Here is a 57,671-nt window from a genome sequence, read left to right on the forward strand (position 1 = left end):
ATCAGGATTGTTGCAATCAGTACTTCACCTGCGAAGATGTTAGCGAACAACCGAAGCGCGAGTGTTACTGGCTTAGCGATTGTCTCAATAAGGTTAACTGGGAAGAATACTGGGTAAGGATGGAAATAATGCTTCAAGTAGTGCTTTCTATTCTGTTTCAGACCAAGGAAATGGACCATTACGAATACGATAAGCGCTAACCCTGCCGTTACTGAAATATCAGCAGTTGGCGATTTCCACCAAGCAAGTTCAACATGTCCATGCTTCTCATCCAATAACTCCTGCGTAACACCGATATTTTCATTAACAGTACTAGTTTCGGTTACAATACCGAAAGGCAAACCGAGCAGGTTGGAGATGAAAATGAACATAATCAGCGTCATTCCTAAAGAAACGAACGGTCTGACTCGTTTTGCAGGCATTGTGCTCGAAATAAGGTTTTGAACGAAATCAACGACCCATTCCAAAAAGTTCTGCATCTTCGAAGGGTTGTCCACCGAAAGGTTGCGAACAGCCAGCTTAGCGATCAAGAACGTCACAATGACTGAAACCACAAGTGCTACCAAGGTCGAAATGTCAATATTAAACGGCCCCAGTGGCATCACCGGAAATTCATGCATCTAAAATTTTCACCCCTTTCCGCTAAGATTGTCGTTTATTGTGAATATATGCTGCTACCAAAAGAATAAACGGCATGACCATACAGCCAGCTAACGCGGCCGGCATGCTGAGATCCTCCGGAAAACGATAGGCGATCATGGCAACCAGCAACACTGTTGCGATGCGGTTTCCTAGACCAAGACCTCTCTTGCGTGGCCCAACCCCCGCTGCTCCTAGGGTGACCATTTCTACTCTGCGTCTTAGTAAAAACGCATTCATGGAACTTGCTGCCAATCCCACAAGAAGACCGAGAGACACCGTACGCCAGTCCGGCAAGAAAGCCCATACAATTAGGCATACCGCCATTGCATAAATAAGCGTACGTAATGCTGTCTTCATTATTTTATCCATCGGCGTCCTCCATAACCTTCTTAACAAGCAGAATGGCTGAGAGTAGTCCGACAGCCAGACCGACCAGTATGCCACCGAGCGTCCATCCCTTCGCGTCCCCAAAACGGTTCCCGAGAGAAGAGCCGATCCAATAGCCTAAAAAGATACATACAGCGACTTGCAATCCGAGTGCGCCGACTAGTCCGGCTGCGAGCAGTGGATTGTCCCTTCTGTCCTTTTTATTCATGGTTCATACCCCTGTCAATCCTCATTTATTTTATCCAAGCCACAACATGTTTGTCAATTGAAATCACTGCAAACTTTTGGTGAATTGATCGACCAAAACCCTTGATACATAAGGTGTTGTGCGTCCCGGAAACCGTACAGTACTACTGTATGCTGTACATTCGCCTCTCAGCTCATCACTCCTGTGTAATCTATGAACGTTCTGTGAACGAAACAGGACGATCCTTTAGTCTGCCAAAATGATGCAAGATCGCATCTACAATACGCTCGGAAGCGGTGCCATCCCCATATGGGTTAGCAGCTTGACTCATGCGAGAATACAGCTGAGAATCGGTTAGCAGTGCATGAGCTCTGCTGTACACCAGCTCCTCATTTGTACCTACCAACTCTAGCGTTCCAGCTTCGATGCCCTCTGGACGCTCTGTCGTATCGCGAAGCACAAGAGTCGGCACGCCAAACGATGGAGCCTCTTCTTGCAAACCGCCGGAATCCGTCATGATCATAAAGGCATGCGGGTAAAAATTATGGAACTCGAATACATCAAGCGGTTCTATTAAGCGAATACGCGGGTGATCGCCCAAAATTTCATTCGCAGGCTCCCTTACAGCTGGATTCGGATGGACCGCATACACAACGACTACATCTTCGTGCTCGTCGGCGATTCGTTTCACCGCTCTGAAAATATTGCGATGCGGTTCTCCTAACGCTTCACGACGATGTGCTGTCATGAGAATCATCCGTTTCCCTTTTGCCCAGTCGATGACCGGATGCGAGAAAGACTCATCCACCGTATATTGAAATACATCAGTAGCGGTGTTCCCAGTCACATAAATGGCAGCATCCGACTTGTTCTCTTTGCGTAAATTGTTGGCCGACCATTCTGTCGGAGCAAAATGCACATCTGAGAGCACGCCGGCAAGCTGCCGATTCATTTCTTCCGGATACGGAGAAAGCTTATTCCAAGTACGAAGCCCCGCCTCAACGTGGCCAACTTTTATTTGCTTAAGAAACGCTGCATAGCTTGCTAGAAACGTTGTCTGTGTATCGCCATGAACTAGCACGATATCAGGCTTCGCTTGCGTTAGAACAGGATCAAGCCCTTCCAGCACGCGAACAGTCGTCTCCGTTAATGTTTGACGATCCTTCATCACATTCAAATCGTAATTTGGATGAATTTCAAAAAAATCGAGTACCTGATCAAGCATCTGGCGATGCTGCGCAGTTACACAAACGATCGATTCGATTTCATCCTCTCGCTTCTGGAGCTCGAGTACGAGCGGCGCCATCTTGACTGCCTCCGGACGTGTTCCAAAAATAGTCATTACCTTCAGTTTAGACAAAAGATTCCACTCCTATTATCATTTCATACGACACTGTGCTAATTTGTTCCGAACATGCGGTCTCCAGCATCGCCTAAACCAGGGATGATGTAGCCTCTTTCATCCAGACGCTCATCAAGTGCGGCGATATAAATGTCGACATCAGGATGCGCTTCTTGAACAGCCTTCACGCCCTCCGGAGCAGCAATAAGACACATTAATTTAATTTGATCGCAATTATGATTTTTCAGTGAATTGATCGCTGCGATAGCAGAGCCGCCCGTAGCAAGCATCGGATCGATAACAATAAGCAGACGATTCGGTGCATCTGTAGGCAAATTAATGTAATACTCTTTAGGCTGGAGCGTTTCATGATCTCTCGCTAGACCGATATGCCCTACCTTTGCCGATGGAATCAGCTTCAATATACCGTCAACCATCCCAAGGCCAGCGCGCAAAATAGGCACAAGCCCAAGCATTCTTCCGGATACAACCTTCGAATCCGTCTCGGCTACAGGCGTCTGCACCTTAATCGTATCAAGCGGTATTTCTCTCGTAATTTCGTAAGACATCAATGTTGCAACTTCATCAACCAATTCCCGAAAATCTTTTGTATTCGTTTCTTTATTCCGAATAAAAGTCAGCTTATGCTGAATTAACGGATGGTCGCAAATAATTACTTTGCTCATGGAGCCGTATTCCTCCCGTTTGTTGTTGTTATTGTATAGTAGTCTTCACACAATCCCGTATATTATAGCATTGTAAACAAGCCCTTGCATCTTGAGTTTTGTGTTTTCGCAAATAAAGGCCAGTGATTCCAAAATTAGGAGCCACAGGCCACTGTAAGTATATTCCTTTTAACTGCTGCAGCCTCCGCCGCCGCAGGATGATCCGCCGCCGTCTCCACCGCTTCCGCAGGAGGAATCCCCGCCTGATCCGCTATCACCGCCGTCACTTCCACACGAATGGTCATCTCTTCCATCGTCGGATGAGCCGCTGCAAGCATAAGTGGTATCACCGCTTCCATTCGCTTTACGTTCCTCTTCATTTTGAGCTTGATCCATCTGCTGGGCAAAATCATTCGGGTGCGATATAGAATTGTAAATGAGAAGACCTGATAATAGGCCGGTTGCTCCTAAAACAGGATCATACCCATAGCTGCTCGCGGAGCTAGGCTCTTTCCCGTAAGGCGCTTTGCCCTTTCCAGCAGCCAAAAGCTGAGATTTGGCTCTGTCTATCATGTAGTTAGCTGTCGCTTTCAAATCAGAGTGTCTCTCTGTCGTACTCACGTTAAACCATTGCTTGCGCAGCTCTTCTGTACTCCAGCTAGCAAGCTCCTCCAGCCGTTGCTCCGACATTTGCGTTCGGTAAAAGGCTCCCCATATTCTGCCGCTAACCGGCGCCTGCCCAAACAGCTCGCCATAAGCCCAGTCGAACATCGCTCTTTCTCCTGGGAGCGGCTGCGCACCTGGCGCATGAGGTGCATGAGGTGCATGATGAATCATTGCACCGGAGAATTTCATGCAAAACTGTTCATACTCCCTCGTGAACATAAGCATTTCATGCCATACTGCATCAACCTGCTTGCTATACATAGGAACACTGCGCATCATACCGCACATAAGAAAATATCGCTTCAGCTCGAACCAGGTCCAATTCCATTCTTTATCTGATATTTTTGGGAATTCCTTTAATACCCTGTCCTTCACTCGGCTCTCAAAATCGATACCTAGCGCGGACTCCAAGCGTTCCGCCGCGGTTCTCGCAGGGTGCCCGTACGGCACGCCAAGTGCAGTCGGCAACTCGGCATTTGGCCAAGGTGTAAACGCATTGGTACGGCCAGCATATTCTCTGCCTCTGCCGCCTGATTTAGCTTTGCTGTTTGAACTATTCGATTTTGATAGTACACTTAATACAACAATAACCAAAACTACAATAATCAATATCGTTACCACTTGATCCATCCTAACCCTCCACGTCGGTTCGTCTTACCCATATATTAACACATCTCCTAATCGCACGGGTCATCAGGATAATGAAGGTCACTATAAAATCGAGGCTCTCTTCTGAATAGAAGCCTTTAAACAGCGTTGTACTGCCCTGTATGCCTGCTTCATGATACGGGAGAGTTTCCCTCTGTTAACCCCGCAATGTCCAGTACAACCGCTCTACGATTCTGCTCCTTGCACTTACACACGGCGAAGCCGCTCTCCTCAAGCTTATATAGTGAGCCTTGAAGTCATCATGTAAACTTCTATCCACAATCAGTATAAAAATAATAAATTATTTATTGAAAAAACGTTTAAACGATAAACTATCCACATTTTTGGCATTAGTTATCCACAATTGTCCACATGTTATCAACATTTTTGTGCACAACCTACTAAAAATAAAAAAAGATGAAGCAAGAATCATCCTTGCCCCATCTTTTTTCAAAAACTTATTCACAACTAGCTTTATGCTAGATAATTGATAATGATTAAACTGACGCGTAGTGACAAGCAGCAAAATGCCCTTTTCTCACTTCAAGCAGAGCTGGCTCATCCACCTTGCATTTGTTTGTCGCAATCGGACAACGCGTATGGAACTGGCAGCCTGTAGGCGGATTGATTGGGCTAGGCAAATCGCCAGTCAATACAATACGCTCACGAGTCGCTTCAATTTCCGGGTCTGGAATTGGAATAGCCGAAAGCAGAGCCCTTGTATAAGGGTGAGCAGGGCTCGCATACAACTCGCTGCTCTCTGCAAGCTCAACGATTTTACCAAGATACATAACGGCTACACGATCGCTTATATGCTTAACCATGGACAAATCATGCGCGATAAACAAGTAAGTTAAACCCATCTTGCGCTGTAGATCCATCATCAAGTTAACAACTTGCGCTTGGATAGATACGTCGAGCGCTGAGATCGGCTCATCTGCAATGATGAAGCGCGGATCAACGGCAAGCGCGCGCGCAATACCAATACGCTGTCTTTGACCGCCAGAGAATTCATGAGGATACCTTGTAGCGTGGTCTGGATTAAGACCTACGACATCTAGCAGGTTCTCAACTCTGTGCTTGCGTTCTTTCTTGCTTGCAACAAGCTTGTGAATATCAAGTGCTTCTCCGATGATGTCCATAACCGTCATACGCGGGTTTAATGATGCGTAAGGATCTTGGAATATCATTTGCATATCACGGCGAAGTTCCTTTAGCTTAGGGCCCTTCAACTTATAGATATCTTGCCCGTCGAAGTTAACACCGCCGCTAGTTGGTTCATACAGCCGCATAATAGTACGACCAGCTGTTGATTTTCCGCAGCCGGACTCACCAACTACGCCGACCGTTTCTCCTTTTTTGATGGAGAAAGATATATCATTAACAGCGTGGAGCGTCGCTCCTCCGCCTAAATTAAACGATTTACGCAAATTATTAATTTCAATTAATGGCGCACTCATACTGACACCTCCCGATTTGCATAAGGATGTGCTAGCCAGCATGCCGACTCATGATTCTCATTGCCGTCCACTGGGAGCAATTCAGGATCATTGTCCACGCAAACCCGCATGGCTTCATCACAGCGAGCACAGAAGCTGCAGCCAGTCGGCGGCTTAATCAAATCCGGCGGCATACCGTAAATCGGTACCAACGGCTCTTCCTTCTTCTGGTCAAGACGAGGAAGGGAGCGCAGCAAACCTCTTGTATAAGGATGCTTAGGGTTTTTGAAAATCTCCCATTTCGTACCGGTTTCCACAACCTTGCCTGCATACATAACGATAACGCGGTCACACATATCTGCTACAACGCCTAAATCATGCGTAATAAGAATAATAGAAGTGCCAAGCTTTTGCTGCAAGTCCTTCATGACTCGCATAATTTGCGCTTGAATTGTAACGTCTAGCGCCGTTGTTGGCTCATCCGCAATAAGAAGCGATGGATTGCATGCAAGCGCGATAGCAATCATCGCCCGTTGACGCATGCCCCCAGAGAACTGATGCGGATATTGATTAACTCGTGAAGCAGGGTTCGGAATACCWACAAGATCAAGCATCTCAATCGCGCGTGCAGTCGCTTTTGCACCGCTTATTCCTTGATGCTTGATTAGTCCCTCTGTAATTTGACGGCCAATCGTCAGCGTAGGGTTAAGAGAGGTCATTGGATCCTGAAAGATCATCCCCATCTCTTTACCGCGAATGTCCTCCATTTGATTATTGGACATTTTCAAAATTTCTTGGCCTTTAAACATAATCGATCCTTTAGTATCGGCCGGAGGCGATGGAATCAAACGCATGAGCGATTGTGCAGTTACACTTTTGCCGCAACCGGACTCCCCAACGATGGCTACTGCCTCGCCTTTGTTGACGTGAAAATTCACACCGCGAACCGCTTTAACGATACCGCCTCGAACTTTGAAATTAACACGAAGGTCTTTTACTTCAAGTAATTTCTCCATCATTGACCACCTCCTACTTCTTCATTTTCGGATCAAGCGCATCTCTCAGACCATCGCCAAAAATATTAAAGCAAAGCATCGTAATGCTTATAACAGCTGCTGGGAAAATCATTCTCCACGGATACAGTGTCCATGCTTTAATTGCATCATTTATCATCGTACCCAAAGACGCAGCCGGGGATTGAACACCTAGTCCCAAGAAGCTGAGGAATGCCTCTGCGAAGATCGCACTTGGAACAGTAAGCGTCAACGTTACGATAATCGGACCCATTGCGTTAGGAATAAGATGTCTGAATAGAATACGTGGAGTGCTTGCACCGAGCGCTTGAGCTGCCATAACGTATTCTTGATTTTTGAGCTGCATGATCTGGCCGCGCACAATCCAAGCCATACTGATCCAACCGGTTATACTAAGCGCAAGCACGATCGTGAACATGCTTGGCTCTAATATGACAATCAAAAGAATGATAATAAGCATGCTTGGAATGGAGTATAGAATTTCACAAAAACGGTTCAGTATCTCATCGACACGTCCGCCGAAATAACCCATAATCCCGCCGATAATAACTCCGAGTACCAAGTCAGCTAATGCAGCATATATACCAACCTGCAGAGATATTCCAGCACCCATCCAAGTACGGGTGAATAGATCCCGTCCGAGATCATCTGTACCAAACCAGTAGGTAGCGTTAGGGCCCAGATTTTTTTCTTTCAAGTGATTCGTTTGAAAATCCTGCTCCGATATCATCGGGCCAAAAATCGCCGTAAGGGAGACGATAAGCAAAACTATTAAGCTGAACATGGCTATTTTGTTGGAACGCAAACGCAGCCAAGCATCTTTCCATGCTGAGATGCTCTCACGAACAACTACTTCCGTGTGCTTCTCATCTTTGTTCAGCTTTGCGAATTGATCCGGCGTAAAGGTCTTATCCTTCATCCTTTTCCGCCTCCTCTTGTTAGCTTGATACGCGGATCGACAAAGCCATAAGCAACGTCAGTCAAGAACCGCGCAACCATCAGGATAATTCCATAAAATAAAGTAAGCCCCATTATGAGCGTATAGTCGCGGTTAGTAATACTTTGTACAAAATATTTCCCAATTCCACCTATACCAAAAATTTGTTCGACAACGACAGAACCGGTAATAATGTTAGCGGTCATCGGTCCGATATAAGTTACTACTGGTAAAATAGCATTGCGTAGAGCATGACGAACCAAGATAATGCGGCCGCTGAGACCTTTAGCACGAGCGGTCTTAATATAATCAGCGGATAGTACTTCTAGCATTGTTGAGCGCGTCAGACGCGCGATAAATGCAGCCGGAAGAAACGAAAGTGCAAGAACAGGCATAATAAAATCTGTAGGATCGTTAAGTCCCGATACATTGAGCCAACGCAGCTTGCTGCCTAGGACGAACTGTAAAATTGATGCTGCCAAAAAGTTGGGAATCGAAACCCCAAGCACTGCAATAACAATCGTAAAGCTATCCAAAAATTTACGATGATTAAGAGCCGCAATGATGCCCAGAATCAAACCTAATGCTAGCGACACAATAACGGCAAAAAGACCGATTTGCGCAGAGTAAATAAAGCTTTCTTTAATAATACGAGTAACGGACATATATTGCTGCTTCATTGACATCCCTAAGTCGCCATGAAGCAAATTGTTCAAATACATCAAGTATTGTTTCCATACCGGCTGATCAAGGCCGTACATTTGCAAGAGGTGCTCCCTTATTTTCTCGGGAATAGCCTTCTCCCTAATGAAGGGATCGCCCGGGATAATTTTCATAAGAAAGAACGTAGCGGACGCAAGAACAAACAACGAGACAAACATGGACAGAAACTTCTTGGATACATATTTTATCAACGCAATGGACACCTCCTTACAGAATATAAACAAGAAGTAATGCTAAAAAGTGATAAAGCCTGAATCTGTCAACAAGAAAGGGATATATGCGGACACCCCGCATATATCCCTAGCTTCAGGTGCTGGAAGGACGACTATTTCGCTTCGTAGAAACCTCTTGTGTAGTCGATGTCCCCTTTGTAGTCCAAGAAGATGTTCTTGAATCCAGGTTTAAGCATGTAAACGTTGCTGTAGTAGTAAATTGGCATAATCGGCATGTATTCCATAAGAATTTTTTCCGCCTCAGTCATAGCCGCAATACGTTCAGCTTGATCTCCGCTTGCATTCGCTTTTTTGATCAAAGCGTCGTATTCAGGTGAAGCAAAACCTGTATTATTTTGACCGCCGCCAGTTACGAACATATCCAAGTAAGTCATTGGATCGTTGTAGTCAGCTCCCCAACCTGCGCGAGCGATTTGATAGTTCATTGCAGTACGGTTTTTCAATAGAACAGCAAACTCTTGGTTTTCGATACCAACTTCGATACCAAGGTTTTGACGCCACATTTCAACGATTGCTTCAGCAATTTTCTTGTGGCCGTCGCTTGTGTTGAACGTCAATGTTACTTTAGGGAACTTAGCAAGCTTAAGCTCAGCTAGACCTTCAGCAAGCAATGTTTTTGCTTCGTCAACATTTTCAGTGAAGAAATCATCTTTCACTTCGTTACGGTAATCTTCTTTCAAACCGATGATGCCTGGTGGTACAAAACCAAACGAAGGAACTTCGCCGGCCATTGTTACGCTCTCAACGATTGCTTGACGATCAATCGCCATTGCAAGTGCTTTACGTACTTTTACGTTGTTGAAAGGAACTTCTTCTGTGTTGAATTGGTAGTAGTACGAGCTTGCGATACCTTTAGTAACGATCTCGTCTTTTTTCGATTCTTTTAGAACCGGAATTTGCTCAGCTGGGATTTCACCAGTTGGTTTACCAGTGTAATCAAGTTTGCCTGTCTCGTAGTTAGCAAGTTCAGTTGCAGATTCAGCGATCATTGTGAAGTCAACGCCTGCAAATTTCACTTGTGCTTTATCGTAGTAGTTTTCGTTAGGAACAAGCTTAATGGAAGTATTGTGCTGCCATTCGCTCATTTTAAAAGGACCGTTACCGATGATTGTTTTAGCATCAGCTGCCCAAGCCTCGTTGTCCTTCACAGAAGGATGAACAGGGTTGTAAACATAGAATGATGTAAGGCTCAAGAAGTATGGTGTAGGTGAAACGAGCTTAACTTCAAGCGTTTGAGCATCAAGAGCTTTGATACCCACAGCATCCGTGTTTGTCGTTTTGCCTTCGTTATAATCTTGTGCGCCAACGATGTAGTAGAATTGGTACGCGTAAGTTGAACCTACAGCTGGATCAAGTGCGCGTTTCCAAGAGAATTCGAAGTCATTTGCAGTAACAGGGTCRCCGTTACTCCATTTTGCGTCTTTGCGGATTTTAAATGTGTAGGTTTTGCCGTCTTCTGATTTTACCCAGCTTTCAGCAGTTGCAGGAATGGATTCACCATTCTCGTTTTTACGAGTTAGACCCTCGTAGATACCAGTTGCAAGTGTACCTGATACGTTGTCTTCCATAAGTGCCGGGTCAAGTGTCGAAGGCTCAGAGTGAATGTTCATTCTGAAAACTTTCGCTTCGGATGCTCCTCCATTTGTAGCGCCGTTTGTTGCGCCGTTCGTAGCACCGTTGTTGCCTGTTTCTTCTTTAGGCGTACAACCAACAGCGACAATAGCAAGAATGAGTAAAGCAGCAATAAATGATAAAGCAGACTTTCTTGTTCTCATTGTAATCCTCCCGTTTTTTTTCTGCTCAGTTCAACATGGCAAAATCGTCCAACTTACTCGCTTTGTACACAAACGTTTGCATCTTCTTCTAGCTTGTCCAATGCAAATATACGTATCCTTTTGAGCAATGCTAAACATTTTCCCCACTTAAACAATGAGTTTAAATATAATAATAAATTTCACTATACAACCATGTTAATTATTTATCAAGAATATGTAAGCTGTAAATTTTTGTTTATAATTACTTTTATACACTGTTCTTTAACACATTAACGCGTTTATTCAATTAATTATTCTGTTGCGTTAATGCTGTACAGCGTTTATTCAGTTAATTATTTTAATAATATTTCAGTTTAATATTTTTACAGTCATTTATTTACAAAAATAGCACTAATACTTAAAAATACAGATTAAATTGAAAATCCTTTATATTTCCATATTGTTTTAAATTACATATATATTCCACAAATATATAACGTGTTTTTTCGGTATTAATACTATAACATAAATAATAACGACCATTATATTTAATTATTATTTTTCGCTTGTGCAAAATGAACGTTTTTTCATTTCAACATTGACGTTTGCTCATTTATTCCACGCAGCTTCTAATTGTATTATTTTTTTAGATATATTATTTATGCACGGCATATAATCAAAAAAAGACCTATTCATGCATATGCACAAATAGGTCTTTTTTTAATTAATAATATATTTATGATTAGTAAGTCATGCCAGGGTAAAGCGGGAATTGTGCAGTAAGATCACGAACCATGCCGCGCGCTTTGGAGAGCACCTCTTGATCTTGAGGGCTGTTAAGCACAAGTGCAATAACCTCAGCAATAACCTTCATTGCGTTCTCTTCCATGCCGCGAGCTGTCGCTGCAGGTGTACCAATACGAATACCGGATGTTACAAACGGGCTTGTTGGATCAAACGGAATGGCATTTTTGTTAACCGTAATGCCTACTTCATCAAGCACATGTTCTGCTACTTTTCCTGTAATGTTCAGATTGCGTGTGTCGAGCAGCATCAAGTGATTGTCTGTTCCGCCAGATACGATGTTAAAGCCTTTTGCAACAAGCTCTTCCGAAAGAACTTTAGCGTTCTTAACAACTTGGGTTGCGTATTGCTTGAATTCAGGTTGAAGCGCCTCGCCGAAAGCTACTGCTTTAGCAGCGATAATGTGCATCAAAGGACCGCCTTGCGAGCCTGGGAAAACTGCTTTATCAATCGCAGCAGCCCAAGGTTGACGACAAAGGATCATACCGCCGCGAGGCCCGCGAAGGGTTTTGTGGGTTGTAGTTGTTACAAAATGCGCATGAGGCACTGGGCTCGGGTGAAGGCCTGCAGCAACCAAACCAGCGATGTGAGCCATATCAACCATAAACATTGCGCCTACATCATTAGCAATTTTGCCAAGCTTCTCAAAATCGATTGTGCGCGGATATGCACTAGCGCCTGCAACGATCAAACGAGGACGGTGCTTGAAAGCAAGCTTGCGAACTTCTTCATAATCAATAGTGAAGGAATCTTCTTGTACACCATATGCAACAAAGTTATAAAGCAATCCAGATGCATTAACAGGGCTGCCGTGTGTCAAATGTCCGCCATGTGCTAGATTCATACCAAGCACAGTGTCGCCAGGCTGCAAAGCTGCAAGGTAAACAGCCATGTTCGCTTGTGCGCCGGAGTGTGGTTGCACGTTCGCATGCTCAGCGCCAAAAAGCTCTTTCGCACGGTTGCGGGCAATATCCTCAACGATGTCAACATGCTCACAACCGCCATAGAAACGTTTGCTTGGGTAACCTTCTGCATATTTGTTCGTCAAAACGCTTCCCATAGCTTCCAATACCGCTTCGCTAACGATGTTCTCGGATGCGATAAGCTCGATATTGTCACGTTGACGAGTAAGTTCTAGTCCTAGAGCTTTTAATACTTCTGGGTCTTGTTTGCGCAAATTTTCCATGATTAAATTCCTCCTCAAATTAGATACCCTTTATCAAGCAAAAACGTCTTCGGTGTCCTTTAGACGCTGAAAATCAAAAAATTATCGCTATAAATCAACTATTCGCAAGTTCCAGCAGATTGCTCTGCCGTTAGATTCTCGCTAAGCTCGTATACCGCTCGGGAGCCGCCTATTAACTTTGGCCTTGTGATAGCCATCGTGACATGCGCTCCTCCAATTTCACGAATCGTCGGACGAACGGGAACAGCCACCCGCTTCAAATGCATACCGATAAACGTATCACCAATATCGATGCCCGCATGCGCCTGCACCGTTTCCACCAAACAAGGTTCCTTCAGCTGACGATAGGCATAAGCTGCCATGGAGCCGCCCGCTTTAGGCACTGGCACTGCACCTACAATATCAAGCCCCAATCGTTCTGCAGAAGCTTGATCAATGACAAGCGCGCGATTCAGATGCTCACAGCATTGATAAACGGGAATAAAGCCAACTTCGCTGCGAACCGCTTCAACGCCTGCGTAAATTTGTGCAGCCGTTTCAATGGTGCCCGAAGTCCCGATGCGATGACCAAGCACCTCACTAGTACTTACACCGATTACTAGCAGCTGACTCATGCCAAGCTTGCCTGCCGCTGCCAGTTCCCGAACAATTTGCTCAACCTGTTCTGCAATGCTTCCAAGCTGTACGTTTTCGTCTACGTTCATTGCGAATGCCCCCTAATTAGGACTGGCTGCTGTACTGTTCTTCAATTTGTTTCACTTTACTAACACGACCGACATGGCGTTCTCCATTTGAGAACGGCGTTTCAAGCCATATGCGAATAATTTCGAGTGCCACTCCAGGACCGATTACTCGTTCCCCAAGCGCCAAAACATTAGTATCATTATGCTCCCGAGTGGCTTTGGCTGAGAACATATCATTCACAAGCGCACAGCGGATGCCGCGTACTTTATTAGCCGCAATCGACATGCCGATACCTGTTCCACAAATGAGTATACCGCGCTCTGCTTTGCCGCTCGTAACAAGGTCGCATACGGGCAATGCATAGTCCGGATAATCGACGGATTGGTCACAGTTGCAGCCAAGATCTTCAATTTCATGACCAAGCGATTGAAGAAACGGTACAACTTCGTCCTTCAAACGATAACCTGCATGGTCAGCACCAATAGCAATTTTCAACGCAAAAGACCTCCTTAGAAATGAAACATCACAGTGCTAGTATACCTATTTTTGCCCAAAAAGACGAAAAAAGAGCATGACATGCTTATTAGCATGCTGCTCTTTGCCCAGGCGACCGGCCGTATATTCCGATGCTCCACCGTGGTTACCCACTTCCGTCGCCAGTTACATCGGAAACCGTATATTGTCATTTTATTATATCTTATACAGCTGCAAAAATCAATCGAACGGGAACAAAAATGACTTCCGCAACCCTGAACACTTATCTTTTGGCCAGCTTGTCCAGCAGCTTGACGAGCGCGTCCTCTATTTCGTTAGCACTGCTGCTGTATATAGCAAGCGAGCCTCCGAAAGGATCAACGATGTCAAAGCTCGGTATGCGACGCTCCAGCTCAAGCAATCGTCTTCTCTCGCCAGTCGTCAGCTGTTGGCCAAGCGCCTGCTTCATATGAAGCTCTGTATAAAGCTGCTCCAGCTCCTCAATATCGGCGAGCACTTGTGCGTCTTGATTTGCATATTCCTTTAACGTATAGATTTTGTCGACCGCTTCGGGATGCCATTGCAGCAAACCGCGCTTATGATTAACCGTCATTGTCAAAATAATATCAGCCCAACCAACCGCTTCGCTCGTCAGCGCCAGCGACGTGCTCTTATGCTCGATGTCCCGCTGTCTAAGGGTCTCCACAGCATGAGCTGACACGGGCAGTCCATCAATAGTAGATATGCCTGCGGAGCGAACGGCTACGGTGATCCCTCTCAATGCAGCCATTCGGCGAAGCATAGCCTCTGCCATCGGTGAGCGGCATGTATTGCCTGTACATACAAATAAAATACGTTTCACACTGCCAACTCCTTTTTGCACGTTATTCCAAGCTGTTCAACGATTAAGCGAAAACACCTGCAGCATTCCTTAGATGCTAAGCAGCTTTGGCTTGAAATTTAAAATAAGACTGAAATTTTGTTCCGCTTTCTTACTTGTATTCTAAAAGATAAACAAGATGCCGAACACGAACAAAATTCCTCCGCCTATGGCCTCGCCATATTCGCCAAGCTGACCGCTGACTTTACRCCCCAGCATTAAACCACATATCGACATCAGCCCGCCGAGCAGACCGATAAGTAAAACCGTCATCAACATGTTTGCAGCGAACATCCCCAGCGTAATGCCTACTGAGAACGAGTCGATACTGACGCTAAGCGAAAGCACGAGCAAGCCCCAAAAAGATTTATGGTCAAAAGATTGAACCGCCTCGCCGCGCAGCGAGCTATAAATCATATGTCCGCCGAGCAACACTAGCAAAACGCCTGCCGCAGTCGTGGCTACATCTCCAAGCAAGGAGCCGACGTATTGACCTGTAAAAATACCTGCCAGCGGCATGATCATATGAAACAATGCAGTTACAATGCCAAGCTTCAAAACATCTCGCAGCCTTATGCCTTTGAGCCCTATTCCGAGTCCCAGAGAAAATGCGTCTAGACTGAGTGCCACCGCAATAAAAAGCAGCGTCAAAAACTGTCCAGCTTGTAATTGTGCTTCAATCACAGCCTATCTCCCCCATGTCCGCTTGTAGTCTTTACCAAACATATGCGGACATGAGGACAAACATACTAGTGCGGTTTCAAGCTAATTTTGTTTCAAAAATGATCGTTCCCCTTACAGTGCTTTCTATACACGAATAATTCGGTTTCCAGCCGCTTTGGCCAACCGATTCATAAGCGCTGCGCCGATCCCATGCTCCGTGCAGCCCTCTGCCCAAATACGCTGAGCGCCTGCCCCGTCAAAATCTCGCAATGCCGCATAAAGCTGGTGCGCTGCTGTGCCAAGCTCCGCCTCGCTGCCTAATGAGTAAACATGATCTGCATCGTAGCGATTCAACCTCTCTTCGAAAGCAAGTACGCCAGTTACCTCGCCGCGCTTCTTTGCAGCTTCTACTTGATCTCGAATGTACGCTGCAACAGCTTCAAAATGGCCTTGCACAAGCTCAAGCTCCCCTTGTGGCGCATAATGAGTATATTTCATGCCTGGCGATCGCGGAGCCGACTCCGGTTCATCTACCGAGGCACTATCAACCAACGCATGGGGTGCCGCTTCTTGAAGCGCTTCGCGCGTAATGCCGCCTGGCCGTAAAATTCGAATGCCATGCTCGCCAGCAAGCTCAATTACAGTAGATTCCAGGCCGACGCCTGTTGCACCGTCATCAACAAGACCATCGATCCGCCCATCCAAATCCTCCAGCACATGCTCAGCAAGTGTTGGGCTTGGCCTTCCAGAACGATTGGCGCTTGGTGCAGCAATTGGACAATCTGCGATCTCAAGCAGCGCAAGCGCTGTTCTATGATCCGGTATTCGAATACCAACGGTAGACAGTCCTGCCGTTACGAGCGGCGATAACGCATCCTCGCGAACGGGCAGTACAATAGTAAGTGGTCCTGGCCAAAACTGTTCCATCAACGATGAAGCCAGCTCCGAATACGGCAGCACCAGCTCATCTAACTGCTTGCGACCCGCAATATGCACAATAAGAGGGTTGTCCGATGGACGTCCCTTTGCGGTGAATATCCGCTCAACCGCCGCCGAGCTGCGAGCATCCGCGCCAAGCCCATAAACCGTCTCCGTAGGGAAAGCAATAATACCGCCTTCTCTTAATTGGCTGGCAGCCTCCGATAATTGTTCCCGCAGCTGAGAATCATGAGCCTGCTTTACGCGCCATACATTTGTTTTAGTCATCTCTATCCTTCAATCCTTGCTCTTAATTGAAATTGTTCATTCATTCGTTATTATAGCATAAGCACCCGCAAACAAGCAGAAACGACAGCTGCACCTTTATATTCAAAGGTGCAGCTGTCGTTTCTTATGAAAACAGTGATTTAATCCAATTGATAAAAGATTCAATCATTTCCCAAATAAAAAATTTTGCTTCCGGCGCTTCGCCTTGGGAAGGAGTATCTGCTGGAGCTGCTGCTAATGAAGCTGTCTTAGCCGCTGCACTATTCGATTTCACAACTGTTGCTTGCTCTGTCTCTGTTCCAGCTGCTGCTGATGCTTCACCGCTTACAGCATCGATAAAACATAACGGCGGGAACAATACACACCACCAATTTTGTCCGCCGCCTTCGCCAAGTGTAATACGAAGGGCTTCATAGTCGCCAGCAGGGTAAACTTGATTGCCGTACATTTTTGTCGGGAACGGTACCATTCCAAGCTCTGCGGATGAGCCATATTCAAAGCCGCGGCTCTTTAGCACTTCTGCTGTAATGCGTTCAATTTCAGGCATATTAGCGAGAATCGTCTGACGTGCTTCCTCAATCGTCTGAGGTCCCGTCACCCAGCTATTCATCGCTTTAACGATTTCATCCCGGACAAGACGTTTCACGACTTGATCAGCAGGATTATCGGAATTGGCTAAAATACGAAGGCGAATGGCTTCCTGTGGGATCTCTCCGCCTGCAACCGCAGCATCCATTTGCTGAGCTTCCCAGCTCATAATTAAAATGATAAGTGCAAAAATAATAAAACCATATGATTTGCGATAAACAAATTTATTAGCCTTACCCGAATTAGAATGAGCGGATTTAGAAATATTGGAATAGGAATGAATAGAATAATGGCTGGACATATAACACAAGCTCCTCTCGTCGCACCCGTCAGTGCGTCTGCTTGCGTTCCGGAACGTATCTATCCGTCATTATGTCCGCTTTGCTTAATATATAAACCTATCAATCTATCTATTTTTTATCTTATCGCAGACGCTCTTCTAGCAAGTTATACTATTTTCAATAAATGAGAAGGATGGATGAAGAATGGATTTCCAAAAAACTTATGCAGCGTATCGACCGCTGCTCCATTCCATTGCTTATCGGATGCTTGGCACATTCAGCGAGGCCGAGGAATTGGTCCAGGATGTGTTTGCAGACTACAGCCTTTTGGACCCTAGTGAAATTAAAAATGAGAAGGCCTATCTCGTTCGAATGCTCACTAACCGCTCGATCAATCTCAGCCAATCCGCGCGCAAAAGAAAAGAAGTATATGTTGGACAGTGGCTGCCCGAACCAGACGTCAGCACCGTTGAGCTGGATCCTGCTGAAATTTATGCGGAGCATGAAGAGATTTCCTACGCGCTGCTTGTCATGCTTGAGCAGCTAACAGCAGTTGAGCGGGCTGTGTTTATTTTAAGAGAATCACTTCAATACGACTATGAGGATATCGCTGCATGCTTACATAAAACGACAGCAAACTGTCGTAAAATATACAGCCGAGCCAAAGAGAAGCTTCAGGAAGATAGATCGATGCTACCCATGAACACGGATAAAGCCGAGCCCCTCGCTGTTGCCTTCATGGAAGCAGCTTCTTCTGGAAATTTCGAGAAATTGATTTCTCTTTTATCCGAAGAAGCGATTCTTGTCTCCGATGGAGGAGGCAAGGTACGTGCAGCTATTTTCGCTATTATTAGCAGAGAAAGAGTCATCGCCTTTTTGAAGGGTGTTATTCCGAAGACCTTCTTGGGAGATGGCCATCAATTCGCTGACGTGAACGGACAAGCTGGCGTCATCGTTAACCAAGCCGGTATGCCTAGAAGTGTTATCAGCTTTCGGCTCGATGAGGAAGGGCAGAAGGTTGAGCGGATTTATGTCATGTTGAACCCTGATAAGCTGAAGCATGTTCGGATCGAATGACCATTTGAAAATTTACGATCCGCCAATCGTGAACACCGGATGACTAAACAAAGACGACTAGACAAGGACGACTAAATAAAAAATTTTTTAATCTTCTGTCACATCCGATAACTGTGTTTTGTCTTAGAGGATGAAAGCAAATAATTAGAACATAGAGGAGAATGAGGAACATGACAGAAAGAGTCCAAATAGCTAAAGAAATACCTGCTGCATATCAGGCAATGAGCGGAATGGAAAAATACCTAGGCACTACGAGCATCGACAAGCAGCTGCTAGAATTGATTAAAATTCGCGCATCGCAAATAAATGGCTGTGCATTCTGCATTAATATGCACACGAAAGACGCTAGAAGCTTAGGCGAGACTGAGCAGCGGATTTATGCATTGAGCGCTTGGCGCGATACGCCTTACTTTACGAAGGAGGAGCGAGCGGTACTCGCTTTGACGGAGGCTGTCACTGTCATTACGAAGGAACATGTGCCTGATGCGGTATATGAAGAAGTTGCCCGGTATTTCGAGAGCAAACAAGTCGGCGAGATTATTATGGCTATTATTACGATCAACGGGTGGAACCGTCTTGCGATAAGCACCGGTATGATGCCGGAATAAACACTAAAATATAGTGTTATTTTCATTAAAGGAACCCTTTTCGAGAAAATAGAGCTAGAATGTAGGCTTATTGTTTGCTCATCACCCGCAAAAAGGGGCTAATTGATGTGGTACAGCAAAAATAAAACTAAAATATAGGCTTATTTTCGTCAAAGTAGCCCTTTCCGTGAAAATAGAGCTAGAATGTAGGCTTATGTTTGCTCATCACTCTCAAAAAGGCGCTAATTGATGTGGTACAGCAAAAATAAAACTAAAATATAGTCTTATTTTCGTCAAAGTAATCATTTTCTCGAAAATAGAGCCAGAATGTAGGCTTATGTTTGCGCAACGCCCATAAAAACGCGCTAAATGGTACGTTCGAGTGAAAATAAATCTATGAAATAGATTTATTTTGCTGAGCCCAGTCAGGCTGCTGCTTGAAATGAAATAGAGGCTTTCCCGAAGTAGATAATTCTACTTTTGGGGAAGCCTCTTTTGCTGCAAGCGAAGCTAACTCCTCGTTGCAATGACATGGCGCTCGATTCCAGCGTAGTCACTGATGATTCGAATGTCGTCCCATTGCGACATTTCGCGCATCATGTCGGCAACGATGCGAGGCTGGCCCATGCCGAGCTCGAATGCGACGATGCGAGGCATCTGCGCGAGCAGCGGAAGCTGCTCCAGCATGCGCCGGTACGGGATCAACCCGTCCGGCCCGCCTTCCAGCGCGAGATGCGGCTCATAGTCGCGAACTTCGCGCTGCAGCTCTAACATATCCGCCGCCAGTATATACGGCGGATTGGATACAAGCACGTCGATGCGAAGCTCGCCGTGCTGCAGTTCACCCTGCTCATGCCCATGTACAAATGGCATGAGCAGGTCGCCCTGCACGAATGTCAACCGATCCGCCGCTTCATGGCGGATCGCGTTCGTGCGGGCGACTGCCAGCGCGTCCGGCGATAGATCGGACGCGCATACGCGCCATGCGTGACGCTGCGAAGCTAGCGTCACGGCGATGGCGCCGCTGCCTGTGCCGACGTCGACAATGGTCGGCGGCTGCAAATCCCCTGCAATTAGCGCAGGGGGCCAAATAAGATCAGCTGCCTCAAGCACAGCCTCGACGAGCAGCTCTGTTTCCGGACGCGGAATGAGCACGGCAGGCGAGACTGTAAATGGCCGCCCATAAAACCATTGCTCACCAATAATATATTGAACAGGCTCCCCAGCAGCCTTACGACGTATGAGGCCTTCCCATTCTGCTAACCGCTCTGCAGGAAATAGCTCACTGCCATCACGCAGCAATGACGCTCGATCCATATTCAGCAAATGCATGAGCAGAAGCTCTGCATTGTTGCGCGGCTCTTCCACCGCTTCCGATTGCAAAATCGCTGTCGCTTGCATGCAAGCTTGCCGCAATGTTAATGGCGCAACAAACCATTGCTCCTCCGAATGCTTGCTCATCCCTGTATCGCCCTTCCCACTTTAAAGTAACTTCCTTCTCCATCATGCAGCAACTATAGCCACTCTTTTGCCATTACTGCCTCACAGCTAGCAGCACATACGACAATAATTTGCTTCCATGTCCGATCTATTTATGTGCTCCACACAACCACATGCTTTGCCTTTGCCTCGCCTTCGCTTCCCCAAACCGAACAAAACGCCAGACCGCTGATTGCTTATTGTAAGCAACCAGCGACCCAGCGCAAATTTGTTAAGCCATTTCACGTTCCATAAGATCAGCTTGCTCTGCAATCGTCAGAGAGGAAATAACCTCTGTCAAATCGCCGTTCATCACTGAATCCAGCTTATGAAGCGTTAATCCGATACGGTGATCCGTTACACGGCTTTGCGGGAAATTGTATGTGCGAATACGTTCGCTGCGATCTCCCGTTCCAACCTTGCTCTTACGCTCGCCCGCATACTTTGCTTCTTCYTCTTGACGGCGAACATCAGAGATACGTGCACGAAGCACGGCAAGTGCCTTCGCTTTGTTCTCATTCTGTGATTTGCCATCTTGGCAAGTCGCCATAATGCCGGTTGGAACGTGCAATACACGTACCGCGGATTTCGTCGTATTAACGGATTGACCGCCCGCTCCACTGGAGCAGAACGTATCCACGCGAATATCCTTGTCGAAAATTTCAATCTCCACATCTTCAACCTCAGGCATAACAGCTACCGTAGATGTTGATGTATGAATACGGCCGCCTGATTCCGTTACTGGAATCCGTTGTACGCGATGAGCGCCGCTTTCGAATTTCATCTTGCTGTACGCGCCTTTGCCAGTAATCATAAAGATTACCTCTTTAAATCCGCCAACGTCGTTCTCGCTGAAATCCATTAGCTCTACACGCCAGCCTTGTGCATCAGCAAACTTTGTATACATACGATATAACTCATATGCGAACAATGCTGCTTCGTCTCCGCCAGCCGCACCACGAATTTCGACAATAACGTTCTTGTCATCATTAGGGTCCTTCGGCAATAGAACGATACGAATTTGCTCATCAAGCTCAGCTTGGCGTTTGCTCAATTCGTCGATTTCCATTTTAACCATTTCACGCATTTCGTCATCGAGTTTCTCAGCTTGCATCAGCTTAGCGTCGTCCAGCTGCTCGGTAACTTGTTTATATTCCGTAAAGGCATCATATGCCTCTTGTAAATCCGACTGCTCCTTGGAAAGCTCTCTAAGCCGCTTGGGATCACTGGATACATCTGGATCACACAATAGCTCACTCAGCTTCTCATACCGGTCTGCGAGTGCTTGTAAACGGTCAAACACGATCATTCACCTCTGTTTATTCCATTAGGATAATGTTCATTATACCATATCATCGAGTTTCTATCGACTGCTGGTTTTGATTTACAGCCAGCTAATCATGCCCATTTTTACGAACCGCCTCAATCTTCATATGCCAGGCAACAGCCACTGGTTACTGAGCATCCAGCATGAATCCTGATTGCAACAAAACCCTGTAAGCGCAAAGCTGCACTTACAGGGCTCTATTATTCCCCTAATATTTACACGTTAAAACGGAAATGGATAACATCGCCGTCACGAACGACATATTCTTTGCCCTCAAGACGAACTTGCCCCTTCTCACGAGCCGCTACCATCGAACCTGCAGCTGCAAGATCTGTAAAGGAAACAACCTCAGCACGAATGAATCCACGTTCGAAATCGGTATGAATAACGCCAGCCGCCTGCGGCGCTTTTGTTCCACTGCGAATCGTCCATGCGCGAACCTCTTGTACACCTGCTGTGAAGTAAGTGTATAGGCCAAGCAGCTTGTAAGCTGCGCTGATCAAACGGTTCAAGCCCGACTCCGACATGCCAAGCTCCTCAAGGAACATTTCTTTGTCTTCGCCTTCAAGCTCGGCAATCTCAGCTTCAACCTTCGCGCTGATTGGCACAACTTCAGCACCCTCAGCAGCTGCGAATTCGCGTACTTTTTGTACGTACTCATTGCCGTCTGAATTTGAAACCTCGTCTTCACTCACGTTAGCGGCATACAAAACCGTCTTCATTGTCAGCAAATGCAAATCACGAACAAGCAGCTTCTCATCATCGCTCAGCTCAAGGCTGCGAGCAGGCTTATCGTTGTACAACGCTTCCTTGATGCGTTCAAGCACTTCGATTTCTTGAGCAACTTTTTTGTCCCCGCCCTTAAGGTTCTTACGGGAGCGTTCAATCTTTTTATCAACCGAATCAATATCCGCCAAAATAAGCTCCAAATTAATCGTTTGAATATCGCTAATTGGATCAACCTTGCCAGATACATGCGTAATGTTGTCATCTTGGAAGCAGCGAACCACATGAACAATGGCGTCTACCTCACGGATATGCGCCAAAAATTTATTGCCCAATCCTTCGCCTTTGCTCGCGCCAGCAACCAAGCCGGCAATATCGACAAACTCAAACGCTGTAGGCACGATGCTTTTAGGAACAACGAGCTCAACCAGCTTGTCCAAACGCTCATCCGGTACTTCAACAACACCAACGTTAGGATCTATTGTACAAAAAGGATAATTGGCAGATTCTGCTCCTGCTTGCGTAATTGCGTTAAACAATGTTGATTTGCCGACGTTGGGCAAACCTACTATTCCTGCTTTCAATGCCATGCTATAAGACACCCCTATTTTCCCGAAAGTAAACAACTCCAGCTATTATACCCCAGCGTCACCTACTTTGAAAGTGCCATCCGTTAAGCCTAAACGGCATTTGATGGCTTCCTTGGCAAATGAAGACGGTTTTCAGATCGATAAAAGCATTGTATGTTGTGAAAACCTATAAAACCCTGATTTGAACAGACGTTTGTTTTTAACCCGTTTTATACCCCTAAACGGTATCTTATTTGTGCCTCGCCGCATGATAGTCACTGCTGAGAATGATAAGCCGCGCTTCGGAAATACTATGTTGGCGCTGGCTTAAGCTGTGCACGCAAGCACCTAAAATTTGAGGAGGCAAGTTAATGGAAAATCAGACTCATAAGGGCAATTACAAAGGAACGACGAATATGAAAGCCAAAAATCAAGATATGGCATTCGTAAACGATACCATTGAGGATACAAAATCTGTAACAAATTTTACCTCGAAAAAAAAGAAAACGGATTAAAGGATAATTTCCGAGCCCTTATCTATAAAAAACCTGGATCTACAAGCGTATCATCCACTTGTAGAATCCAGGTTTCTTGTATGAAGAATACATTACATCCGAAGCGGCGCTTCTTGCAGCTCTGCGCGCGATTGAAGGTAACGGAAAAACGCTACCGATGCTTCGCCTCGCGTCACTTGTTTCTTTGGCAAAAACTTGCCATCCGATAGGCTCATAATTTTGAGACCTACAACAATGGCTGCCTGCCCCTTATTTTCGATCTGATCCGAGTCTTTAAACGAGGCTTTAAAAATATGATCATAATTCGCAAGCGCATTATAACCAAGTGCTCGCACGATAAGCTCAGCCATCTCATCACGGGATACTTTACCGTTAGGGTTAAAGGAGCCATCCCCAACATCTATCAAATTTTGTTCCAATGCACTTTCAACATATACGAAATAGCTGGAATCCGCAGCTACATCGTTAAATGAGCCTTCACCTTTCAGCTGTTTACTAGAGGACATGGCGAGCGGCGATACTCCGCTGCTGCGCGCTAGCACCAGCATTTTAATCAACTCTCCGCGTGTAACGGCCTCATTAGGACGTACAAGACCATCTTTCACATCAAGCGCTTTGTATGCAACCATTAGTTCAAGCTGACGCTGTGCAAAATGTCCATCAATATCCTTAGCCTTTGGTTTCTCGAGCTGTGTGACATCACCTGTTTCCCGATTTCGCCAGCCGCCTGTCTCCGCATCGAGGAACACCGACTCATCCATTAGCTTAGGCACTAATTGGTAAACAAGCTCTGCTTCTGTCTTTCTATCCACTTCGTCGCCTCTTATTTCTCCTGAAGCAATCATCAACTTATATTTTTCAATTGGAATAGGCTGCCCGTTCCATGCGAAGCTTTGCACAAGCCGATACGTAAGCTGTGTTCGGTAATAATTCAGCCAGTTGTCAACTGCCTGCTCCTTCTTAATCAAGGCAGGAGCCTCAGCTGGATATTCAAAGTTTGACAAATTAGCATCGTAATTTACAACTTCCCCAGTGCTTGAATGAATCGACAAGTTAATGTTGTCATACTCAACCACTGCGCCATGGATTTTGTGTACAAAATTGAAATAGTATTGACTAGGTTGCCCTGCGACAATCCCCTCATATTGCTTCGGATCAGGTTTGACCAAATATAGCTCATCCGTCAGCCATGGCAGACGTTTCTTAATCGCTTCTACCGCTGCTGTTGACGCTTGCTCTAGCGTCACCTTTGTCCCGCCTGATTGACTTTGTTCGTTATACATATACGTATTGAAATGGCGAACCTCTCCAGTGCGACCGTTAACGGAAGCTGAAGCTGAGCCCACTTCCTTGCCATCCTTTTTCACTGTCCAATTCAGCTGCCAATAGGCTTCGGTTTCACCCGTGCTCTCATTGCTATTTTCACTGTAGTTGGAACCATTCAGCTCCACCCCTGCCGGCAGCGCAAAAGCAGCTTTTACCGCATCTATCGCTTGCTTCTCGGTAACTGCCCCCGCCTTCGGCTTTTCGCCTAAAGGTTTCTCGGATATAGGAATTTCCGATATCGATCCCGCTCTAAAATAATTTTCTCTCGACTGATCCTTTAACTGGCCAGTCACCGCATCGATCGATATAGGCTGAAGCTCGTAACTAAGCAAAGGTTTCCTTTTCCCCTGCATATTGTAAGGCACGATATAAGCTAGCAGTGGAGCTGCTGCTGCCCTCAGCTTTTCATTTGCCTCTGCTGCCGACAGCTTTGCATCTACTTTTGGGAAAATAATTGTATCATCCCACTGCAAGGAAAATCTTCGGACATGCCCCTCACTATCCACTTCAAGCTCTATGTAGTTATCTACATAGGGTATGTCATTCACCAAACGATCATAACGAATGGAATGCACAACCTCACCCGTTAGCGGTGGACGCAGTTGAACACCATAGTCAGGATTGTATTGAATTTGTCCTTTATAATCAGCTGCGATTTTATCTATGAATTGGAGCGCAATCTGCTGAGCGGCATCACGTTCAACCTTAAGCGGATACGTTGGTTTGGCAGATGGGCTATCGGTATAAGAGTTGAACTCAAGAAGCTGACCTTTATCCGCATGAATACGAACGTAGATGCTTCCCAAATGCTTGCCGTTCACCTTTTTCACGAAATCCAGTCCCCAAGCATTGCGTTTGCCGCTAGCCATCACTTCCATATTAAGACTAGCTCCTTGGAGGACATACTCCTTCGGAATGCTTACATACTGCCTCGCTAGCGCTTCCGCTTTCTCCTTCGTTATTGCTACATCAACTGGAGCTGCAAATCCTTCTTTCATGATGTCTCCTTCCGACGATGGCACGGCTTTTGCTGCTGCATTCGTCACTGCTGGCTTGCTTGAGCTTTCAGCAAATGCCGTTGCTGGCAACATACTCATAAGCATCGCTGTTGATAGCACTACCGCAAGCCTCTTTCGATGATTGATCCTCACTGCTTCACCCTCCAATGCTTTTCCAATTTATTCATAAATTAGACGCGCCATACATTGCGGAAGTTGCACAATAAGCGAAAAAAGACTGCCCCAAGGCGCTTGTCCTTTAGGCAGTCTTTGATAATATACAGTTAAAACTGCTACGCCGTTTTTCTACGTTCAATATATGCCCATATTTTTTGCAAAATATAAATACCGAGCCAAGAGAACAATATAATAAACAGGGGCATAACGGTAAAGTTATAACGATATTCCGGTACGAACACAAGTCTAATCATCGTCATGACGAAGATGACCACCGCCAGCATGGCTGCAGGATGTCTCCATCTCCATATCAGCGCAAGCAGAGGAATAATCGTGCTGTATATAATCAGTACATGCAAGTATGCTACCTTCGGATAAGCATGGTATAAAGGAGCATGTCCCGAGCCGAAGAACATATGCGTATAAGTATATTTAAGCTTTCCTACCGTATACCATTTTACATATTTCCAGGTTTGCTGCGTGAAGCCTGCTTTGATGCGCGCCCAAGCGACCTCATCCTGCGTCAATCCCGTTGGATCAACGATCTTGTCTGTATAATCTTTATTCGGATAAGTACCCGCTTTGAACGGATTGGACTGTGAAGCAGTCAATACAAACTCATTTAATGAAACGACATTCCTTATCCACCAAGGAAGCATCGTAGCCGATAGGCAGAGCCCCGTAATAACACCCATTAATAGAACTTTTTTGAAAATAGCCCATTTGGATATGACCTCGGTCTGCACACCCGATTTCTTCTTGTACCATTTCTGAAGCAAAAACACTCCGTACAAAGGAACAAAAATCGGTAGAAATTCCGCCCTAACAAGTACTGTCAGGCCTAACAAGATACCCGCTAGCGCAGCATCGCGCTTTCGTTCGGTACGAAAGGCATATAACTGCATAGACAGATAGGCCATTAAGAGAAATAATGCGAGCGTTTCTGTGAGAACTGCTCCATTTGCCCAAATAAAGGGATGATAAATTGCACTAATAAAAAACGCTACAATAGCCACCCATTTGTTTCTTGTTGCCTGCATCGCAATCATATAAATGATAATGAGTGTAGCCATGCTAATTAACACCTGTACCCAACGAATAAGCGGGAACGGCTCTACGCCGATTTGATCAGCCACTAAATACATACCAGTCATAAATAGTGGATAACCCGGTGTTACCCTTGCATTTGGAACCTCTTCCTTGTAGGCGTAAATGCCTTCATCAAGCAACCGGTGCACCATCTCATCGTAATACTTCGAATCATGTGAAATGTTATGTTTGACCGATGTAAGAAAATCAACCCTCAGCCACAAGGCAAGCATAAAAATAAGAACGATCGCTATCGTCCATGCTTTGTTTTTCCTAACCCATTCCACCACGTAAATTGATCCTCCCCAATGTTGAAAGCGGCTTATTTCCAAGCGAGTACGATTACACCCGCCAAAATAATAGCTGCGCCTATCCAGCGCTGCAGCGGTACCGATTCGTTAAATATAAATACAGCTGCAACCAGCGCTATTACATAAGCCAAGCTTTGCAGCGGATAGGCAAGGCTAAGCGGAAGCTTCTTAAGTACGTACAACCAAAGAACGGTAGCAATTCCGTACAAAACAAGTCCCGACCATATATGAGGCGACCACAATAACGATACCCATGTGTCGCCTTTCGCCGTATCCATTTTGTTCATTCCTGTTTTCCACAATAACTGGCCAGAAACAAGCAGCAAAATATTAAGAAACAATATGATATATGCCATTATGAATCCGACCTTTTGCGTTCATGCAGCTCATGATGTAAAATTCCAAGCTCTTGTGTAAGACGAATAACCTTCTCTGACAATTTGGATACAATGACTGTAAGATGCAAAATAAGCATAATACAAAATAAAATTCCGACTAGAAAAAGCAGCGCCGGTGCATAAGCAATACCAATCGCGTGGGCCAGCGTATCAATAATCTGGACGCGTACAGACAAAATCAGCATCACTACACCAAACAACAGCCAGAGCATAGAATACTGCTCACGGAGCAATCTCCGGTTAATCAACATAATCAGCACGAACAAAAAAACCACACTTGTGATAATCCACAAGGCTTGCATGGTGTATCCTCCTTAAAGTTTGCAGAGCAAACTCTCATCGTAAGCATTTTTCYAAGATTGAACCTCGACTGGCTTCGTTGCTTTCAAGCTGCGAATGAATAGCGACAATGTTACCTTAACCATATAATAAACCGAACGCATCGCATTTATTGATGACGTACCGCCTGTACGTGCTTCCATCACGACAGCTACCTCGCTTGTACGCAATCCGCTGCGATGAATGAGCACGATGGAATCCACTTCTGGATAGTCTGTCGCATAATCGCTTTGGAATACAGCAATCGCACGTTTATTTGCAGCGCGGAACCCTGAGGTAACGTCCAGCACACGCTTGCGTGTCATTGCAGTAACAATAGTAGATAAAATCTTGATGCCGACTCTGCGCGTTGCAGAGGACAAGAAGCCGGTTTGTTCAATAAAACGTGAACCAATCGCCAAATCCGCTTTCCCGCTAAGCACGGGGTCCAAAATCAAATGAAGCTGCTCCGCCTTATGCTGACCGTCGCCATCCACTTGAACGGCAACATCATAGTCATAACGATGGGCATAACGATATCCCGTCTGCATAGCTCCGCCGATGCCCAAATTGGTCGGGAGTGTAATAACAGAAGCACCGTTCGCTTCAGCTACTTCACGTGTACGGTCTTTGGAGCCATCATTAATGACCAGAATATGAGCAGTTGGGCAATGTGTCTTCACATCATGTATCACATGGCTTATGCTGTGCTCTTCATTATAAGCCGGAATAATGATCAAAATTTTTGAAGATGTCATACCTTGCCGCAGGGACTCTCCGGTAACCGTTTTGTCCTTTTTCGTACTGACTGCGTTCACTACATCACCACTCCATAAATCAAAGTTAGGGTACGCTGCTGCGTACAATTATTTTTAATTCTACTAACTAAATTAGTATAAAGCAACAGATAAGGTTGGTATAAACGCTTATTATTTCCTTAACATTTGCTTAATTAGGTCGAATTTTACATTCACAATTAGAACCTTTTATACCAATATTATCTTACTGAAAATAAGAGTTTCCAGAAAAAAAATATCGCCTGACACCAGTTGCTCACTGATACCAGACGATATTAAGACGGTTATTTATTACAAAATGTTGCTTACATTTGGCCGGAAATTTTTGCTTTCAAAGCATCTTTGGATTGTACGCCAACCATTTTGTCAACGGGTTGACCGTCTTTGAACAAAATCAATGTTGGGATACTCATTACGCCGAATTGTGAAGCAAGTTCTGGCTGCTCGTCAACGTTAATTTTAGCAATTACTGCTTGGCCTTCCAGCTCAGCGGAAAGCTCCTCAACGATTGGTAGCTGCATTTTGCAAGGTCCACACCAAGGTGCCCAGAAATCTACAAGGGAAACGCCGTTTTGAATGGACTCGTTAAAGTTTTCTTTCGTCAATGCTACTGCCATTTCAATCATCCTCTCCAAACAATGTGTATGATAAAGGGAATACCCGTCTCACCGTTAAATGAAACATCATTTGCTAACCGCATGCGTGAATTTGCTTCAACACATCCTGAATCGTAATCGCGCTAAAATGACTTTCCAGCTGCTTCTCCGCTGTACAAAATATGCCGAACATCACTTGATTCATATTCGACCCAACAACACAATCCATCTCTGGGTTGCCCGAGCACCAGCTCGGAATTAGCGAGCCTTGTGCCATCACGCGATAGATATCGGCAAGTGTTACCACATTCGGATCAATCGTCAGCCTATAGCCGCCTCCTGAGCCTTCACGGGTATCCACATATCCACTGCGGCGCAAACCACCCATTACCTTGCGAACACGAGCAGAATGTGTGCCGACATTCTCGGCGATCATATCGCTGCTAGCCATTCTTTCCGGTAAATAAGCCAAGTAAACGAGACTGTGTACGGCAATCGTAAATTCGCTGTTCACTGTTTAAGGGCCTCCCTGCTTTATACTGTAATTTTATCCGTTACAGTTAAGTTTGTCAATAGGTCAGGTCGCCATCTCGCTTTCTTAGGATACGGCAGGAGCAATCACGTTATTCCCCAACAGATTTTGGATTAAAGGCAAATGTTTTTTTGGGTTTTCTGTCATGTTTGAAGGCTTCTGCTGAATAAATATGAAAGGTGCATCCTTATTTGATTTGAACGTATAAGAAGACATTCAAATCCAATGGGCACATGGCTTCCTACACTAGTTTTACAATGTAAAACTTTAAGGAGGTGACGCATAATGGCGTTATTTTGGAATCGATGGATAGTCATTCGTACGGAAGGGGGTTCTAGATCGGAGCTCATAGACCGATTGGAAGCTCATTTCAAAACTAATGGATTGAAAACCAAAATCACCATTGAGGGCAATTCCTTGAAACGGATTCATGTGCTTAAAAAGGATGCCGATCTCGCCAAGACGCTGCTGGACGCGTTTGACGAGGAGCATTAAGATGTGCGGCAAAGCTTTGCCAAGCAGCGGCACCCTTGCAGGGCAGCCGCTGCTTGTGCTGCTTCCCTAGGACGAGCGTCCCACTACGGATGAATTCCTCATAAAACGATAACCTTTGCGAACGCCGTTCAGCACCCATTCGGGAACCGGAATCGGTTTTTTGGATAGAAAAGGCATGTAAATACGATTGTAGGCTTTCTTCAAATCATCCCACATCGTGCAAGGCTCTTCCTTCAAAAAATCTGAAATATCAAGTACGATGCCTCGTCCATCCTTGATCATTACATTTTTTCCATGCACATCATGAGGGAACAAACCGCGGGATCTTGCATACTCCAGCGCTTGATCAATATCTTCTATTGCCTTTTTTGGTATTGCTGCTCCATCAATGATGCACTGATATAAGGTCTTTCCCTTTAGTCGCTTTAAAACCAGATAATAATGGCCTTTATATTCTCCGGCATGATAACAAGTTGAAAAAGCAGGATGAGTGCCAATTCTCCGGTAAACCTCGCATTCACTCTCCCAGCCGTCGCGGCCTGGCGCATAAACCTTCACAGCTATATCCGAGTAGTCCTGATGTGTAAATACGCCGGCGTAATTGCCCGCCCCAAGCAGTCTCCAACCGTGCGGCGTCTCCGCTACTCGGATTGGATTTGTGGGGTCAACGCTATCAAGCACAAGCTCCGAGAGCAATGACTGCTCCATAAGAGCTATAAACGTATTCAACTGCTTCTCCTCCATAGTAAGTACTCCTCTTCTCCCTATCTACATACATGCTTTCCTTTCATTGTAAGACCAGCAGCTGCAAAAATAAAGACCGCACCAAAAAGCTTTACAGCCCTTTTGCACGGTCTCGCTTCACACTTGATCCTAATGGCCTCCACTTACTACTTTCAGCCCGATAACGCCTGAAATAATCATAGAGAGAAACAGCATCTTGCGCCAATTTCTCGACTCTCCAAAAACCACCATACCCAGCACTACGCTGCCTATAGAGCCAATTCCGGTCCATATCCCATATGCCGTACTAATTGGTATCGTCTGCAACGCTTTAGATAAGAAGAAAAAGCTCACGAAACCAGCGCCAATCGCCCCTACCGTTCCCTTCCAGCGTTTAAAGCCATCAGAGAGCTTCATGAAAGTAACGCCGGCGACCTCGCCGAAGCCTGATATGATTAAAAAGACCCATGCCATTTTATGAACCCACCTTATCTTGTTCTATGTTGGTTACAGCCTTTGGTGCTTTGTCAGGAGCCGGCTTGTCATTTGACACAAGCTTAAGTCCAACTATGCCCCCTACAAGCAATGCGATAAAAAACAAGCGCCAAAAATCAGCCGGCTCATTCAGTATAATAATGCCTGCGAGAACAGTGCCTACTGTTCCAATTCCCGTAAACATAGCATAGGCAACGCCAATCTCAATCGTACGCATTGCGCGGGCAAACAGCATAAAGCTTATGGCAAGCAGCACCACTGTTATTATGCTTGGAACAAGCACTGTAAAGCCCTCCGAATATTTGAGGCCAAACGTCCAGCCTACCTCAAGAAACCCCGCTAATAATAAAAAGACCCATTGCATTTTTTTCAATCCTCTCTCGCTGTCATCGTCCAAATCTGCCATAATGATTGCCACACCATTTGCTTCCTTTTCTCAAGCAGCTCTTTTCCATATATTTGATTCTCAACAAGGATGCCATCTACACATACATAAAAGGTAGCAATTAACCGTTCCGTCTCTTCCAGGTTAAACAACCCTTGCGACGCTCCCTTTTCCAGCACGCTAATAATTCCCTTGTTCAGCTCATACTCATAGCGCAATAAATCTTGATTGAGCTGTTCGCGCAAATGGCGCGGCGGTACAAGCATCGTTTTCTTCAAGAAAGCTTGACCTGTCGTTAAATGAGTGAGATCGGTAAAAAAAGTAAACAGTCGATGTACTTGCTCCTTAATCGGCGCCTGATCCATATCTTGAAGAAGCTCTATAAACTGATTATGCTCTTCAACAATCATTTCCTGAATGAGCTGCAAGAACAGTTGTTCTTTCGATTTATAATGTGCATATATGGACGGCGTCTTAATGCCCACTGCCTTAGCAATTTCAGACAAGGATGCCCCCTCATAGCCTGATTCTGCAAACATCGTCAGCGCCGCCAGCTTTATACGTTCCGACGTTGTTAATTCAGCACTCATGTCATTCCCTCCGATCCGCTTTCGTTCCCCTGCCTAACGAACGTTAGTTTTTCACAAATTTTAAAATGAAATAATCATTTAGTCAAGATGAAAATAACGATCATCAAATAAAGCCATGCATGCTCCCCCTTCATTGGAGATCATACATGGCTTTATTGTTATTGCTTTGAGGCTTGGCTATATTTCTTCCAAAGGGTAGATCCTCCATTAAAGATCATGCCGAGTGTAATGCCAAGCAGCGTAACGATAACGTTCAAAATAAGGCAGTAAACAAGCAGCAGTCCAAAATCGACCGTATTGTCCGAAAGAGGAAGCACTTGGCTTAGTATAAATGCGAGAAGCACGCTAAACGGGATCCAGAACAAAAATATGAAGATCGGAAAGTACCAATGCTGATTTCGAAAAAACTTTACGATCGGCAAAGCGAACGCAATAATCATAATCATGCAAATGATGTAGCTCTGCTCCACAATCCCGCTATAATAATAAGCTGTATATAGAAACACATTACTCACAGCAGCATAGATGGCACTTAAAGCTAGTACCAACCGCATCGACCGCCGAAACAACAATTGCTCCTTCGTAACCACTTCCATTACTTGCCTACGATTTCTTGGAGTGCCCGAATAAAGGCATCCATTTCTTCATCCGTTCCAATGCTCACCCGCAAATATTCATTAATTCGAGGTTGATCGAAATACCGGACCAGCACGCCCTTATCGCGCAGCTGCACAAAGATGTCCTTAGCTGCTATCGTTTTATGCGAAATGAAGACGAAGTTTGCCTTCGAGTCTGTTGCAGCAAAGCCGAGCTCCTTCACCTGCTCCGCTACACGTTCTCGTGTAGCAATGACCTTCTCCGTCGTATCTCGGAAATAAGCGTCATCCTCAAGAGCAGCAATGGCGCCTGCCAAAGCAAGCCGATCCATCGTATAGGAATTAAATGAATTTTTGATTCGGTTCAATCCATCAATCAACTCCTCGCTGCCAAAAGCAAAACCAACGCGAAGGCCAGCGAGCGAACGGGATTTCGAGAGTGTTTGAACGACAAGCAAATTCGGATAGTCGTGAATAAGCTCCACTGCTGATTGTCCGCCGAAGTCAATGTACGCCTCGTCGATGATAACAACCTGATCGGGATTGCTTGCAAGCAATGTACGAATATCCTCGAGCGGAAGCAATTGAGCCGTTGGCGCATTCGGGTTCGGTATGATGATACCACCGTTGTCCGAATGGAAAGCTTCGACTTGAACGTTAAATTGCTCGTCCAATGCGATGAGCTCTGTTTGCAAGCCATATAACTTCGCATACACCTTGTAGAAGCTGTAAGTAATATCAGGGAACAGTACCGTCTTAGCCGGATCAAAAAAAGCTGCGAAAGCAAAAGCTAAAATTTCATCAGAACCGTTGCCCGCAAACACTTGCTCTGAACGCAATCCGTAATAGGTGGCAGCTGCTTTCACGAGCCCCTCGCAAGTAGGATCAGGATATAGCCGCAGATCAGCATTAGCTGCTCCTTTGATCGCATCAATTACCTTCGGAGATGGCGGGTACGGATTCTCATTCGTATTCAGTTTGATATACGTCTTATCCTTAGGCTGCTCGCCTGGGACATACGGCACCAGTGAAGCAGTAAGCGGACTCCAAAATTTACTCAATGACATTTCTTCCTTTCGTAATCGATATTTCTATCGCTTCTTTTCAATTATTTTAACATTAAAGGATTTGTTAATTACAGAGTCCGACGAACGACAAGCCTAGTCATCAGCAGTCCAAGCAGCGCGCCAAACGTATTAAGAATAATATCGTCAATGTCGAAGCTGCCCACCCGCGTCAACATTTGAGTAAGCTCAACGGCTGTAATCAACATAATCGTGACCATTGTCAGTCTAAATACTTTCAAGTACTTCTTATTTAATAAGGGCAGGAATATGCCGATCGGTATGAACAAGACAATGTTTCCGAATAAGTTTTTGAACCAAATGTCAGGATTGAAATGATCATAATGGATGATATATTTTTTTATCGTATAAAGCGGTACCAAATTATAGTTATACCCCTCGCCAAAATAACGGCCACGATGAAATAAAAGCCAGCACATGATCAAGGTGTAGAACAAAGCAATTACGGTAATCAACATATTCAGCAGAGAGCTTTTGAATATGGCTTTCGAATACCCGCGCATCCCTTACAATCTCCAAGGGACAGAATACACGTTAAACTCTGCCGCTCCTGTAATCGCTAGTCCGTTAAGCTGATGTCCTGTTGCACATCCTCCGTCAACGCCAATCTTCCCTGCGCCAAACCAAACATCTGGTTTTCCATGAATATCGATGGTTTTTGTATGGCCGAAAATAACCGTTTTTTCTACATTGGTCGGCCTCTCAAGGAATGGTTGTTTTATGTAAAGAAAATCTCTAGCAGGCTGCTCTTTCCAATTCAAGTAATTCGGATTAAGACCCGCATGTACATATATAAAGTGTTCATCCTCATGATAATAGGGCAGGTTGTCCAGAAAAGTCATATGATGCGCGTAACGCTCCTGAACAGCCATTTTAGCTTGATCGATAACATACTCAATCGGACCTTGCTTAATGCCAGCATAGCTCTCTGCGGTTTGCCTGCCGCCATGGCCGGTAAACTTAAGCAGCGCCTGCTCGCTTCGCTCCAGCATAACATCAACGAGCCTCTCGTCGTGATTGCCTTGAATGGCAATTGCTCCATCCTTTTGGACTAAGCCGATGACCTGCTCTACCACTTCTCTGCTTTGCGGCCCCCGATCAACGAAATCACCAAGCAGCATAAGCTGATCCTCACCGGGACAATAATTCATACGTTCAAGCAAATCATTAAAAGGTGTATAACATCCATGAATATCACTAATCACAAGCGTTCGCTTCATATACGCCTCCCCGAGATCACCAGATCTCTTTCTACACCGTCCAGTACCGCTACCTTAGGCAAATGACCCCAAACCTCAAATCCAAACTTACGAAGCAGAGCGAGGCTCGGCTCATTATGTCCAAATACAAAACCAAGCAGCGTATTTATCCCCAAGCCCGGACTTGCCTCAATCGCTTTCTGAATCAGTACCGTTCCAAGACCAAGCTTACGGTATTCTTCCGCTATATAAATGCTTATCTCGGCAGTCGCATTGTAAGCCGGCCTGCCATAAAACGATTGGAAACTAAACCAAGCTGCGATTTCCCCTTCAATCGTTAATACCCATAGCGGCCTGAAATCAGGAGAATGGTCATCAAACCACGCTTTTTTGCTAGCTACAGTAGCTGGCTCAAGATCAGCCGTCACCATTCTGCTTGCAATTGTTGAATTATAAATATCAACAATACGCCCTAGATCACTTAGCTGCGCATCGATAATTTCATATTTGAGTTCTTTGGTCATACCTGCCACCTCTTACCCTTCTACGTCTAGATGGATGCTGCTTTAAATAGGCCTATTACAACTTTGACAAATTATATCACATCGCTGAATGTTTAAGCATCTATGCTGCATGGTAGATTCCGTCTAATTCCGCCTATAAAGGGCGAGCTTCTTCAGTCCCCTTGTCCCTCCCTATACTTGTTATAATCTTCAGGCGTGTTGAGATTCGTAAAAACAGATACACCGTGCTGCTCTAACTGAGAAACCTCGATGGTTTGAAGCCGGCGCAATAGACCCATGAGACGATAATCTTGATCCTGTAGCGCTTCTTCTATTTGAATGGCAATGCTAGCATGATAGAGAGCATGGAAAGGCTGGTCAGACGCATGGATTACGTCTACCCCTTTTTCCACATGAGTCATTAGCTCAGCCAGCAATCCTTCGGACAATTGCGGCATATCACACGCCATAACAAATACGTAACCCTCTGCAATCATGGACAAGCCCGCGTGCATTCCCGATAACGGCCCGCATTCTGGGTAATGATCTGTCACGAAGCTTACCGTTCCTCCTAAATCTTCAAGACTTTTACGATAAAGCTCTTCACGCTCAGGCGATCCTACTGAAACAACTACATGCTGCACAAGCTCTGTTAGCTGTTGTACGAGACGATATAGTAGCGGTTTGCCTTCAATAAGCAGCAGCGCTTTGTCGGCTCCCATTCTCGTGCTTAAGCCTCCAGCTAGTATTAAGCCATAAATATTATGCTTCGCCATCTTCTCATCCCCCTCTAAACAGAAAGAAAGCCTGCCAAGCACTCAGGCAAGGCAGGCTTGTATTATTTTTGACGGGTTTACGCCTTGGACGGATCGAACGAGCTCTTTAATGAAACGATTCGGTTGAAGGCAAGCTTCTCACTTGTTGTATCCTTCGGATCTACATTAAAGTAGCCGTGACGGAAAAATTGGAATTTATCGCCGCCGACTGCATCTTTCATATTAGGCTCAACAAAGCCTTGCAATACTTCAAGTGAATTCGGGTTGATGCATTCCATGAAAGGTTTGCCTTCATCTTCCGCTTCGCTCGTAATGAGCGGTTCAAACAAACGGAACTCAGCAGCTATCGCCTGAGAAGCTTCAATCCAGTGGATGGTGCCTTTCACTTTACGTTCATTAAAGCCGGATCCGCTCTTCGTCTTCACGTCATAGGTACAGCGCAGCTCAATCACATTGCCCTCTGCATCCTTGATCGCCTCTTGGCATGTAATGAAGTAAGCATGTTTTAGACGCACTTCATTGCCAGGGAACAGACGGAAATATTTGTTCGGAGGATTTTCCATGAAATCATCCTGTTCAATGTATAGCTCACGCGAAAACGGAATTTGACGGATTCCCATCTCTTCGTTTTCCGCATTATTTTCGGCATCAAGCAGCTCGGTTTGACCTTCTGGATAGTTTGTAATGACCACTTTAAGCGGACGCAATACAGCCATCGTACGAAGCGCCTTCAGCTTCAGGTCTTCTCTTATAAAATGCTCCAGGTTGCGCTCATCCACTAGGCTGTTGCTCTTCGATACACCGATCTCACGGCAGAAAGCACGCAGCGATTCCGGTGTATAGCCTTTGCGGCGCAAACCGCTGATCGTTGGCATACGCGGATCATCCCAGCCGTCTACAGCCCCTTCATCCACCAATTGCTTCAGCTTGCGCTTGCTCATAACGGTGTTCGTTACGTTCAGGCGGGCAAATTCATATTGATGCGGTGTGGAAGCCATCTCACATTCAGCTATCGTCCAATCATAGAGTGGACGGTGGTCCTCAAATTCCAGCGTACAGATCGAGTGCGTGATGCCTTCAATGGCATCGCTTAGCGGGTGAGCATAGTCATACATCGGATAGATGCACCAAGCATCTCCCGTGCGGTGATGATGCGTATGCGCAATGCGATACAGCACAGGATCACGCAATGTGATGTTCGGTGAAGCCATATCAATTTTTGCGCGCAGCACCTTTTCGCCGTCCTTAAATTCGCCTGCGCGCATGCGTGCGAACAAATCAAGGTTTTCCTCTACTGTACGGTTCCGATACGGGCTTTCCTTGCCAGGCTCAGTCAACGTGCCGCGATATTCGCGCATTTGCTCAGCTGTCAGATCACATACATATGCTTTGCCCTTTTGAATAAGAAACACCGCACGGTTGTAAAGCTCTTCAAAATAATCGGAAGCAAAGCGAAGGTCGTCCCATTCGAAGCCAAGCCAGCGAACATCCTCTTGGATGGACTCTACATACTCAGTATCTTCTTTTAACGGATTCGTATCGTCAAAACGCAAGTTTGTCTTGCCCTTGAATTCATCAGCCAGCTCAAAGTTCAAGCAAATCGACTTGGCATGTCCAATATGCAAATAGCCATTTGGCTCTGGCGGAAAACGAGTGACGATTTCTTTCACTTGGCCGCTCTTCAAATCTTCGACTACGATGCTTTTTATAAAATTCGAGGATGAGGACTTGTTATCTACTGCATTCTCCATCTGCGACCAACCTTTCCCACGGAAAATATTTATCCTCTTATAATACACAAATTCCCGTCAAATTATAATACTTAGTATGTATCAGCCACTTTCAGAGCACGCTCCCGAGAATAGCAATCCAGAGGACTAGAACGAAATAATGCCGGAAGAATAAAGAAATACGAGCAATACCAGAATAGGTGCCACATAACGCAGCATGAATAACCATACTCGCACCCACCATGCAGACAAGCCTGACTCCTTAGCTCCGCCTTTCCATACATACCCGACAAATATAGTAACGACTAGTCCGCCAAGCGGCAGAACGATGTTTGTGCATACAAAATCAACCCAGTCAAAAAACGACTTCCCGCCAAACGTAAGCCAAGGTATTTTGTCACCAAGCGATAAAGCCGATGGCACCCCAATAACGAAGCAAAGAATGGATAACAAAATAACTGAAAAGCTCCGGCTCCAGCCAAATTTCTCGCGAACGAAAGCAACCGGCACCTCAAGCAGTGAGATGGTTGAAGTAAGCGATGCAAAGGCGATCATTACGAAGAACAGCCCTCCAAACAGCCACCCTAACGGCATAGCTGAGAATGCTGCAGGCAAGGCTACGAATACGAGACCAGGGCCTTGCGAAGCCTCGAGTCCAAATGCGAAGGTAGTAGGGAAAATAATCAGTCCTGCAAGAAGTGCATAAACAATATTGCCTGTACCTACTGCTGCTGTTGCTAGAGAAAGCGACTGCCGTTTATCCACGTACGCCCCATAAGTAATAATGGTACCCATGCCAAGGGAAAGGGATAGGAAGGCATGGCCAAGCGCTACGAATGCAGACTCCGCTGTCAGCTTGCTAAAGTCAGGCTTTAGAAAAAAGGCTGCGCCTTCGCCGGCTCCATCCAGAAACATTACACGCACACAAAGTACAATGAGCAGTATAAGCAGCCCTGGAATAAAAATTTTATTAACCTTTTCAATACCTGCCGATACACCTCGAATAATGATGAGACCCGTTAGCAGCAAGACGATGAATTGCCAGAATACCGGCATCCAGCTTCCATTAAGATCACTGAACTGCTGCGCAAAATCATTATTTTCAAACAGCTGCCCTGAAAAAGACAACATCGCATAATGCAAAGTCCAGCCTGCGACTATCGCATAGAACGACAATATAACGAACGCTCCCAAAATGATAATAACGCCGAAGCCGCTCCACAGCTTATGCGCGCCCAGCCGAGTGAACGAAGAGGACGCATTGCCGCGGCCGCCTCGACCTACTGATAATTCCGCTAGCAGCACCGGCAGTCCTACTAGCAGCATGCATATAAAAAATAGAAGAAAAAAGGCCGCTCCTCCATATTTACCTGTAATATACGGGAACCTCCACATATTGCCGAGGCCGACCGCACTGCCTATTGCTGCCAAAATAAAACCCGAGGACGTAAACCGCTCCCCTGTACCGCTTTCCCCGCTTTGCGAGGCTCCTTCTTGTTTTTGATCCTTCATAAGCCATTCCTCCTGTAGTAATCTAAGCTGTCTGCGACTTATCTATTGCTCCGATGGGTAGTATAACCTTTTTCAAAAAATATATCTGCAAGCGCACGGTCTGAGCCGGTATAGTTTCATTTGAAAAACACTGAGTCCGACAGGCTGGAACGTGTATTGACGATGGTTGCTTTGTGCTTCGCCAATCATCAAAATGGTGGCACGAACGGTATCATAAATCAGCATATTTCACACTGCCTCATTGCCGCTCCGTTTTCGCTTCTATTTATTCATTCGATTCTAGTCAACAGGACTGAGCAACTTTTATTTTTGTATATATAAACCTTTTTAAACTTCGAATTACACACGCACATGAAATGGATAAATCCTTATATATTAAAGAAATATGTTAATTCAGTACATAGTTTATCTGAATATTATTGCATATTTACAACTTCAATCTGAGATCAAAAAATGCTCAAATATTGAGTTTCAAGATATTTAAGACCAGCAAAAAATGGACAGAAACGATTTATCGTTTCTATCCATTTTCAACTTCTGTTTTATATTAATTGAATAGAGTGTAAGTACGATATTTCCATAAGAATTGCAGGATCAAATGGCACAGTATGAAGTGTATGATAAGCCCAACAATTAACTCTTAAACTGAGGTTAGGCCAATCTCATTTTGCTTAATAGACGGTGTGTGAACGTGCAGTTGCATCCGTTGTTCTCCCAATTAAAACCCATCTATTGCTCGTTGTTCACTCTATCAAAACCTCAGCAATTAACCGTTGATTTTACGGCATTGCGATAGCATATTGATTAAGCTTCGCACATCTCGTTGTCCGTAATGAGGCTAGTTTATTCTCTATCACTTCTATGAACCATCCGATTCACGTATATAGAAGTAAGCTTTGCATTCACTTCCAAAGGTCGAAGCATAGTCCTTCACATCGAAGAATGTTTGGATATACGGAATCTATTCGTCATTAGACAACAGTCTTACCTACAAAACGACTAAAACAACCATTAAATGGGCTTTTTTTCGCCCGGAAGCCGCATCTATTTCATTTTTAAGTGAGGGAGCACTATAGCAGCTGCTCGATATTAGCCTTCATATCGGCAGGTTCATCGGTCGATTCGAACCGTTTTACGACATTGCCTTCACGGTCAATTAGAAATTTAGTAAAGTTCCATTTGACTGAGTTGCCTTCGAGATAATGAGGCAGCTTCTCCGAGAGGAAAGCATTGAGCATTTTACCGCTAGGGTTGCTTGTGTCAAAACCTTGGAAAGGCGCATCTTCCGTTAGCTGCTTGAAAAGAGGATGAGCGGTTTCGTCCCGTACATCGGTTTTCTCAAAAAGAGGGAATGTCACACCGTAGTTCAACTGGCAAAAGCTTTGAACATCAGAGTTTGCACCCGGCTCCTGCTCGCCAAATTGATTGCTTGGAAAACCAAGAATCTCAAGACCTTGATCTTTATATTGTTCATATAGTTTTTGCAAATCCGCGTATTGTGGTGTAAAGCCGCATTTGCTTGCTGTGTTGACGACAATTAGCACCTTACCTTTATATTGTTCCATGCTTTGTTGTCTACCATCAATGCTTTGCAGCTCATGTGAGTAAATGCTCATTGTTTGTTGCCTCCTCTAAAATATGTGAGTTATAATAAATTAAATTGTACACAATTTAATTATTACATAGAATACCATGGGGAACAAATGAATGTCAAACCTAAAGCCTATATAGGAAAAACGAAGCATGGTTCTAAAACCAATTATCCAGTCGCTATATGTAATCCACTGCGCTGAACCCTTTTTTTATAGCTGCTACGCAAAAAAAGACTGCACCGAGGTGCAGTCCCATTATTTATAATTGCGATTGCTTCTTTCTACTGCCCAGCCATTCCGTGAACAAAGCATAATCCTGTTCCACTTGATCTGCGTAGGAAAGCGCCCAATTGGCAATTGACGTGCAAAAAGCATCCTCGTCATTGCCCATCGCCTTCACAATCTCAATCTCACTGTGATACGCAAGAATACCTTGCGCTACATCGGCATCCGCCCTCGCGTGCATTTTTGCGGTCAGCCTGCCCATGCTTGTCGTAACCGACAGCAAATCWCCAGCCGTATCAAGCGCTTCTAGCTTAAGCCGCTTCTTATAGGGTGATCGCTCACGCACATAAAACTGCCGCTCTCCAATGGATAGCCATCCAAGATACGGGTCTGCCTCATGGTGCATCGCTCTCTGAGTCATGGTTACGCGCTGTCCCTGATGCTCAAACATAGACCAAAATGTCTCATCATAAGGCATAAAATAAGCTGGAACCGGAACGCGCACTTCCTTTACCTCAAGCACGATATCGTCCTCGCCTTGTGCATCTTCGCCTGCTTCAATCAGTACATAGTATCTATCGAGCCCAATAGATGCTGTTCCCGAGCCATGCTTCACTGCAATATCCTTCACCTGAAAATGACGCAATTCTTCTGAGTCATCGGCTTTGACGGTATCTAAATACATCGGCCATGCTTGCAATAAAGCCTCACGTTCTTCGTCAGTCGGAGATACAATTTCATCTGTCGTTGCAAACTGCCTATGCTCCTGTACGAGCGCAGTAACCTTTTCAAGGAAGTGCTGATCCTTGCGTTTTTGCAGTTTTTTGAGCAGCTTCTTGACGGGACCTTCCGCACGCTCAATATCAATCACATAGGTGCCAGGATCATCCTTGCCCTTTGCGAATCGTCGCATCTGCTTGGAATAGGCCTGCAGATAAGCTTCAATCGCGCTAATCTGATTAGCATGGGTTTGTCCTTTAAGCCTGCCGACGAGCGCTATACTTACCGACATTCGCATCAAATCATACAAATACGAGCCCAGATAACCTTCGTCAAAATCATTCACATCATAGACGAGCGTACCTTGCTCATTGCGGAAAGCACCAAAGTTCTCAAAGTGCAGATCGCCCTGAACCCAAGTGGGACGCCCCTCTGGCGTATGATAGGGAAACCAAATTCGTGATGCGTCAAAATAAAACAAATAAGCGCTGCCGCGAAAAAAAGAAAATGGCGTTTCCGACATTTTAAGATACTTTTCTTCACGTTTGCCGCGCTCAAGCTTCATTATTTTTTGATCAAATTCTTGAAAAATCGCAGATAGTGTTCGTCTTCTAAGTTTGCTCTGGGTCAGCTTCACTCGTTCTGTCAGCTTCGAATCCATACATTCTCCCCCATTCAACTTACATTTCTACTTTTTGCAGTCTCATATAATCACTAATCATAGCCAAACGCCATGGTAGAATCATGCCAAAAGCGAGCAAATAGAAAACCGCCCCGGTTTGCGGAATCGACATATATTGCTCTACGACACTATGCAGAGAAAGCCTGATTATGAACAGCGTCAGCATAATAAATACAAACGCTTTAGATCGTCTTACATAGATTTCCGACTTCACGCGTTCCAAACGGGTCGTGACGATTAATGGGAAAGCAAAGATCAGCATGCCTGTCAAAAAAGCGGCTAACCCCCAAAACCATGGGATATGCGTCTGGGAAAAGGCAAACATGACGAAGCCTGTAGCCATGCCTAACGGCGGTATGATGATTTTGCGCAATGAGGTCGGCCGTTTACCAGCGCGCATACGCAGGATAATAAGTGTAAGACCGGCAAGAGCTGATATGACGATGGAACCAACTTGAATCGCTTGCGTTGACAGCAGCACCGCTAATTACCCCCGTTTTCATGGTGTGGATGCCCTATTTTTATAATCGCGAAAATGCTCTTAATCCTTTACAAGGCAGCAATAAATTACTCTTTATTCCATCGTACTTCAAAACCATAAACATCGCAAACATACGCTATTTTTTTAAGACTATGACCGTCTATGGAGGCTTTTTTTCTGATCTAAAAGTTCCTCATTTTCGTCTAGCTTCTTGGAAGCTGCGATGTAAGTAAGAAGTTGAAGCCGGTCGCAATTATGATTGAACCATTACTCCAGAAAATGAAGAAAGTCATGAGCGAGCTCATATCCTACGACTCGTTGTCGATTGCCACGATAAAGAGGGATAAGYCCTCCTTTTGAGCATAACTTTTTCAATAAATTTACTGCTGTTTTATGATCAATACCAAAATGACGCTCCACATCCTTTGGCCTGATTAAACGAGCCTGTTGAACAGCAAGCCGCATGATCTCTTTCTCTGCTAGTTGAATTCGTGTTATTGGTGCTCGCCTAGCCTGGTACCTRCTCATCACCATTTTGAGCATGGTCATACATATCTCAGGGTTTTTCTCAACATCATCATAAGCGAAAGAGATGACCGGGTAACCCATCGCATGCAAAAAGGTTTCGCGGTTTAGTTCATGACAATATTTTTGTCGATCCATGTCTCTAACATGAGATGCAAATCCTTTGATCTCAATAATGAGCTTTACGGTACCGGAAAACCAAGCAAAATCTGCAAAATAGGATCTGCCGCGCCAATCCAATACTTCATACTCAGGATGCAGGTTTCGAAAATCTCCACACAAAGGCCACCAGACATTACACAAAAATTTGGATTCCGCATGTCCATGCCCTCTTTCCAGCCTTCCGCGACGTTCCCCTGACCTTTTATCTACATGGTATTGAATAAATGAGCGATGCGCCTCCTCATAAGTCACCTTCAATCATCCCCTCTGGAAAATAGAAAACGTCCCGTTACCACTCACTCTAGAGTGAGTGGTAACGGGACGTTCTTCGTCTCTTGTCTTTGATTATAAGGCATCTGGAATCATAAGAATAGTGTTGTTCTTGCATTCTTTTTAGCGTTATATCAAACTTATCCGTTGCCTGAAAGTCCAACCTTATCCACCTCATAAAAACGATCAGTTTGCATGAAACGCAACTAAATTGCTTCCTCAACTTGTCTCCTCAAAGAAAAGTAGCTTAACTGGAATTTCTACCGCTAATTCACACTTTTTTACGGAAAATATTAATTTAACAGGAATTTCTCCTGTTAATTCAGTCCATTTCAGCGGACTTTGCTAATATCCATCAAATTAACGGGAGGTTTTCCTTCTAAATGACTAAAATCAGCCGAATTAGTAAAATTAGATGGAGGTTTTCCTGTTAGTGTTAATTGATGTTGAGTGATTTGGTTAAAATGAACGTATCCTTCGCATAAGAAATGTAACTTACTTGCCTCCATAACTTGTCTCCTCAAAGAAAAGCAGCTTAACTGGAATTTCTACCGCTAATTCACACTTTTTTACGGAAAATATTAATTTAAGAGGAATTTCTCCTGTTAATTCAGTCCATTTCAGCGGAATTTGCTAATATCCATCAAATTAACGGGAGATATTCCTTCTAAGTGAGCAAAATCAGCCGAATTAGTAAAATTAGATGGAAGTTTTCCTGTTAGTGTTAGTTGATATTGAAAAAATGGGTTAGTTTGTTTGGTGGATTCGTCGGTTCATCAGTTCGTGGGTTCGTAGGTTCGTAGGTTCCTCGATACAACGGTTCATCAGTTCGTAGGTTCGTAGGTTCCTCGATACAACGGTTCATCAGTTCGCGGGTTGATCGATACATCAATTCGCGGGTTCGTGGGTTCGTGGGTTCGTGTTTCATTGGTTCTTGGGTTCGTCGATACGTCGGTTCAATAGTTCGTAGATTGTTGAGTAGAGTACTGGGTGGTTAAAAGTTTCTTCATTCTTGGTTAAATCGTTCGTCTTGAACGGGATATCTTTTAAAGTTTGGTTTGACCAATTGTGGTTTCTCACAGCTGGAGGTTGCTTTTAAGCTTGCTCATGGCTTCTAGTGCATTTAAGAATATGTAGATGGGAAACCCAGAAACACGCATATTCAGCGTGCTTCTGTCATCATATTCCCGTTTGCTTCTGAATTAACTCTGAGGTACAAACTTGCGGATATCAACGCCCAGCGCTTGCGAAAGCTTCATGCCTAATTCGCGATCAGCCCGGAAGAAGTTGCAGATGGCGCGGAGTCTTATATCATCATTAGTTTGCTCTAGCTCACCCGTCAAATTGGCGATTAGGTTTGCTTGTTGATCTTCAGGCAGTGAGCGATAGCGCTCGCCCGCTTGAGTGAAATCGTCAGTTTTATCGATTTTTTGGCGGCCAGCCTGTCCCTGAGGAGGTGCGTAAGAATCAGCATAAGCCTTTGCTTCCTTTGGACTCTCTGATGAGCTATTAGGTTCGTAATTCACTGGAGAAGGATTTGCATGCATTGTCATTGCACCATCTCGTTGATAGTTGCGAACAGGTGCATACGGGCAATTTACCGGAATATGCAGGTAGTTCGCTCCAAGGCGGTAGCGCTGAGTATCCGGATAAGAGAACAATCGGCCTTGCAGCAATTTATCCTCCGATGGCTCGATTCCTGGAACAAGTGTGCTTGGCGAGAAAGCCGATTGCTCAACCTCTGCAAAGTAATTTACTGGATTGCGATTCAATGTCATCGTGCCTACCTTTTGCAACGGATACATATCCTCCGGCCACACCTTCGTTGGATCTAGTGGATCAAACGCATACCGTTCCACATGATCGACAGGCATAAGCTGCACATGAAGCTCCCATTCTGGGAAGTTGCCGAGTTCAATTGCATCATGTAAATCACGTGTCGCATGGTTAAAGTCTTTGCCTTGCATCACGCTAGCTTCCGCTGCTGTAAAGTTTCGTACTCCTTGCAGCGACTTCCAATGGTATTTAACATAGGTCGGCTTACCATCATCATTAATCCATTTGAAGGCATGAACGCCGAATCCGTCCATTTCACGATAAGTAGCAGGCGTTCCGTCATCGGAGAACAACCAGGTGAGCATATGCGTCGATTCTGGGGAGAGCGTCATGAAATCCCAGTAGCGCGCAGGCTCTTGGACATTCGTATTTGGCGCCGGCTTGAGGGAATGCACCATATCAGGAAATTTCATCGCATCTCGAATGAAAAATACCGGCAAATGGTTTCCAACAAGATCATAGTTACCTTCCTGCGTATAAAACTTTACCGCAAAGCCGCGTGGGTCGCGCGCCGTCTCCGGCGAACCTGTTCCGTTAATGACCGTTGAAAAGCGTACAAATACAGGCGTCTCTGATCCCGGCTCCTGCATAAAAAGAGCCTTCGTATGATCCTTCATACTAACTTCCGTACGAAATACTCCATGTGCGCCTGCTCCCCGGGCATGCACGACACGCTCTGGAATACGCTCCCGATCAAAATGCGCAAGCTTCTCAAGCAAATGGTAATCCTCTATTAGTGTTGGTCCACGCTGCCCCGCTGTGCGCGAGTTTTGATTATCGCCAACCGGCGTGCCTTGGTTCGTTGTCATATAGTTTTCCATGATAGCACCTCATCAATCATTTTATATATTTAGACTTGATCTAAATTCATAAAACAATCTTATCGAATCAACGGTCAACTGTCATGAAAGCCTAATGAATGAAAAATGAATATTTCATGAACCACAACATGCTGGTGAAATTCATTACCTAAAATGATGCACTTACCCCTTAGTCACGAATATCCGCTATCCGGTAGCCTACACCACGCACGGTAACTATATATTTTGGCGCTACGGCGCTGTCCTTTAGTTTTTTGCGCAAGCTCTTAATATGAGCATCCACCAAGTTGCTGCCTCCATAGAAATGCAGCCCCCAAACGGTATCGAGCAAAGATTCACGCGTTAGAACGGAGCCGTCCGATGTCATGAAATGCAGAAGTAAATCATATTCCGTCTTGGTAAGCTCAATTCGCTGCCCCGCCCGATCAACGGTCATTTTTTTGAGATCAACTGCAATATCCTTAAACACACGAATATCGCTATCCGCTTTCGCAGCTGCTGCTGGTTTATTCAGAAGCATACGATTGATTTGTTTTATCGCTTGCTCAGGTTTAGCTGGCCAGACCAGCAGCTCAGATGCGCCGAGGGCAAAAGTCTCACGGCTCTCATACGATTTTTGATCCATTAAAATGAGGACAGGAACCGCATGCAGTTCAGCTGCTTCCACCAGTTCTGCACCTGCTTGCAGCGTATGGCTCGTGGCAGCTTGAGCTACAGGGATTGCATCAAATACGAGCAGCTCCGGCTGCAAGCTTTGGAGCATGCTTTTATTGAAATCATGCAGTGAAAACACATCAAAACATTCGGATGAAAGCGCGACGAGCAGGCTTTTGACCCTCTCTGGAAACGGACTAATAATCATGACCCGCTTCGTGATCGAGCAAAGCATCCCGTTTTGCAGCAGCTCTTCCTCTGAATAGCCAGCGGCTGCGGCAGCACTCTGGTCGAGTGGCATGCCCTCGTTCATAAAATCGTTGTTCATTGTGGTTGTTTCGTCGCGCATTGATCACAAACCCCCTCTAATACAACTTGCACATGCTCGATCTTGTATTTCGTCTCCAAAGCCACCTTCTCCATCCACTCACTCGGCAAGTCGGTCAATACTTCATCCACACGCCCGCATACAGTGCATACAATATGCTGATGTTCATCCGTCCGAGCATCATAGCGGCTAACCGTTTCTCCAAGCTTCAATTCTCTAATGAGACCCACGTCTGTCAAATAACGCAATGAGTTGTACACGGTGCCGTAAGCGAAGTTGAAGCCTTTGCCCCGAAGCCGTTCAATGACATCGGCCGCCGTCGGGTGATCATGGGCTTGCTGCACAACTTCAAAGATGGCCTTGCGCTGTATCGTTAAGTTAATTTTATTCATAAAAAGATCATTCCTTTTACTACTGATTTTAGACTAAGTATAAATTGAAGGTCGAATACGGTCAACCTCACAGGCTTTCCTTTATCCCCCTTATTCCAAAAGGCGGCTCAAAGCCACAACCAATACTTGACGAATCAATATGGAAACTCATTAACTTCACACAGAAGCCACACGAACTCTGCTAAAGCGCCTCGCAAAAAGTTGTAACGAACCCCAGAAGTCTTATTTGCTTCAATTCCACACACTTGCAAACATAACGAACCCAGATAACCCTATTAGCCTCCAATATCAATGATTTAACTCATTTTTGAGCATATAGCGCTCTCTAAGTTCGTTAGAATTCAGATTATGCCTAAATCATAATAATAGCGACTTCTAAGTTCGTTAGAGGCAAGCATGAACACAGTTCATCATTAACTTCGGCTTCTACACCCGTTACAAAACAACTTGAGCTCTACTCGTAACAAAACTTTGATTACTACTATTACCCGCCAGTGTTCAGCCTGAACTTGATACATCTCAACAGCAACTTTGCGTCCATCACCATCCAGACTGTAATTCTTAAGTTTCGAATACCAATACTTCCACTTTTACGTCTATCGCAATCCAGTCAGCATCCCGTCACCGTTACTCAAACTTCTACCCGAGCTCCATTCACCAATACTTCAACTTCTACGTCCATTACAATCCATCATCCCGTGCTCCATCCTCCATTACTCCGATCCTTCATATTCCCGCATGACCTTCATTCAATAAAAGCAACCATTTCTACACCCGCCACCATCCCGCCTAATTCTATTCACCATAACCAGTAGCTGCAGAATATACTACTTTAAGATGAAAGCCCTCCCCACCTCACACGCAAAATCACACCTAAAAAACAACTCAAAATTTTTTGTCGAATTAAATAATCTGAATATTTACAAAATTCAAATAAAGGTGTATACTAAGCCTATCTTAAACGAGAGGGGATAGCCCATTGAAGTAGGTTAGCGATGCATGTCTCATAATCTCGGGAAGGAGCATTCAATCACTGCCGGACATGCTGGGACAATAGCGAAGACGGATGTAGTCGACCATTTGGATGAGAAGTACTTACAAGCAACAAGGATTTGAAACAAATCGAAAGGAAGTTGATCGAGGTCAATAAAATTAGGATCGAAGTCGATAGGGTTTGTAACAAATTCGAAAGGACGAAGAAGAGGCAAACAGCGGATTGGAGCGTTAGAATAAATTGAATAGTTCTCTACCAAGCACGTGAAGGGCTTCTGGTTATCTTAGATAAGCAGAAGCCCTTCTTATTTGCGTCTATAGGATTGGACTGATTTGCGTCTATTGAATTTGACTGATGTCGCGTCTATAATATTGGACTAAGCAGCCTGGAAATCGATTCTTTCAATCGATTGATGATTGGACGATTAGCATAAACTTGTTCCGTTAACTGCGTGCAATGTTTGACATCATCTTCAAAAATGCGTTGCAGCTTCGCCGATGTCTGCGTATCATAGATAAACGCATTCATCTCGAAATTAAGCTTAAAGCTGCGAATATCGACATTGGCTGTTCCAACGGACGCCACCTTGCCGTCGATGACAAGCGTTTTTGCATGAAGAAACCCTTTCTCGTACATATAACATTTCACTCCGCCTGCGAGAAGCTCTCCCAAATAAGAATGAGTTGCCCAGTATACAAAGAAATGATCCGGCTTGCTCGGCAGCATAATACGTACATCTACCCCGGACAATGCAGCGATCTTCAGCGCGGTCATCAAGCTTTCATCCGGTACAAAATATGGCGTTTGCAAGCTGATTGTTTTCCGAGCTGAATAAATCATTTTGATATAGCCATTTTTAATTTGCTGATATTGCGTATCCGGGCCACTCGCTACAAGCTGCATGCCAATCGTTCCCGTATCATCGCTCATAATTGGGAAATACAGCTCGTTAAGCTCAATACGACCGGAAGCCGCTAAATTCCAATCCATCAGAAACTGCGCCTGCATCTGCAGCACGGCATTGCCGCGAACTCTAAGATGTGTATCCCGCCATTCGCCGAAATGCTCGTTTAATCCTAAATATTCATCACCGATGTTGAAGCCGCCAATATAACCGACTTGCCCGTCAACGATAACGAGCTTGCGATGATTGCGATAATTGATTTTTAAATTCAAATAAGGAATTCGCGATGGGAAAAACGCCGCTTCCCTGCCGCCTGCTGCAATCAACTCCGCAAAATAACGCTTCGGCAAGCTTGAGCTTCCTATATGATCGTACAAAAACTTGACTTCTACGCCCTCTGCCGCTTTCGCTGCCAGCGCCTTAACCAATCTTCTGCCAAGCTCATCGTCTCGGACGATATAATAAACGAGATGAATATGATGCTGGGCTGATTCTATATCCTTAAGCAGAGCATCAAACTTCTGATTGCCCTCCGTGTAGATCTCAACCGCATTATTGCTCGTATATACCGCATAGCTCGTTTTCAGACTCATATAGATCATGTCTTGATAACTTCGCATCGCAGGATCATTATATACAATTTCATCTTCTCGCAGCTGGCGCATTTGCCTCTCGACCGTATGCTCGATAATGCGCTGACTATCGCCCAGCAGCTTATACAGCTTTCTTTTACGTACCTTCTGCCCTAATATTAAATACAAAACAAAGCCGAAAACGGGGATGAAAAAAAGAATCATCAGCCATGCCCAAGTTGTACTTGCGCTGCGCCTCTCTAGAAAGATAACCGTAATCGCCAAAAAAATGTTTAGCAGCATAATAATTGCAGATGCATTTTGCATTATGACCATCCGTATTATAGCACCTCAGTTTTATGTTAAAGCTAATGCGATCATACTCCAAGCACGGTGTATGTTCAAGCCTCATTATATGCTACAATTCAAGCAACAAAGCATTTTTCCTAATTTAAGACGTAAAAAAACCTATCTACAACATGTACTAGATGAGCTAATATATTTCAATAATACCCGCATAAACGGCACTGGAGGACTTACGATGGACATACGCAAGCTTAGATTGGACGAGAAAGCGCTCGGTACTTTAAGCGAGGAGCGAGATGAGTATGAACGAGATTATGCGAGACTCATTCAATCTCCCGCCTTTCGCCGCCTGCAAGGTAAATCACAAGTATTTGGCGCAGGTACGGGCGATTACTATAGAACAAGGCTAACCCACTCTCTCGAAGTGTCGCAGATTGCACGCGAGGTTGCTCGCAAGTTAGGCAAACAATATGATTTCCTTGCGCGCAAGGAGCATCCGGGGCTCATATTAGATCCCGCCGTCGTCGAGATTGCCGCGATCGCGCATGATTTGGGTCATCCCCCTTTTGGACATAAAGGTGAAGAAGTGCTCAACCATTTGCTCATGGAGGAGTATGGCATACCATACGAGGGCAATGCGCAAAATTTTCGAATATTGATGTTTTTAGAGAAAAGGGCAGGAAGCGGGAGCGGCCTTGATTTAACTGCAGCTGTCTTGCTTGCTATTAATAAATACCCTTTTAGTCTCAGTGAGCCTGGCCGTCTAAAAGGGCTTTACAGCACAGAGTGGGGAGAGATTGAACAGCTTCGCCATTTATGGAAAATCCCAGAAGGCTGCTCAACATTGGAAGCACAGCTCATGGATTTATGTGATGATATCGCTTATTCCACACATGACATCGAAGACGGCATACGTGCAGGTAAAATTCAAATGAACCGCACTTTCTTTGAAGACAGCAGACTTATCGACCATGTTGTTCAGGAAATTGTCGAGGATAAAGGCAATACCGGAATCGGCTGGGGAGAGGTCGATATCCCTGCGATGGTGAAGCGTGTACTCGTCTCCTATTTCGAGCAGTGGCAGGAGCTGTATGCAAGCTGTGATCGCGAAGCCTCGCGCACAAGGCGGGAGATGAAAGCGCGCTGGGTCAGCTTGTTTGCAGGCAAAGTCGGCATTATAGACGATACATCGCGCAGCTGGAAAAAGGTCACGTTCGTCAACAATGGACAACAGGATATCGAGTTGCTCCGCACGATGGAGATTTTGAAGAAGCTTGCATGGGTAACACTCATTAAGGATTTCCGTGTTCAGCGCTTGCAAATGCGCAGTGAAATTATGATAAGACGGTTATGGGACAGCTTCAAGGTTCAAGAATCTGGTCGCCTTATCATTCCGCCAGACTGGATAGAAAATTACGAGATCCATAAGAACAAATGGAGCTGGCCGCGATTTGTTGCGGATTATATTTCGGGTATGACCGATGCTTACGCCGAGAAGGTGTACGCCGAGCTTTATGCCAGCAAATCAGGTTCGATTTATGAAATGGATTAAACAAGCTAAAACGCCTTCGGCGTCCTTCTGGCGCTGAAGCAGCTTAGACGGTGAAATATAATAAGTATGAGAAAATAATATACTTTCTTATATTTTAAAAAAAGCGCAGCTTTGGATGAGTGTAACTCATTCGAAGCTGCGCTTTTTGTTATGGTTTAGTCATGCTTAACATTGTAGCTAACCGCACTTGCAGAAAGGTCAGTAATATAATCGAAGAATCGAACAGGATCAACATCATAGACAAGGCTGACCGGGCGACCGCCTTCCACTTCCACCGTACGGCCTTGGCTAGGTCCATCCTTAATCACGCCGCTGTGTACCGTCTTAATTTCCACAAGATCCGGATTGCCGACAACAGCTGTCGTAAGCACATCCCACAAATAATATGTCGAGTTCGTCTCCATATAAACAAGTGGAGGACATGCAGCATAACATTGACCGACAAAATCTAGTCCTTCATGCTTGCGAAGCGATGCCCAGCGGTTGCGTACATCCATCGTAAGAGGTACTTTGTTCGTGCTCTCAAGCGCAACAAGCAAAATCGGAATGCTGCTTGCCCATACGCGGTGCATAGATTCAGGGTCCCAGAAAGCATTCCATTCTGCGGTTCCGTCATGCTCAGGCTCTTGAACATTGCCCTTCTCATTAAACGTGCCGCCCATCCATACAAGCTTCTCAATCTTCGCTTCCACATCCGGAGCTTCATCCAGCGCTCTTGCTAGGTCCGTAAGCGGACCTGTAAACAGCAATGTCACCTTCTCATCCGATTTGCGAAGCTGTTCAATCATATGTTGATGCGCTGGCAGCGCAGATACTTTCGTGTTAATCGTTCCTGATTCATTCAAAATAGGCAGCGCGTCCACAAAAAACGTATGCATACGCCATTCAGCAGGGAATGGGTTTACACCGCGTGAATTTGATCTAGCCACTTCAAGTGATTTATTTTTGACAGGGTCGCCAAAGCGGTCAATGATTTTGCTGCTGGCTTTGATGCCAGGCTCCAAATAGCCGTCGGCTGGAATAACGGAAACCCCAAGCAGTTCAACATCTTTCATTTGCAAAAGAAGAAAAAGCGATACCAGGTCGTCTACACCGGCGTCATGATTAAAATAAAGCTTAACTCCCATATCTATCCATCCTTCCTGAGTATAAAACGATATATCGTTTGTCCATCCTATATAGAGAGGAGGTGAATTGTCAATGGCTAAGGATGTACTGTGCGAAGTGAATTCATGCAAGTTCTGGGCAGCAGGTAATCACTGCGGCGCCTCTTCTATTTATGTGGTCAGCAATCGCGGCAAGCAAGCCAGCAACTCCGAAGAAACAGATTGCAAAACGTTTGAAGCAAAGATCTAACGAAGGGCATTACCAATAGTAAGCAGCGCAAGCGACTATCCTTCATGAACAATAAGGCTTGTCCGAATACAGCTTGCGCTGCGCTATTGCTTCTTATTTTGTGACAGGAACCGCGTCAAAATACTCTTCCAGCACTTCTCCGCTCTTCGCCATCTCAGTAGCCACGTCCACACCTACATACCGCAAATGCCAAGGCTCATATTGATAGCCTGTAATCTTTTCTTTGCCTTCCAAGTAACGAATAATAAATCCGTACTCATGCGCATACTTCTCAAGCCACTGCGCTTCCTTTGTATCTGCAAAACAATCGGCAGCCGCACACTTGCCGTCACTACCCGACACATCGATCGCCAGTCCCGTTTCATGCTCGCTTGTTCCCGGAAAAGCGCTATAGGTTCTTGCCTTTTCGAGTCCATCCCTCTTCACATAGCGATCAAAGAGCGTTGTTTGCGTCTTATGCGAGCGATAAGCCGATACACCAGCCAATTGGATGTTGTCATCCTCAGCGGCTGCAAACAGCTTCTCAAGCGCTGTAGCTGCTTCCTGTCTCATCATGCGTTTTTCAATTTTCTCAGCAAATATAAACCGAACGTCTGGATAAACTAAATCCGTGGGATTGTATTCCTCCGGAAGCTTGTGCTGCTTATTCACAAGCACCGCGATATCCTCTGGTTTGGCAATAACGACCATACCATCCTCAGTCTGCTCTGCTTTTCCTGTGCCAGAGCCCTTGCCGCCATTACCATTATTGCTTGAACCGGGCTTATCCGTAGCTGTTGGCTGTCCATCTGTTGGAGTTCCGCCGCTCGGCTTATCCGTAGGCTCAGAACCTATGCTGCCCGACACTTCCCCGCCGTTAGTGGAACCATCAGCGGAAGCTTGCTTTGGCGGAATCGTGGTTGTCTCATCCTTATTAAATAAAGAGTAACCAAACACCATTCCTGCGCATACAATAATAAACAGCAGCAGCCTTCTTCTTCTTTTTTTCATGATAAGCCTCCAACATAATTTTTTACATATATTTCATGTAATTATACTTGTATTCATGGTTTGTCTAATAGCATCTAATTAATAGACTACTAAATCAGCAATAATGTTTCAATCTAATAGCTTGGAAATGTTGTAATGAATAGGAATAATCAAAAATCCTTATAAATTTGTTATTTACAATAAATTATGATTGGACATGGAGGAGCCTTTTGCCTTTTGACATTCGACTATAATTAGGAGCATAATGGATAAGAATTTACAGAACGAACGTATATTATGATTAGCGGCCTGGCTGCCTCTGTGAGATGGCCAGTTTTTGCTGTGAAAGGTAGGCGGTTATATGACATTTTTAACTCCAAAACGATTATTAAGCACTCGTCCCATCCTTTTCTTTTCATTTATCATGCTTCTCAAAAGCTATCTGGCTTGGATGGTCATTTTCGAGGATGGTTTTTCGTGGACTACTATTTTAAAAGAAATTCCGTTTGTCCTCATTGTTTATTGTCTCATAGAGTGGTTCGCTTCGAAACGTAAACTTATTTACTATTTAATAGCAAATCTAGTAATGACACTCATATTATTTGCCGTCATTATGTATTACAAGTATTACGGTGTTATTGTAACCTATCTCGCTCTAGAGCAGGTAAACCAAGTCACCGCGGTAAAAAATAGCGTATTTTCACTGATGGACCCTTACTACTTGCTCATCTTTATCGACATTATCATTATGGCTGTGCTGTTGTTTAGACCTAAGAAAGCCGTGAATTGGAAGAAACAAAGCTCCGTCAAGGAAAGCAAACGACTTGTCCTTGCCCTGTTCAGCATTTCRATTGCGCTTTGCTTGTTCAACATTTTGCCTAACCGCGCCAGCATGAATGAGATCGTCAAAGCGGAGCAAATGGGCATACTCAATTACGAGGCTTATATGATTTTCAAGAACAAAACGATTGACTTTGTTGATCCAAACCATATCACGCAAGAAAAAATCGATTCCGTCAAAAAGATCGAAACACCTGCCGCTCCGCAGCTGTGGAAAACAGCAGCAGGCAAAAACGTCATCATTATTCAAATGGAGTCATTTCAAAACTTCCTCGTCAATTTGAAGATTGACGGAAAAGAGATTACGCCTAACATTAATAAACTGGTCAACGAAAACTATTACTTCAAGCATTTCTATCAGCAAGTCGGCCAAGGCAATACATCCGATGCGGAATTCGTCGTAAACACGTCTTTCTATATTCCGCCACGCGGCGCGGCAACGATGATTTATGCCGACAAAGAGCTTCCGAGCTTGCCGAAACTGTTGAAAGCAAACGGCTATGACACAACTACGTTCCATACGAATGTTGTTGAATTCTGGAATCGCGGCGAGCTTTACAAAGCGCTTGGTTTCGACCGTTACTACGATCAGAAGTTTTTTGGAGATGAAGATACCGTATTTTTTGGTGCTTCCGATGAGCAGCTTTACAAGAAAACAGCTGCTGAAATGTCACGCATGAGCGAGAATGGCAAACCATTTTATTCCCATGTTATTTCGATGACATCGCATCACCCATTCACCATTCCTGCTGACAAATACAAAATGACGCTCCCTGAGCGTTATGAGAAAACTTTTGTTGGTGATTATATCCGTGCACAAAACTACGCTGACTTCGCACTTGGCGAATTCATTGCAGATTTGAAGGAACGCGGCATTTGGGACAACAGCTTAATCTTGTTATACGGCGACCATCTCGGCCTTCCAGTATACTCGCTGGATCGTGATGACAAAGCGCTTATGGCTGAAATTTATGGTCATGAATACAGCTACACCGATATGATCAACATTCCGCTCGTTGTTGCATCTACAGGCGTAACAGAAGGCAAAGTATTTGATCAGCTAGGCGGTCAAGTTGACGTATTGCCTACGATCGCGAACATGCTTGGCATTTCACTTGATGATCATATCCATTTCGGCCAAGACTTGTTTAATCAG

The 57,671-nt window shown here is 45.0% G+C and carries 57 protein-coding genes and 1 riboswitch (2 of these 58 cut by a window edge); of the genes, 7 read left to right on the top strand and 50 right to left on the bottom strand.

The window, feature by feature from the left end; all coding sequences use genetic code 11:
* The 18 genes from atpB to spoIIR form a co-directional block, all read right to left on the bottom strand.
* On the bottom strand, positions 1 to 620 hold the 5' portion of the coding sequence (gene atpB / locus AB4Z17_RS00260) for a F0F1 ATP synthase subunit A (RefSeq protein ID WP_441910170.1). Its footprint begins 145 nt before the window's first position; the window shows 620 of its 765 coding nt (coding positions 1-620); the start codon lies at positions 618 to 620; its stop codon lies beyond the left edge, outside the window.
* A 22-nt stretch (positions 621 to 642) separates the two neighbouring features.
* Entirely contained in the window at positions 643 to 1,011 is a 369-nt protein-coding gene (locus AB4Z17_RS00265; protein WP_076266258.1) for an ATP synthase subunit I, read from the bottom strand.
* Positions 1,004 to 1,237: an AtpZ/AtpI family protein gene (locus AB4Z17_RS00270; RefSeq protein ID WP_076266259.1), complete on the bottom strand. Its 234-nt coding sequence runs from the start codon at positions 1,235 to 1,237 to the stop codon at positions 1,004 to 1,006. Before AB4Z17_RS00270 ends, AB4Z17_RS00265 begins: the two co-directional genes overlap by 8 nt.
* Before the next feature lie 190 nt (positions 1,238 to 1,427).
* Positions 1,428 to 2,576 (bottom strand): non-hydrolyzing UDP-N-acetylglucosamine 2-epimerase, encoded by a 1,149-nt coding sequence (gene wecB / locus AB4Z17_RS00275; RefSeq protein WP_441910169.1) that lies wholly within the window; start codon positions 2,574 to 2,576, stop codon positions 1,428 to 1,430.
* Positions 2,577 to 2,614: 38 nt separating this feature from the next.
* The gene (gene upp / locus AB4Z17_RS00280) at positions 2,615 to 3,244 is read right to left on the bottom strand and encodes a uracil phosphoribosyltransferase (protein WP_076266260.1); all 630 of its coding nucleotides are present in this window, start codon (positions 3,242 to 3,244) and stop codon (positions 2,615 to 2,617) included.
* Between the two features lie 168 nt (positions 3,245 to 3,412).
* Complete coding sequence (locus tag AB4Z17_RS00285) at positions 3,413 to 4,519, bottom strand: hypothetical protein (protein WP_441957424.1); 1,107 nt, start codon at positions 4,517 to 4,519, stop codon at positions 3,413 to 3,415.
* 515 nt (positions 4,520 to 5,034) lie between these two features.
* Positions 5,035 to 5,997 carry an ABC transporter ATP-binding protein gene (locus AB4Z17_RS00290; protein ID WP_076266262.1) on the bottom strand — a complete coding sequence of 321 codons (963 nt, stop codon included), beginning with the start codon at positions 5,995 to 5,997 and terminating at the stop codon, positions 5,035 to 5,037.
* Complete coding sequence (locus tag AB4Z17_RS00295) at positions 5,994 to 6,992, bottom strand: ABC transporter ATP-binding protein (RefSeq protein ID WP_339209780.1); 999 nt, start codon at positions 6,990 to 6,992, stop codon at positions 5,994 to 5,996. The genes AB4Z17_RS00290 and AB4Z17_RS00295 overlap by 4 nt, the downstream gene beginning before the upstream one ends.
* A 13-nt stretch (positions 6,993 to 7,005) precedes the next feature.
* Positions 7,006 to 7,929: an ABC transporter permease gene (locus tag AB4Z17_RS00300; protein ID WP_441910167.1), complete on the bottom strand. Its 924-nt coding sequence runs from the start codon at positions 7,927 to 7,929 to the stop codon at positions 7,006 to 7,008.
* The gene (locus AB4Z17_RS00305) at positions 7,926 to 8,861 is read right to left on the bottom strand and encodes an ABC transporter permease (RefSeq protein WP_054025472.1); all 936 of its coding nucleotides are present in this window, start codon (positions 8,859 to 8,861) and stop codon (positions 7,926 to 7,928) included. The genes AB4Z17_RS00300 and AB4Z17_RS00305 overlap by 4 nt, the downstream gene beginning before the upstream one ends.
* Before the next feature lie 134 nt (positions 8,862 to 8,995).
* Positions 8,996 to 10,678: a peptide ABC transporter substrate-binding protein gene (locus AB4Z17_RS00310; protein ID WP_441910166.1), complete on the bottom strand. Its 1,683-nt coding sequence runs from the start codon at positions 10,676 to 10,678 to the stop codon at positions 8,996 to 8,998.
* Positions 10,679 to 11,399: 721 nt separating this feature from the next.
* On the bottom strand, positions 11,400 to 12,647 hold the full coding sequence (gene glyA / locus AB4Z17_RS00315; RefSeq protein WP_441957426.1) for a serine hydroxymethyltransferase: 1,248 nt from the start codon (positions 12,645 to 12,647) through the stop codon (positions 11,400 to 11,402).
* A gap of 98 nt (positions 12,648 to 12,745) precedes the next feature.
* A complete protein-coding gene (locus AB4Z17_RS00320; protein WP_441910164.1) occupies positions 12,746 to 13,351 on the bottom strand; it encodes a TIGR01440 family protein in 606 nt (201 codons plus the stop codon).
* 16 nt (positions 13,352 to 13,367) lie between these two features.
* Entirely contained in the window at positions 13,368 to 13,826 is a 459-nt protein-coding gene (gene rpiB, locus AB4Z17_RS00325) for a ribose 5-phosphate isomerase B (protein WP_076266268.1), read from the bottom strand.
* Between the two features lie 98 nt (positions 13,827 to 13,924).
* Positions 13,925 to 14,005, bottom strand: a riboswitch (ZMP/ZTP riboswitch).
* Positions 14,006 to 14,088: 83 nt separating this feature from the next.
* Positions 14,089 to 14,667, bottom strand: a complete 579-nt coding sequence (locus tag AB4Z17_RS00330; RefSeq protein WP_076266269.1) for a low molecular weight protein arginine phosphatase — start codon at positions 14,665 to 14,667, stop codon at positions 14,089 to 14,091.
* Between the two features lie 141 nt (positions 14,668 to 14,808).
* Positions 14,809 to 15,369 carry a manganese efflux pump MntP gene (locus tag AB4Z17_RS00335; protein WP_441957428.1) on the bottom strand — a complete coding sequence of 187 codons (561 nt, stop codon included), beginning with the start codon at positions 15,367 to 15,369 and terminating at the stop codon, positions 14,809 to 14,811.
* A gap of 123 nt (positions 15,370 to 15,492) precedes the next feature.
* On the bottom strand, positions 15,493 to 16,554 hold the full coding sequence (locus AB4Z17_RS00340) for an L-threonylcarbamoyladenylate synthase (protein ID WP_441957430.1): 1,062 nt from the start codon (positions 16,552 to 16,554) through the stop codon (positions 15,493 to 15,495).
* A 124-nt stretch (positions 16,555 to 16,678) separates the two neighbouring features.
* Positions 16,679 to 17,443 carry a stage II sporulation protein R gene (spoIIR, locus tag AB4Z17_RS00345; RefSeq protein WP_441957432.1) on the bottom strand — a complete coding sequence of 255 codons (765 nt, stop codon included), beginning with the start codon at positions 17,441 to 17,443 and terminating at the stop codon, positions 16,679 to 16,681.
* A gap of 184 nt (positions 17,444 to 17,627) precedes the next feature.
* Here spoIIR and AB4Z17_RS00350 point away from each other — a divergent pair, with 184 nt between their 5' ends.
* Positions 17,628 to 18,500, top strand: a complete 873-nt coding sequence (locus AB4Z17_RS00350) for an RNA polymerase sigma-70 factor (protein ID WP_441910157.1) — start codon at positions 17,628 to 17,630, stop codon at positions 18,498 to 18,500.
* A gap of 170 nt (positions 18,501 to 18,670) precedes the next feature.
* Entirely contained in the window at positions 18,671 to 19,108 is a 438-nt protein-coding gene (locus tag AB4Z17_RS00355; RefSeq protein ID WP_441910156.1) for a carboxymuconolactone decarboxylase family protein, read from the top strand.
* A 489-nt stretch (positions 19,109 to 19,597) separates the two neighbouring features.
* Here AB4Z17_RS00355 and prmC read toward each other — a convergent pair whose 3' ends face one another.
* The 3 genes from prmC to ychF form a co-directional block, all read right to left on the bottom strand.
* A complete protein-coding gene (prmC, locus tag AB4Z17_RS00360) occupies positions 19,598 to 20,548 on the bottom strand; it encodes a peptide chain release factor N(5)-glutamine methyltransferase (RefSeq protein WP_441957434.1) in 951 nt (316 codons plus the stop codon).
* A gap of 250 nt (positions 20,549 to 20,798) precedes the next feature.
* Positions 20,799 to 21,869, bottom strand: a complete 1,071-nt coding sequence (gene prfA / locus AB4Z17_RS00365; protein WP_076266276.1) for a peptide chain release factor 1 — start codon at positions 21,867 to 21,869, stop codon at positions 20,799 to 20,801.
* A 239-nt stretch (positions 21,870 to 22,108) separates the two neighbouring features.
* The gene (gene ychF, locus AB4Z17_RS00370) at positions 22,109 to 23,209 is read right to left on the bottom strand and encodes a redox-regulated ATPase YchF (RefSeq protein WP_076266277.1); all 1,101 of its coding nucleotides are present in this window, start codon (positions 23,207 to 23,209) and stop codon (positions 22,109 to 22,111) included.
* Positions 23,210 to 23,559: 350 nt separating this feature from the next.
* Here ychF and AB4Z17_RS00375 point away from each other — a divergent pair, with 350 nt between their 5' ends.
* The gene (locus tag AB4Z17_RS00375; RefSeq protein WP_179089742.1) at positions 23,560 to 23,703 is read left to right on the top strand and encodes a hypothetical protein; all 144 of its coding nucleotides are present in this window, start codon (positions 23,560 to 23,562) and stop codon (positions 23,701 to 23,703) included.
* Between the two features lie 92 nt (positions 23,704 to 23,795).
* Here AB4Z17_RS00375 and AB4Z17_RS00380 read toward each other — a convergent pair whose 3' ends face one another.
* The 7 genes from AB4Z17_RS00380 to AB4Z17_RS00410 all read right to left on the bottom strand — a co-directional run bounded on the left by AB4Z17_RS00380 (position 23,796) and on the right by AB4Z17_RS00410 (position 30,227).
* Complete coding sequence (locus AB4Z17_RS00380) at positions 23,796 to 26,180, bottom strand: YcdB/YcdC domain-containing protein (RefSeq protein WP_441957435.1); 2,385 nt, start codon at positions 26,178 to 26,180, stop codon at positions 23,796 to 23,798.
* Between the two features lie 140 nt (positions 26,181 to 26,320).
* Entirely contained in the window at positions 26,321 to 27,583 is a 1,263-nt protein-coding gene (locus AB4Z17_RS00385) for a phospholipid carrier-dependent glycosyltransferase (protein ID WP_430056834.1), read from the bottom strand.
* Positions 27,584 to 27,615: 32 nt separating this feature from the next.
* The gene (locus tag AB4Z17_RS00390; protein ID WP_339205425.1) at positions 27,616 to 27,960 is read right to left on the bottom strand and encodes an EamA family transporter; all 345 of its coding nucleotides are present in this window, start codon (positions 27,958 to 27,960) and stop codon (positions 27,616 to 27,618) included.
* The gene (locus AB4Z17_RS00395) at positions 27,960 to 28,304 is read right to left on the bottom strand and encodes a DUF2304 domain-containing protein (RefSeq protein WP_054025487.1); all 345 of its coding nucleotides are present in this window, start codon (positions 28,302 to 28,304) and stop codon (positions 27,960 to 27,962) included. The genes AB4Z17_RS00390 and AB4Z17_RS00395 overlap by 1 nt, the downstream gene beginning before the upstream one ends.
* A gap of 12 nt (positions 28,305 to 28,316) precedes the next feature.
* The gene (locus AB4Z17_RS00400; RefSeq protein ID WP_441957437.1) at positions 28,317 to 29,138 is read right to left on the bottom strand and encodes a glycosyltransferase family 2 protein; all 822 of its coding nucleotides are present in this window, start codon (positions 29,136 to 29,138) and stop codon (positions 28,317 to 28,319) included.
* A gap of 284 nt (positions 29,139 to 29,422) precedes the next feature.
* Positions 29,423 to 29,734 carry a thioredoxin gene (gene trxA, locus AB4Z17_RS00405; RefSeq protein WP_054025488.1) on the bottom strand — a complete coding sequence of 104 codons (312 nt, stop codon included), beginning with the start codon at positions 29,732 to 29,734 and terminating at the stop codon, positions 29,423 to 29,425.
* Positions 29,735 to 29,807: 73 nt separating this feature from the next.
* Positions 29,808 to 30,227 carry an RrF2 family transcriptional regulator gene (locus AB4Z17_RS00410; RefSeq protein ID WP_076266281.1) on the bottom strand — a complete coding sequence of 140 codons (420 nt, stop codon included), beginning with the start codon at positions 30,225 to 30,227 and terminating at the stop codon, positions 29,808 to 29,810.
* A gap of 303 nt (positions 30,228 to 30,530) precedes the next feature.
* Between AB4Z17_RS00410 and AB4Z17_RS00415 the strand changes: the two genes are divergently transcribed.
* Positions 30,531 to 30,740 (top strand): hypothetical protein, encoded by a 210-nt coding sequence (locus AB4Z17_RS00415; RefSeq protein ID WP_441874673.1) that lies wholly within the window; start codon positions 30,531 to 30,533, stop codon positions 30,738 to 30,740.
* A 66-nt stretch (positions 30,741 to 30,806) separates the two neighbouring features.
* Here the strand turns inward: AB4Z17_RS00415 and AB4Z17_RS00420 are convergent, their stop codons facing one another.
* The 20 genes from AB4Z17_RS00420 to cls all read right to left on the bottom strand — a co-directional run bounded on the left by AB4Z17_RS00420 (position 30,807) and on the right by cls (position 51,828).
* Positions 30,807 to 31,484, bottom strand: coding sequence for a protein kinase domain-containing protein (locus AB4Z17_RS00420; protein WP_441910147.1), 678 nt, complete (start codon positions 31,482 to 31,484; stop codon positions 30,807 to 30,809).
* A 129-nt stretch (positions 31,485 to 31,613) separates the two neighbouring features.
* Complete coding sequence (locus AB4Z17_RS00425) at positions 31,614 to 31,937, bottom strand: DMT family transporter (RefSeq protein WP_441910146.1); 324 nt, start codon at positions 31,935 to 31,937, stop codon at positions 31,614 to 31,616.
* Between the two features lies 1 nt (position 31,938).
* Entirely contained in the window at positions 31,939 to 32,376 is a 438-nt protein-coding gene (locus AB4Z17_RS00430) for a DMT family transporter (RefSeq protein ID WP_441910144.1), read from the bottom strand.
* Positions 32,328 to 32,933: a TetR/AcrR family transcriptional regulator gene (locus AB4Z17_RS00435; RefSeq protein ID WP_339205428.1), complete on the bottom strand. Its 606-nt coding sequence runs from the start codon at positions 32,931 to 32,933 to the stop codon at positions 32,328 to 32,330. The genes AB4Z17_RS00430 and AB4Z17_RS00435 overlap by 49 nt, the downstream gene beginning before the upstream one ends.
* A gap of 158 nt (positions 32,934 to 33,091) precedes the next feature.
* Entirely contained in the window at positions 33,092 to 33,529 is a 438-nt protein-coding gene (locus AB4Z17_RS00440) for a hypothetical protein (protein WP_441957439.1), read from the bottom strand.
* Positions 33,529 to 34,590, bottom strand: a complete 1,062-nt coding sequence (hisC, locus tag AB4Z17_RS00445; RefSeq protein ID WP_441957441.1) for a histidinol-phosphate transaminase — start codon at positions 34,588 to 34,590, stop codon at positions 33,529 to 33,531. Before hisC ends, AB4Z17_RS00440 begins: the two co-directional genes overlap by 1 nt.
* A 74-nt stretch (positions 34,591 to 34,664) precedes the next feature.
* Positions 34,665 to 35,117: a VanZ family protein gene (locus AB4Z17_RS00450; protein ID WP_430056814.1), complete on the bottom strand. Its 453-nt coding sequence runs from the start codon at positions 35,115 to 35,117 to the stop codon at positions 34,665 to 34,667.
* A gap of 3 nt (positions 35,118 to 35,120) precedes the next feature.
* A complete protein-coding gene (locus tag AB4Z17_RS00455) occupies positions 35,121 to 35,834 on the bottom strand; it encodes a metallophosphoesterase family protein (RefSeq protein ID WP_441957443.1) in 714 nt (237 codons plus the stop codon).
* Positions 35,831 to 36,337 (bottom strand): GNAT family N-acetyltransferase, encoded by a 507-nt coding sequence (locus tag AB4Z17_RS00460; RefSeq protein ID WP_076266291.1) that lies wholly within the window; start codon positions 36,335 to 36,337, stop codon positions 35,831 to 35,833. Before AB4Z17_RS00460 ends, AB4Z17_RS00455 begins: the two co-directional genes overlap by 4 nt.
* A gap of 152 nt (positions 36,338 to 36,489) precedes the next feature.
* Positions 36,490 to 37,092 (bottom strand): molybdenum cofactor guanylyltransferase, encoded by a 603-nt coding sequence (gene mobA, locus AB4Z17_RS00465; protein WP_441957445.1) that lies wholly within the window; start codon positions 37,090 to 37,092, stop codon positions 36,490 to 36,492.
* 77 nt (positions 37,093 to 37,169) lie between these two features.
* A complete protein-coding gene (locus tag AB4Z17_RS00470; protein WP_441910134.1) occupies positions 37,170 to 38,843 on the bottom strand; it encodes a glutamine--tRNA ligase/YqeY domain fusion protein in 1,674 nt (557 codons plus the stop codon).
* Positions 38,844 to 38,969: 126 nt separating this feature from the next.
* Positions 38,970 to 40,334 (bottom strand): sodium-dependent transporter, encoded by a 1,365-nt coding sequence (locus AB4Z17_RS00475; protein WP_441957447.1) that lies wholly within the window; start codon positions 40,332 to 40,334, stop codon positions 38,970 to 38,972.
* A 1,070-nt stretch (positions 40,335 to 41,404) separates the two neighbouring features.
* On the bottom strand, positions 41,405 to 41,950 hold the full coding sequence (locus tag AB4Z17_RS00480) for a glutathione peroxidase (RefSeq protein ID WP_441910131.1): 546 nt from the start codon (positions 41,948 to 41,950) through the stop codon (positions 41,405 to 41,407).
* A gap of 235 nt (positions 41,951 to 42,185) precedes the next feature.
* On the bottom strand, positions 42,186 to 43,532 hold the full coding sequence (locus tag AB4Z17_RS00485; protein WP_441910130.1) for a DUF2252 domain-containing protein: 1,347 nt from the start codon (positions 43,530 to 43,532) through the stop codon (positions 42,186 to 42,188).
* A 19-nt stretch (positions 43,533 to 43,551) separates the two neighbouring features.
* Positions 43,552 to 44,034, bottom strand: a complete 483-nt coding sequence (locus AB4Z17_RS00490; RefSeq protein ID WP_441910128.1) for a CcdC family protein — start codon at positions 44,032 to 44,034, stop codon at positions 43,552 to 43,554.
* A gap of 267 nt (positions 44,035 to 44,301) precedes the next feature.
* The gene (locus tag AB4Z17_RS00495; RefSeq protein WP_441957449.1) at positions 44,302 to 44,973 is read right to left on the bottom strand and encodes a DUF559 domain-containing protein; all 672 of its coding nucleotides are present in this window, start codon (positions 44,971 to 44,973) and stop codon (positions 44,302 to 44,304) included.
* Positions 44,974 to 46,193: 1,220 nt separating this feature from the next.
* Positions 46,194 to 47,648, bottom strand: coding sequence for a catalase (locus AB4Z17_RS00500; RefSeq protein WP_441957451.1), 1,455 nt, complete (start codon positions 47,646 to 47,648; stop codon positions 46,194 to 46,196).
* A gap of 169 nt (positions 47,649 to 47,817) precedes the next feature.
* Entirely contained in the window at positions 47,818 to 48,651 is an 834-nt protein-coding gene (locus AB4Z17_RS00505; protein ID WP_441910122.1) for a winged helix-turn-helix transcriptional regulator, read from the bottom strand.
* Positions 48,627 to 49,022, bottom strand: coding sequence for a Fur family transcriptional regulator (locus AB4Z17_RS00510; protein WP_076266298.1), 396 nt, complete (start codon positions 49,020 to 49,022; stop codon positions 48,627 to 48,629). The genes AB4Z17_RS00505 and AB4Z17_RS00510 overlap by 25 nt, the downstream gene beginning before the upstream one ends.
* 1,357 nt (positions 49,023 to 50,379) lie before the next feature.
* Positions 50,380 to 51,828: a cardiolipin synthase gene (gene cls, locus AB4Z17_RS00515; RefSeq protein ID WP_339205444.1), complete on the bottom strand. Its 1,449-nt coding sequence runs from the start codon at positions 51,826 to 51,828 to the stop codon at positions 50,380 to 50,382.
* 205 nt (positions 51,829 to 52,033) lie between these two features.
* On the opposite strand from cls, the gene AB4Z17_RS00520 reads away from it, so the two are divergent.
* Positions 52,034 to 53,350: a deoxyguanosinetriphosphate triphosphohydrolase family protein gene (locus AB4Z17_RS00520; protein ID WP_076266300.1), complete on the top strand. Its 1,317-nt coding sequence runs from the start codon at positions 52,034 to 52,036 to the stop codon at positions 53,348 to 53,350.
* A gap of 155 nt (positions 53,351 to 53,505) precedes the next feature.
* Here AB4Z17_RS00520 and AB4Z17_RS00525 read toward each other — a convergent pair whose 3' ends face one another.
* Positions 53,506 to 54,477 (bottom strand): nucleoside hydrolase, encoded by a 972-nt coding sequence (locus AB4Z17_RS00525; protein WP_441910120.1) that lies wholly within the window; start codon positions 54,475 to 54,477, stop codon positions 53,506 to 53,508.
* A 73-nt stretch (positions 54,478 to 54,550) separates the two neighbouring features.
* Here AB4Z17_RS00525 and AB4Z17_RS00530 point away from each other — a divergent pair, with 73 nt between their 5' ends.
* Positions 54,551 to 54,706, top strand: a complete 156-nt coding sequence (locus tag AB4Z17_RS00530) for a DUF1540 domain-containing protein (protein ID WP_076266302.1) — start codon at positions 54,551 to 54,553, stop codon at positions 54,704 to 54,706.
* 93 nt (positions 54,707 to 54,799) lie between these two features.
* On the opposite strand, the gene AB4Z17_RS00535 is transcribed toward AB4Z17_RS00530, so the two are convergent.
* Positions 54,800 to 55,696, bottom strand: coding sequence for a M15 family metallopeptidase (locus tag AB4Z17_RS00535; RefSeq protein ID WP_441910119.1), 897 nt, complete (start codon positions 55,694 to 55,696; stop codon positions 54,800 to 54,802).
* Between the two features lie 340 nt (positions 55,697 to 56,036).
* Here AB4Z17_RS00535 and AB4Z17_RS00540 point away from each other — a divergent pair, with 340 nt between their 5' ends.
* Positions 56,037 to 57,671, top strand: partial view of an LTA synthase family protein gene (locus AB4Z17_RS00540; RefSeq protein ID WP_339205448.1) — the 5' portion only. The gene runs 228 nt beyond the window's last position; 1,635 of the gene's 1,863 nt are visible here — the first part of the coding sequence; it begins with the start codon at positions 56,037 to 56,039; the stop codon falls past the right edge of the window.

Source organism: Paenibacillus sp. TAF43_2 (assembly GCF_052113545.1).
In the GTDB taxonomy this organism is placed as follows: Bacteria; Bacillota; Bacilli; order Paenibacillales; family Paenibacillaceae; genus Pristimantibacillus.

What these genes read in the sequence shown, in the direction of transcription:
- AB4Z17_RS00265 (WP_076266258.1), bottom strand. Translation starts at nt 1,011, where the DNA reads ATGGATAAAATAATGAAGACAGCATTACGTACGCTTATTTATGCAATG.
- AB4Z17_RS00270 (WP_076266259.1), bottom strand. Translation starts at nt 1,237, where the DNA reads ATGAATAAAAAGGACAGAAGGGACAATCCACTGCTCGCAGCCGGACTA.
- upp (WP_076266260.1), bottom strand. Translation starts at nt 3,244, where the DNA reads ATGAGCAAAGTAATTATTTGCGACCATCCGTTAATTCAGCATAAGCTG.
- AB4Z17_RS00285 (WP_441957424.1), bottom strand. Translation starts at nt 4,519, where the DNA reads ATGGATCAAGTGGTAACGATATTGATTATTGTAGTTTTGGTTATTGTT.
- AB4Z17_RS00290 (WP_076266262.1), bottom strand. Translation starts at nt 5,997, where the DNA reads ATGAGTGCGCCATTAATTGAAATTAATAATTTGCGTAAATCGTTTAAT.
- AB4Z17_RS00300 (WP_441910167.1), bottom strand. Translation starts at nt 7,929, where the DNA reads ATGAAGGATAAGACCTTTACGCCGGATCAATTCGCAAAGCTGAACAAA.
- glyA (WP_441957426.1), bottom strand. Translation starts at nt 12,647, where the DNA reads ATGGAAAATTTGCGCAAACAAGACCCAGAAGTATTAAAAGCTCTAGGA.
- AB4Z17_RS00320 (WP_441910164.1), bottom strand. Translation starts at nt 13,351, where the DNA reads ATGAACGTAGACGAAAACGTACAGCTTGGAAGCATTGCAGAACAGGTT.
- AB4Z17_RS00340 (WP_441957430.1), bottom strand. Translation starts at nt 16,554, where the DNA reads ATGACTAAAACAAATGTATGGCGCGTAAAGCAGGCTCATGATTCTCAG.
- spoIIR (WP_441957432.1), bottom strand. Translation starts at nt 17,443, where the DNA reads ATGTCCAGCCATTATTCTATTCATTCCTATTCCAATATTTCTAAATCC.
- AB4Z17_RS00350 (WP_441910157.1), top strand. Translation starts at nt 17,628, where the DNA reads ATGGATTTCCAAAAAACTTATGCAGCGTATCGACCGCTGCTCCATTCC.
- AB4Z17_RS00355 (WP_441910156.1), top strand. Translation starts at nt 18,671, where the DNA reads ATGACAGAAAGAGTCCAAATAGCTAAAGAAATACCTGCTGCATATCAG.
- prmC (WP_441957434.1), bottom strand. Translation starts at nt 20,548, where the DNA reads ATGAGCAAGCATTCGGAGGAGCAATGGTTTGTTGCGCCATTAACATTG.
- ychF (WP_076266277.1), bottom strand. Translation starts at nt 23,209, where the DNA reads ATGGCATTGAAAGCAGGAATAGTAGGTTTGCCCAACGTCGGCAAATCA.
- AB4Z17_RS00375 (WP_179089742.1), top strand. Translation starts at nt 23,560, where the DNA reads ATGGAAAATCAGACTCATAAGGGCAATTACAAAGGAACGACGAATATG.
- AB4Z17_RS00390 (WP_339205425.1), bottom strand. Translation starts at nt 27,960, where the DNA reads ATGGCATATATCATATTGTTTCTTAATATTTTGCTGCTTGTTTCTGGC.
- AB4Z17_RS00395 (WP_054025487.1), bottom strand. Translation starts at nt 28,304, where the DNA reads ATGCAAGCCTTGTGGATTATCACAAGTGTGGTTTTTTTGTTCGTGCTG.
- trxA (WP_054025488.1), bottom strand. Translation starts at nt 29,734, where the DNA reads ATGGCAGTAGCATTGACGAAAGAAAACTTTAACGAGTCCATTCAAAAC.
- AB4Z17_RS00415 (WP_441874673.1), top strand. Translation starts at nt 30,531, where the DNA reads ATGGCGTTATTTTGGAATCGATGGATAGTCATTCGTACGGAAGGGGGT.
- AB4Z17_RS00420 (WP_441910147.1), bottom strand. Translation starts at nt 31,484, where the DNA reads ATGGAGGAGAAGCAGTTGAATACGTTTATAGCTCTTATGGAGCAGTCA.
- AB4Z17_RS00425 (WP_441910146.1), bottom strand. Translation starts at nt 31,937, where the DNA reads ATGGCATGGGTCTTTTTAATCATATCAGGCTTCGGCGAGGTCGCCGGC.
- AB4Z17_RS00435 (WP_339205428.1), bottom strand. Translation starts at nt 32,933, where the DNA reads ATGAGTGCTGAATTAACAACGTCGGAACGTATAAAGCTGGCGGCGCTG.
- AB4Z17_RS00440 (WP_441957439.1), bottom strand. Translation starts at nt 33,529, where the DNA reads ATGGAAGTGGTTACGAAGGAGCAATTGTTGTTTCGGCGGTCGATGCGG.
- AB4Z17_RS00450 (WP_430056814.1), bottom strand. Translation starts at nt 35,117, where the DNA reads ATGCGCGGGTATTCGAAAGCCATATTCAAAAGCTCTCTGCTGAATATG.
- AB4Z17_RS00455 (WP_441957443.1), bottom strand. Translation starts at nt 35,834, where the DNA reads ATGAAGCGAACGCTTGTGATTAGTGATATTCATGGATGTTATACACCT.
- AB4Z17_RS00460 (WP_076266291.1), bottom strand. Translation starts at nt 36,337, where the DNA reads ATGACCAAAGAACTCAAATATGAAATTATCGATGCGCAGCTAAGTGAT.
- mobA (WP_441957445.1), bottom strand. Translation starts at nt 37,092, where the DNA reads ATGGCGAAGCATAATATTTATGGCTTAATACTAGCTGGAGGCTTAAGC.
- AB4Z17_RS00470 (WP_441910134.1), bottom strand. Translation starts at nt 38,843, where the DNA reads ATGGAGAATGCAGTAGATAACAAGTCCTCATCCTCGAATTTTATAAAA.
- AB4Z17_RS00475 (WP_441957447.1), bottom strand. Translation starts at nt 40,334, where the DNA reads ATGAAGGATCAAAAACAAGAAGGAGCCTCGCAAAGCGGGGAAAGCGGT.
- AB4Z17_RS00480 (WP_441910131.1), bottom strand. Translation starts at nt 41,950, where the DNA reads ATGAGCATTTACTCACATGAGCTGCAAAGCATTGATGGTAGACAACAA.
- AB4Z17_RS00500 (WP_441957451.1), bottom strand. Translation starts at nt 47,648, where the DNA reads ATGGAAAACTATATGACAACGAACCAAGGCACGCCGGTTGGCGATAAT.
- AB4Z17_RS00505 (WP_441910122.1), bottom strand. Translation starts at nt 48,651, where the DNA reads ATGCGCGACGAAACAACCACAATGAACAACGATTTTATGAACGAGGGC.
- AB4Z17_RS00510 (WP_076266298.1), bottom strand. Translation starts at nt 49,022, where the DNA reads ATGAATAAAATTAACTTAACGATACAGCGCAAGGCCATCTTTGAAGTT.
- cls (WP_339205444.1), bottom strand. Translation starts at nt 51,828, where the DNA reads ATGGTCATAATGCAAAATGCATCTGCAATTATTATGCTGCTAAACATT.
- AB4Z17_RS00520 (WP_076266300.1), top strand. Translation starts at nt 52,034, where the DNA reads ATGGACATACGCAAGCTTAGATTGGACGAGAAAGCGCTCGGTACTTTA.
- AB4Z17_RS00525 (WP_441910120.1), bottom strand. Translation starts at nt 54,477, where the DNA reads ATGGGAGTTAAGCTTTATTTTAATCATGACGCCGGTGTAGACGACCTG.
- AB4Z17_RS00530 (WP_076266302.1), top strand. Translation starts at nt 54,551, where the DNA reads ATGGCTAAGGATGTACTGTGCGAAGTGAATTCATGCAAGTTCTGGGCA.
- AB4Z17_RS00535 (WP_441910119.1), bottom strand. Translation starts at nt 55,696, where the DNA reads ATGAAAAAAAGAAGAAGAAGGCTGCTGCTGTTTATTATTGTATGCGCA.